General features: G+C 72.9%; 54 protein-coding genes and 1 pseudogene (2 of these 55 only partly in view). 24 read left to right on the top strand and 31 right to left on the bottom strand.

The genetic code is table 11. From position 1 onward, the window contains the following. Nucleotides 1–1124, bottom strand: the 5' portion of a protein-coding gene (locus tag ACNAYW_RS03520) for an adenosylmethionine--8-amino-7-oxononanoate transaminase (protein WP_415848365.1). The gene continues 148 nt to the left of window position 1, outside the view; only the first 1124 of its 1272 coding nucleotides appear in the window; the start codon lies at nt 1122–1124; its stop codon lies beyond the left edge, outside the window. 98 nt (nt 1125–1222) lie between these two features. On the opposite strand from ACNAYW_RS03520, the gene treY reads away from it, so the two are divergent. From treY to ACNAYW_RS03490, 6 genes and pseudogenes are all read left to right on the top strand, one after another. Then, nucleotides 1223–3574, top strand: a complete 2352-nt coding sequence (treY, locus tag ACNAYW_RS03515; RefSeq protein ID WP_415848364.1) for a malto-oligosyltrehalose synthase — start codon at nt 1223–1225, stop codon at nt 3572–3574. A 34-nt stretch (nt 3575–3608) separates the two neighbouring features. Further along, complete coding sequence (locus ACNAYW_RS03510; protein ID WP_415848363.1) at nt 3609–4286, top strand: hypothetical protein; 678 nt, start codon at nt 3609–3611, stop codon at nt 4284–4286. 18 nt (nt 4287–4304) lie between these two features. Further along, a pseudogene (gene treZ / locus ACNAYW_RS03505) lies at nt 4305–5934 on the top strand (malto-oligosyltrehalose trehalohydrolase); the annotation flags it as partial. A 4-nt stretch (nt 5935–5938) separates the two neighbouring features. Continuing rightward, a partial coding sequence (locus ACNAYW_RS03500; protein ID WP_415848521.1) for a hypothetical protein occupies nt 5939–6041 on the top strand: 103 nt, incomplete at its 5' end. Between the two features lie 56 nt (nt 6042–6097). Continuing rightward, nucleotides 6098–7138, top strand: a complete 1041-nt coding sequence (locus tag ACNAYW_RS03495; protein WP_415848362.1) for an LLM class F420-dependent oxidoreductase — start codon at nt 6098–6100, stop codon at nt 7136–7138. A 66-nt stretch (nt 7139–7204) separates the two neighbouring features. Further along, a complete protein-coding gene (locus ACNAYW_RS03490) occupies nt 7205–8230 on the top strand; it encodes an LLM class flavin-dependent oxidoreductase (RefSeq protein WP_415848361.1) in 1026 nt (341 codons plus the stop codon). On the opposite strand, the gene ACNAYW_RS03485 is transcribed toward ACNAYW_RS03490, so the two are convergent. Beyond that, on the bottom strand, nt 8231–8956 hold the full coding sequence (locus ACNAYW_RS03485) for a hypothetical protein (protein WP_415848360.1): 726 nt from the start codon (nt 8954–8956) through the stop codon (nt 8231–8233). A 94-nt stretch (nt 8957–9050) separates the two neighbouring features. Then, nucleotides 9051–9482 carry a PPOX class F420-dependent oxidoreductase gene (locus ACNAYW_RS03480; protein ID WP_415848359.1) on the bottom strand — a complete coding sequence of 144 codons (432 nt, stop codon included), beginning with the start codon at nt 9480–9482 and terminating at the stop codon, nt 9051–9053. Between the two features lie 80 nt (nt 9483–9562). Between ACNAYW_RS03480 and ACNAYW_RS03475 the strand changes: the two genes are divergently transcribed. Further along, a complete protein-coding gene (locus tag ACNAYW_RS03475; RefSeq protein WP_415848358.1) occupies nt 9563–10066 on the top strand; it encodes a hypothetical protein in 504 nt (167 codons plus the stop codon). Between the two features lie 7 nt (nt 10067–10073). On the opposite strand, the gene ACNAYW_RS03470 is transcribed toward ACNAYW_RS03475, so the two are convergent. The 3 genes from ACNAYW_RS03470 to ACNAYW_RS03460 are packed head-to-tail and all read right to left on the bottom strand — an operon-like array spanning nt 10074 to nt 12439. After that, entirely contained in the window at nt 10074–10619 is a 546-nt protein-coding gene (locus tag ACNAYW_RS03470) for a DUF421 domain-containing protein (protein ID WP_415848357.1), read from the bottom strand. Nucleotides 10620–10647: 28 nt separating this feature from the next. Continuing rightward, a complete protein-coding gene (ilvA, locus tag ACNAYW_RS03465) occupies nt 10648–11970 on the bottom strand; it encodes a threonine ammonia-lyase IlvA (RefSeq protein ID WP_415848356.1) in 1323 nt (440 codons plus the stop codon). Nucleotides 11971–12004: 34 nt separating this feature from the next. Further along, the gene (locus ACNAYW_RS03460) at nt 12005–12439 is read right to left on the bottom strand and encodes a hypothetical protein (protein ID WP_415848355.1); all 435 of its coding nucleotides are present in this window, start codon (nt 12437–12439) and stop codon (nt 12005–12007) included. Between the two features lie 25 nt (nt 12440–12464). Here ACNAYW_RS03460 and ACNAYW_RS03455 point away from each other — a divergent pair, with 25 nt between their 5' ends. The 6 genes from ACNAYW_RS03455 to ACNAYW_RS03430 are packed head-to-tail and all read left to right on the top strand — an operon-like array spanning nt 12465 to nt 17989. Further along, nucleotides 12465–13553: a sensor histidine kinase gene (locus ACNAYW_RS03455; RefSeq protein ID WP_415848354.1), complete on the top strand. Its 1089-nt coding sequence runs from the start codon at nt 12465–12467 to the stop codon at nt 13551–13553. Continuing rightward, nucleotides 13550–14230 (top strand): response regulator transcription factor, encoded by a 681-nt coding sequence (locus ACNAYW_RS03450; protein ID WP_415848353.1) that lies wholly within the window; start codon nt 13550–13552, stop codon nt 14228–14230. Before ACNAYW_RS03455 ends, ACNAYW_RS03450 begins: the two co-directional genes overlap by 4 nt. A 42-nt stretch (nt 14231–14272) precedes the next feature. Continuing rightward, nucleotides 14273–15247, top strand: coding sequence for an amino acid ABC transporter permease (locus tag ACNAYW_RS03445; RefSeq protein ID WP_415848352.1), 975 nt, complete (start codon nt 14273–14275; stop codon nt 15245–15247). Then, nucleotides 15244–16014, top strand: coding sequence for an amino acid ABC transporter ATP-binding protein (locus ACNAYW_RS03440; protein ID WP_415848351.1), 771 nt, complete (start codon nt 15244–15246; stop codon nt 16012–16014). The genes ACNAYW_RS03445 and ACNAYW_RS03440 overlap by 4 nt, the downstream gene beginning before the upstream one ends. Nucleotides 16015–16057: 43 nt before the next feature. Further along, complete coding sequence (locus ACNAYW_RS03435) at nt 16058–16975, top strand: ABC transporter substrate-binding protein (RefSeq protein WP_415848350.1); 918 nt, start codon at nt 16058–16060, stop codon at nt 16973–16975. Nucleotides 16976–16978: 3 nt separating this feature from the next. Then, nucleotides 16979–17989: an LLM class flavin-dependent oxidoreductase gene (locus ACNAYW_RS03430; RefSeq protein WP_415848349.1), complete on the top strand. Its 1011-nt coding sequence runs from the start codon at nt 16979–16981 to the stop codon at nt 17987–17989. Here ACNAYW_RS03430 and ACNAYW_RS03425 read toward each other — a convergent pair. From ACNAYW_RS03425 to ACNAYW_RS03405, 5 genes are all read right to left on the bottom strand, one after another. Further along, complete coding sequence (locus ACNAYW_RS03425) at nt 17986–19611, bottom strand: class I adenylate-forming enzyme family protein (protein WP_415848348.1); 1626 nt, start codon at nt 19609–19611, stop codon at nt 17986–17988. The two genes, ACNAYW_RS03430 and ACNAYW_RS03425, sit on opposite strands and share 4 nt — an antisense overlap. Before the next feature lie 55 nt (nt 19612–19666). Next, the gene (locus ACNAYW_RS03420; RefSeq protein WP_415848347.1) at nt 19667–21019 is read right to left on the bottom strand and encodes an NtaA/DmoA family FMN-dependent monooxygenase; all 1353 of its coding nucleotides are present in this window, start codon (nt 21017–21019) and stop codon (nt 19667–19669) included. Then, the gene (locus ACNAYW_RS03415) at nt 21004–22032 is read right to left on the bottom strand and encodes an MsnO8 family LLM class oxidoreductase (RefSeq protein WP_415848346.1); all 1029 of its coding nucleotides are present in this window, start codon (nt 22030–22032) and stop codon (nt 21004–21006) included. Before ACNAYW_RS03415 ends, ACNAYW_RS03420 begins: the two co-directional genes overlap by 16 nt. Further along, the gene (locus tag ACNAYW_RS03410) at nt 22032–23126 is read right to left on the bottom strand and encodes an LLM class flavin-dependent oxidoreductase (protein WP_415848345.1); all 1095 of its coding nucleotides are present in this window, start codon (nt 23124–23126) and stop codon (nt 22032–22034) included. The genes ACNAYW_RS03415 and ACNAYW_RS03410 overlap by 1 nt, the downstream gene beginning before the upstream one ends. Nucleotides 23127–23198: 72 nt before the next feature. After that, complete coding sequence (locus ACNAYW_RS03405; protein ID WP_415848344.1) at nt 23199–23660, bottom strand: cupin domain-containing protein; 462 nt, start codon at nt 23658–23660, stop codon at nt 23199–23201. Nucleotides 23661–23737: 77 nt separating this feature from the next. On the opposite strand from ACNAYW_RS03405, the gene ACNAYW_RS03400 reads away from it, so the two are divergent. Beyond that, complete coding sequence (locus tag ACNAYW_RS03400) at nt 23738–24214, top strand: MarR family winged helix-turn-helix transcriptional regulator (protein ID WP_415848343.1); 477 nt, start codon at nt 23738–23740, stop codon at nt 24212–24214. Here the strand turns inward: ACNAYW_RS03400 and ACNAYW_RS03395 are convergent, their stop codons facing one another. From ACNAYW_RS03395 to ACNAYW_RS03355, 9 genes are all read right to left on the bottom strand, one after another. Beyond that, nucleotides 24215–24646, bottom strand: a complete 432-nt coding sequence (locus tag ACNAYW_RS03395; protein WP_415848342.1) for a prepilin peptidase — start codon at nt 24644–24646, stop codon at nt 24215–24217. 12 nt (nt 24647–24658) lie between these two features. Next, nucleotides 24659–25072: an acyl-CoA thioesterase gene (locus ACNAYW_RS03390; protein WP_415848341.1), complete on the bottom strand. Its 414-nt coding sequence runs from the start codon at nt 25070–25072 to the stop codon at nt 24659–24661. Further along, a complete protein-coding gene (locus ACNAYW_RS03385) occupies nt 25069–25893 on the bottom strand; it encodes a shikimate dehydrogenase (protein WP_415848520.1) in 825 nt (274 codons plus the stop codon). Before ACNAYW_RS03385 ends, ACNAYW_RS03390 begins: the two co-directional genes overlap by 4 nt. After that, the gene (locus ACNAYW_RS03380; RefSeq protein ID WP_415848340.1) at nt 25881–27137 is read right to left on the bottom strand and encodes an endolytic transglycosylase MltG; all 1257 of its coding nucleotides are present in this window, start codon (nt 27135–27137) and stop codon (nt 25881–25883) included. Before ACNAYW_RS03380 ends, ACNAYW_RS03385 begins: the two co-directional genes overlap by 13 nt. Further along, nucleotides 27134–27622: a Holliday junction resolvase RuvX gene (ruvX, locus tag ACNAYW_RS03375; protein WP_415848339.1), complete on the bottom strand. Its 489-nt coding sequence runs from the start codon at nt 27620–27622 to the stop codon at nt 27134–27136. The genes ACNAYW_RS03380 and ruvX overlap by 4 nt, the downstream gene beginning before the upstream one ends. A gap of 2 nt (nt 27623–27624) precedes the next feature. Then, complete coding sequence (gene alaS, locus ACNAYW_RS03370) at nt 27625–30297, bottom strand: alanine--tRNA ligase (protein ID WP_415848338.1); 2673 nt, start codon at nt 30295–30297, stop codon at nt 27625–27627. 110 nt (nt 30298–30407) lie between these two features. After that, on the bottom strand, nt 30408–31778 hold the full coding sequence (locus ACNAYW_RS03365) for a replication-associated recombination protein A (protein WP_415848337.1): 1371 nt from the start codon (nt 31776–31778) through the stop codon (nt 30408–30410). A gap of 25 nt (nt 31779–31803) precedes the next feature. Beyond that, entirely contained in the window at nt 31804–32910 is a 1107-nt protein-coding gene (locus ACNAYW_RS03360) for a hypothetical protein (protein WP_415848336.1), read from the bottom strand. A gap of 10 nt (nt 32911–32920) precedes the next feature. Next, nucleotides 32921–33241 carry an ArsR/SmtB family transcription factor gene (locus ACNAYW_RS03355; RefSeq protein WP_415848335.1) on the bottom strand — a complete coding sequence of 107 codons (321 nt, stop codon included), beginning with the start codon at nt 33239–33241 and terminating at the stop codon, nt 32921–32923. 51 nt (nt 33242–33292) lie between these two features. Here ACNAYW_RS03355 and ACNAYW_RS03350 point away from each other — a divergent pair, with 51 nt between their 5' ends. The 5 genes from ACNAYW_RS03350 to ACNAYW_RS03330 are packed head-to-tail and all read left to right on the top strand — an operon-like array spanning nt 33293 to nt 38067. Continuing rightward, nucleotides 33293–34873, top strand: coding sequence for an ABC transporter substrate-binding protein (locus ACNAYW_RS03350; protein ID WP_415848334.1), 1581 nt, complete (start codon nt 33293–33295; stop codon nt 34871–34873). Beyond that, complete coding sequence (locus ACNAYW_RS03345) at nt 34861–35862, top strand: ABC transporter permease (protein ID WP_415848333.1); 1002 nt, start codon at nt 34861–34863, stop codon at nt 35860–35862. The genes ACNAYW_RS03350 and ACNAYW_RS03345 overlap by 13 nt, the downstream gene beginning before the upstream one ends. Continuing rightward, nucleotides 35859–36662: an ABC transporter permease gene (locus tag ACNAYW_RS03340; RefSeq protein ID WP_415848332.1), complete on the top strand. Its 804-nt coding sequence runs from the start codon at nt 35859–35861 to the stop codon at nt 36660–36662. Before ACNAYW_RS03345 ends, ACNAYW_RS03340 begins: the two co-directional genes overlap by 4 nt. Then, a complete protein-coding gene (locus ACNAYW_RS03335) occupies nt 36659–37393 on the top strand; it encodes an ATP-binding cassette domain-containing protein (protein ID WP_415848331.1) in 735 nt (244 codons plus the stop codon). The genes ACNAYW_RS03340 and ACNAYW_RS03335 overlap by 4 nt, the downstream gene beginning before the upstream one ends. Then, the gene (locus tag ACNAYW_RS03330; protein WP_415848330.1) at nt 37390–38067 is read left to right on the top strand and encodes an ABC transporter ATP-binding protein; all 678 of its coding nucleotides are present in this window, start codon (nt 37390–37392) and stop codon (nt 38065–38067) included. Before ACNAYW_RS03335 ends, ACNAYW_RS03330 begins: the two co-directional genes overlap by 4 nt. Here ACNAYW_RS03330 and ACNAYW_RS03325 read toward each other — a convergent pair. From ACNAYW_RS03325 to aspS, 4 genes are read right to left on the bottom strand one after another with little or no spacing between them, the layout of a single operon-like run. Next, the gene (locus ACNAYW_RS03325; RefSeq protein WP_415848329.1) at nt 38007–38921 is read right to left on the bottom strand and encodes a transglutaminase family protein; all 915 of its coding nucleotides are present in this window, start codon (nt 38919–38921) and stop codon (nt 38007–38009) included. The two genes, ACNAYW_RS03330 and ACNAYW_RS03325, sit on opposite strands and share 61 nt — an antisense overlap. Further along, nucleotides 38912–41386: a circularly permuted type 2 ATP-grasp protein gene (locus tag ACNAYW_RS03320; protein WP_415848328.1), complete on the bottom strand. Its 2475-nt coding sequence runs from the start codon at nt 41384–41386 to the stop codon at nt 38912–38914. Before ACNAYW_RS03320 ends, ACNAYW_RS03325 begins: the two co-directional genes overlap by 10 nt. After that, nucleotides 41383–42315 (bottom strand): DUF389 domain-containing protein, encoded by a 933-nt coding sequence (locus tag ACNAYW_RS03315; RefSeq protein ID WP_415848327.1) that lies wholly within the window; start codon nt 42313–42315, stop codon nt 41383–41385. The genes ACNAYW_RS03320 and ACNAYW_RS03315 overlap by 4 nt, the downstream gene beginning before the upstream one ends. Before the next feature lie 3 nt (nt 42316–42318). After that, nucleotides 42319–44118, bottom strand: coding sequence for an aspartate--tRNA ligase (gene aspS / locus ACNAYW_RS03310; protein WP_415848326.1), 1800 nt, complete (start codon nt 44116–44118; stop codon nt 42319–42321). 97 nt (nt 44119–44215) lie between these two features. Here aspS and ypfJ point away from each other — a divergent pair, with 97 nt between their 5' ends. From ypfJ to ACNAYW_RS03295, 3 genes are read left to right on the top strand one after another with little or no spacing between them, the layout of a single operon-like run. Next, nucleotides 44216–45115 carry a KPN_02809 family neutral zinc metallopeptidase gene (ypfJ, locus tag ACNAYW_RS03305; protein ID WP_458629825.1) on the top strand — a complete coding sequence of 300 codons (900 nt, stop codon included), beginning with the start codon at nt 44216–44218 and terminating at the stop codon, nt 45113–45115. Nucleotides 45116–45119: 4 nt separating this feature from the next. Next, nucleotides 45120–45596, top strand: coding sequence for a hypothetical protein (locus tag ACNAYW_RS03300; RefSeq protein WP_415848324.1), 477 nt, complete (start codon nt 45120–45122; stop codon nt 45594–45596). 20 nt (nt 45597–45616) lie between these two features. After that, nucleotides 45617–47263, top strand: a complete 1647-nt coding sequence (locus tag ACNAYW_RS03295) for a DUF885 domain-containing protein (protein WP_415848323.1) — start codon at nt 45617–45619, stop codon at nt 47261–47263. A 2-nt stretch (nt 47264–47265) separates the two neighbouring features. Here the strand turns inward: ACNAYW_RS03295 and ACNAYW_RS03290 are convergent, their stop codons facing one another. Together ACNAYW_RS03290 and ACNAYW_RS03285 are read right to left on the bottom strand one after the other, a co-directional pair. Beyond that, a complete protein-coding gene (locus ACNAYW_RS03290; protein ID WP_415848322.1) occupies nt 47266–48147 on the bottom strand; it encodes a diacylglycerol/lipid kinase family protein in 882 nt (293 codons plus the stop codon). Then, complete coding sequence (locus tag ACNAYW_RS03285) at nt 48144–49733, bottom strand: FAD-binding oxidoreductase (RefSeq protein WP_415848321.1); 1590 nt, start codon at nt 49731–49733, stop codon at nt 48144–48146. The genes ACNAYW_RS03290 and ACNAYW_RS03285 overlap by 4 nt, the downstream gene beginning before the upstream one ends. A 15-nt stretch (nt 49734–49748) precedes the next feature. On the opposite strand from ACNAYW_RS03285, the gene ACNAYW_RS03280 reads away from it, so the two are divergent. Further along, on the top strand, nt 49749–50357 hold the full coding sequence (locus ACNAYW_RS03280; protein ID WP_415848320.1) for a TetR/AcrR family transcriptional regulator: 609 nt from the start codon (nt 49749–49751) through the stop codon (nt 50355–50357). After that, a complete protein-coding gene (locus ACNAYW_RS03275) occupies nt 50354–51904 on the top strand; it encodes a glycerol-3-phosphate dehydrogenase/oxidase (protein ID WP_415848319.1) in 1551 nt (516 codons plus the stop codon). The genes ACNAYW_RS03280 and ACNAYW_RS03275 overlap by 4 nt, the downstream gene beginning before the upstream one ends. On the opposite strand, the gene ACNAYW_RS03270 is transcribed toward ACNAYW_RS03275, so the two are convergent. The 5 genes in view from ACNAYW_RS03270 to ACNAYW_RS03250 are tightly spaced (at most 54 nt apart) and all read right to left on the bottom strand, a layout consistent with a single transcriptional unit that may run on beyond the window. Further along, entirely contained in the window at nt 51898–53052 is a 1155-nt protein-coding gene (locus ACNAYW_RS03270; protein ID WP_415848318.1) for a GTP-binding protein, read from the bottom strand. The two genes, ACNAYW_RS03275 and ACNAYW_RS03270, sit on opposite strands and share 7 nt — an antisense overlap. A gap of 46 nt (nt 53053–53098) precedes the next feature. Then, nucleotides 53099–53587: an SRPBCC family protein gene (locus ACNAYW_RS03265; protein WP_415848317.1), complete on the bottom strand. Its 489-nt coding sequence runs from the start codon at nt 53585–53587 to the stop codon at nt 53099–53101. Beyond that, on the bottom strand, nt 53584–53979 hold the full coding sequence (locus tag ACNAYW_RS03260) for an ArsR/SmtB family transcription factor (protein ID WP_415848316.1): 396 nt from the start codon (nt 53977–53979) through the stop codon (nt 53584–53586). The genes ACNAYW_RS03265 and ACNAYW_RS03260 overlap by 4 nt, the downstream gene beginning before the upstream one ends. Nucleotides 53980–54012: 33 nt before the next feature. Next, a complete protein-coding gene (locus ACNAYW_RS03255; RefSeq protein WP_415848315.1) occupies nt 54013–55053 on the bottom strand; it encodes an Rv2578c family radical SAM protein in 1041 nt (346 codons plus the stop codon). Between the two features lie 54 nt (nt 55054–55107). Then, nucleotides 55108–55729, bottom strand: the 3' portion of a protein-coding gene (locus tag ACNAYW_RS03250; protein ID WP_415848314.1) for a hypothetical protein. It continues 71 nt past the right edge of the window; only the last 622 of its 693 coding nucleotides appear in the window; its start codon lies off the right edge, out of view — the gene reads right to left on this strand; its stop codon occupies nt 55108–55110.

The raw sequence follows: 55729 nt of genomic DNA, 5'->3' as shown, positions 1-55729 counted from the left end.
GCCACCATGTCGACGGGGCGGTCGAGTTGGACGACGCCGATGGCGCCGAGCACGCGGACGTCCACGACCCCGGGGAGCGCGCGCAGCGGCGCGAGGCCGTCGCGCAGTCCCTGGTCGATGCCCGCGACGCGGGCCGCCCAGTCCTGCGAGAGCAGCAGCTCGGTGCTGGCGACGGCGATCGCGCAGGCCAGCGGGTTGGCCATGAAGGTGGGGCCGTGCATGAGCGCGCCCTGCTCCGAGCGCGAGATGGTGAGCGCCACCTCGTCGGTGCACAGCATGGCGGCGAGGGTGAGGTAACCGCCGGTCAGGGCCTTGCCGACGCACAGGATGTCCGGGGTGATACCGGCTGCGTCGCAGGCGAAGAGGGTCCCGGTACGGCCGAAGCCGGTGGCGATCTCGTCGCAGATGAGCAGGACGTCGTGCCGGCGGGTGATCTCGCGCAGCGCCGCGACGTACGCGGGCGGGTGGAACCGCATCCCGCCGGCGCCCTGCACCACGGGCTCGACGATGACCGCGGCCAGTTCGTGCGCGTGCTCGCCGACGAGGCGGTCCAGCTCGGCGACGTAGGCCTCGTCGTACTCGGCCGGCGGCGCGGGCGCGAAGACCTGCCTGGCGAGGACGTCGGTCCAGAGGGAGTGCATGCCGCCGTCGGGGTCGCAGACGCTCATCGGGGTGAAGGTGTCGCCGTGGTAGCCGCCGCGCCAGGTGAGCAGGCGGTTGCGGCCGGCGACGCCGCGGGCGCGCCAGTACTGCAGGGCGGTCTTCACGGCGACCTCGATGGAGACGGAGCCGCTGTCCGCGAGGAAGACGCGGTCGAGACCGTCGGGCGTGATGCGCACCAGCAGCTCGCCGAGGCGGGCGGCGCTCTCGTGCGTGAGCCCGCCGAACATCACGTGCGACATCGTGTCGATCTGGGCCTTCGCGGCCGCGTCGAGCACCGGGTTGCGGTAGCCGTGGATCGCGGCCCACCAGGAGCTCATCCCGTCGATGACCTCCGTGCCGTCGCCGAGCGTCAGGCGAACGCCCTCGGCGGAGGTGACGACCCGCGCCCCCGCGCCGCCGACGGCGCTGTACGGGTGCCAGAGCGTCCGGGTGTCCAGGTCGAGGATCTCGTCGGGCGTCATGTCGGGCCACGTTAGCCGTGCGCCGCGCCGCGTGGCCATCCGCCGGGTGGGTGTGGCGCCGACCGGCGGCGGCGATCGCGGATGGCATGATCGGGCCCATGTCTTCCGGCGTAGTGCGACCCGTCGGCGCGACCTACCGGCTGCAACTGGGGCCGTCCTTCACCTTCGACGACGCCGCCCGTCGCGTGCCCTACCTGGCGGATCTCGGCGTCACGCACCTCTACCTCTCCCCCGTCCTCGAGGCGGTGCGGGGCTCGACGCACGGCTACGACGTGACCGATCCGACGACGGTGCGCGCCGAGCTCGGCGGGCGCAGGGGCCTCGAGCGCCTCGCCGACACGGCCCACGTCGACGGTCTCGGGCTGGTGATCGACATCGTCCCGAACCACCTCGGCGTGCGCCGCCCCGAGCAGAATCCGTGGTGGTGGGACGTCCTGCGCAGCGGCCGGAAGTCCGCCTACGCGCACTACTTCGACATCGACTGGGACCCGCGGAACGGCGCGGGCGGCAAACTCGCCCTCCCCGTCCTCGGTTCCGAGGCCGACGCCGCGGCGATCGCCGTCGACCGGACCGGGCCGGAACCGGTGCTGCGCTACCACGACCACGTCTTCCCCATCGGCCGCGACGTGGGCGGCGGGGATGCCGAGCGGATCCACTTCGCGCAGCCCTACCGCCTGGTGCCGTGGGACTCGGGGGTCCGTGCGTACCGTCGGTTCTTCACCGTCGACGACCTGGCCGCGGTCCGCGTCGAGGATCCCGAGGTCTTCGCCGCGACGCACTCCGAGATCGGATCCTGGTTCGCCGACGGCATCGCCGACGGACTGCGCGTCGACCACCCCGACGGGCTCGCGGATCCGGTCGATTATCTGCGTCGACTGCGCGAGCTCACCGGCCCCGACGCGTGGATCGTCGTCGAGAAGATCCTCGAACCCCGGGAACCGCTCGAGCCCACGCTCCCGGTGGCCGGGACCACCGGCTACGACGCGCTCCGCGAGCTCGGCCACGCCCTCCTCGACCCGGCCGGCGAGGCGGGCCTCGGTGCGGTGCACGAGCGCTGGACCGGCGACGACGGCGGCGACGCCGCGCTGCAGGCCGCGCGCATCGACATCGCCGACGGGTTCGCCCGCGGCGACCTCGCGCCCGAACTGCGCAGGCTCGCGCGGGCCGCGCTGCGCGAGTCGACGCCGAAGTCCCTGGCCGGCCCGCCGCCGCAGGCGCTGATCGAGGCGGCGATCGTCCGCTGGGCGCAGGACACGCCGTTCTACCGCGACGATTACCCCGTGCTGGCGGAGACCGCGGCCCGGCTGCGCGCGGACGTCCGTACGCACGCGCAGGAGTGCGAGCGCGACGAGCCCGGCAGTGCGGACGCCTTCGACCTGCTCGCCGAGGCGCGCGACCAGGGCGCCGAGACCGCGGCGCGGTTCCCCCAGTTCACCGGCGCGCTCACGGCGAAGACCGTCGAGGACACGCTGTTCTACCGCACGGCGCGCCTGACCTCGCTGCAGGAGGTCGGCGGCGCACCGTCGGACTTCGGACCGAGCGACCCGCACCCGGCCCTCGCCCGCCGCGCCGCGGAGTGGCCCGCCGCGATGACCACCCTCTCGACGCACGACACCAAGCGCGGAGAGGACGTCCGTGCCCGGATCGGCGTGCTGAGCCAGTGTCCGAGCGACTGGTCGCCCGTCGTGGACCGGTGGATGCTCCTGCGTCCCTCGCTGCTCGACCCGGTGACGGGCCTGTTCCTGCTGCAGACCGCGTTCGGGGTCTGGCCGGAGGACGGCTCGATCACCGACGAGCTGCGGACGCGCCTGCACGGGTACGCCGAGAAGGCCATGCGCGAGGGCCGGATCGGTACGTCCTGGACCTCGCCCGACGGGGCCTTCGAGGCGGCCGGGCACGCCTTCCTCGACGCGCTGTTCGACGGTGCCGCCCTGACGGACCTCGTCGCCGAGTTGGCCCCGCACGGCCGGTCGGACGCGCTCGCGCAGAAGCTCCTGCAGCTCGCCGGGCCCGGCGTGCCGGACGTCTACCAGGGCACGGAGCGGTGGGACGACTCGCTGGTGGACCCGGACAACCGGCGGCCGGTCGACTGGGGCGCGGCGGACGACGGCCACCCCAAGCAGCGCCTCGTGCGGGCCGCGCTCCGGCTGCGTCGGGAGCGTGCGGGCAGCTTCTTCGGGGGCTCGTACGCGCCGGTGCTCGCGACCGGGCCGGCCGCCGAACACCTGCTGGGCTTCCACCGCGGCCCCTCGGACGGGCCGCCCGACGTGGCTGCGCTCGTGACGCGCCGCTCCCTGCGTCTCGACCGCGCCGGGGGCTGGCGCGACACGCGGGTCGATCTCGGCGACGGCGAGTGGACGGATCGCCTGACCGGGCACGTCGTCGCAGGTCCGACGCCACTCGCCGAGCTCTTCCTCGAACATCCTGTCGCCCTGCTGGTGCGCGAGTAGAAAACTTGTCAGTGGGTCCGCGCACACTCGGGGCATGAACAGCGAAACCCCGCGGCCGCTCACCACGGCACTCGTCCAGTCCGCCACTGCGCGCGCCGGCGTCAGCGGCAACCGCATCCGCGCCTCCTCGCTCGCACGGGTCGCCGAATCGCTGCGCGACCACGGCCTCCCGGTCGACCTGCTGCCCACCGGGCGGCTGGTCGTGGCCTCCGGCACGTCGCGCCTCACGGCGCAGACGCTGCCCGGCGGCGCCATCGAGGTGCGGGCGCTGCGCGAGGGCCGCAACTCCATCCTCGGGCTCCTGGAGGACGCGGAGGAGGTCGCACACCTGCTGATCCGCTGCGCCGACATGGCCTCGGCGTGGGAGCTCACGGCCGAGATCCACGACCGGCTGATCCTCGCCGGGGATCGCACAGTGCTCAGCGAGGTGCCGATGAGCGACACGCTGTACGTCCGCCTCGGCGAGCGCACCTTCGCCGAGATCTTCGCCGAGGACGGCAGCGCCTGCCTCGGCGCACCGGCGGTGGTCACGCTCACCACCCACGTCTGCACGCACTCGCTGGACGACGTGTGGCGGTTCCGGTCGCTCGATCAGCACGACTACCGCCCGATCGGGTGCATCACCGGCGGTCGGCACGAGACGGCGGAGTCGGCGCTCGCGGCGATCGAACTGCACCGCGCCCGGACCGCGGAGTGGGAGAGCCTGCACTGAGGCTATCGTTGCGAACCGATGCCCACCTCGCCCGTCGCCGCCGACTACGCCTTCGAGGTGTGGGCGCCTCGCCCCCGGCGGGTCCGGCTCTGGCTCGACGGTGCGGTCCACGCGATGCGCCGCGACGCCGACGACTGGTGGCGGGTCGCGGTCCCGGCGGCGCCCGGTGCGCGGTACGGCTACCTGCTCGATGACGACGAGACGGTGCTCCCCGATCCGCGCTCGCCCCGCCAGCCCGACGGGGTGCACGGTCCGTCGGCGCTGATCCCGGAGGTTGCGGCCCCGCAGTGGGCGGGGCGCGAGCTGCGCGGCGCCGTCGTCTACGAACTGCACATCGGCACCTTCACCCCCGAGGGCACGTTCGACGCGGCCATCGAGCGGCTCCCGTACCTGCAGGACCTCGGCGTGGGCTTCGTCCAGGTGATGCCGGTCAACGCCTTCAACGGCGAGCACGGCTGGGGCTACGACGGTGTCGGCTGGTTCGCGGTGCACGAACCCTACGGCGGGCCGGCAGGCCTCGAGCGCTTCGTCGCCGCGGCGCATCGCCTGGGTCTCGGTGTCCTGCTCGACGTGGTGCACAACCATCTGGGCCCGTCGGGCAACTACCTCGGGCGGTTCGGCCCCTACGAGACCGACGGCGCCAACACCTGGGGCCGCACCATCAACCTCTCGGGCACGGGCAGCGCGGAGGTCCGGCGCTTCGTGCTCGACGACATCGCGTGGTGGCTGCGCCGCTACGGCGTCGACGGGCTGCGGCTGGACGCGGTGCACGCCCTCGTCGACCACTCCGACCGGCACGTCCTCCAGGACGCCGCCGCGCTGGCCGCGGAGCTCTCCGCCGAGCTCGATCGCCCGCTCGCGCTGATCGCGGAATCGGACCTCAACGACCCGCGGCTGGTCACCTCCGCCGAGCTCGGGGGCTACGGCCTCGCGGCCCAGTGGAACGACGACGTGCACCATGCGATCCACACCATCGTCTCCGGGGAGCGGCAGGGCTACTACGCCGACTTCGGCAGTGCCGAGTGCCTCGCGACCGTCCTCACCGAGGGCTTCTTCCACGCCGGCACGTACAGCTCGTTCCGCGGCCGGGTCCACGGGGAGCGCATCGACCCCGCGTGCGTCGCACCGTCGCAGCTCCTCGCGTACACGTGCACGCACGATCAGGTGGGCAACCGCGCCCGCGGTGACCGGCCGTCGGCGTACCTCTCCCCCGGCCGGCTGGCCGTGAAGGCCGCGCTCGTGCTGTTCTCCCCGTTCACCCCCATGCTCTTCATGGGCGAGGAGTGGGGCGCGCGCACGCCGTTCCGCTTCTTCACCAGCCACCCGGAACCGGAGCTGGCCCGCGCCACCGCGGAGGGTCGCAAGGCGGAGTTCGCCGCGCACGGCTGGCCGCCGGGAGAAGTCCCGGACCCGCAGGATCCCGACACCTTCGCCGTCTCGCACCTGGACTGGTCCGAGCCCGCGCGACCGGAGCACGCACGGCTGCTCGAGGTGCACCGGGATCTCGTCGCGCTCCGCCGCGATCCCGCCCTCGCGGGCGACGACCTGCGGGCCGTCACCTGCGACCATCCGGGCGAGGCGACCTGGTTCGCCGTGCACCGGGGCGACCTGACGCTGATCGTGAACTTCGCCCCGGCACCGGTCGTGGNGNNGTTCGACGGCGCCCCGGAGCTGTGGTGGGAGGCACCGTCTGTCACGACCGGCGCGACGACCGTGCCCGGCTACTCCTTCGTCGTGCTGCGCCGCGGAATCTGACCACAATCCGCGGGCACTCTGTCGCTAAGCGGTTGCTTTGTGAGAACCTAACGCCTATGCGAATCGGATTGGGCATCAACTACACGGACGGGTTCAAGGCCACGGCCGACGAGGTCCTGGACCTGGAGCGGGCGGGGCTGGACATCGTCTTCGTCCCCGAGGCGTACTCGTTCGACGCGGTCAGCGCGCTGGGCTACCTCGCCGCGAAGACGGAACGCGTGCAGTTGGCGTCCGGCATCCTGCAGATCTACACCCGCACGCCCACGCTGACGGCGATGACCGCCGCGGGCCTCGACAACGTCTCCGACGGCCGGTTCATCCTCGGCCTCGGTGCCTCGGGCCCGCAGGTGATCGAGGGCTTCCACGGCGTGAAGTACGACGCGCCGATCGGTCGCACCCGCGAGATCATCGAGGTCTGCCGCAAGGTGTGGCGCCGTGAGCGACTCGAGCACCAGGGCAAGTACTACTCGATGCCCCTGACCGCCGAGCAGGGCGGCACCGGACTCGGCAAGCCGCTCAAGCTCATCAATCACCCGCTGCGCGCGGACATCCCGGTGCTGCTCGCCGCCCTCGGCCAGAAGAACGTGGCGCTGGCCGCCGAGGTCGCCAACGGCTGGCAGCCGATCTTCTTCCTGCCCGAGAAGGCCAAGGACGTCTGGGGCGACGCGGTCGCCGAGGGCAAGGCCAAGCGCGATCCCGCGCTGGGCGAGCTCGACGTCTACGCGGGCCCCGCGCTGGCCATCGGCGACAACGTCGATCACCTGCTCGGCTTCGTCAAGCCGCATCTTGCGCTGTACATCGGCGGCATGGGCGCCAAGGGCAAGAACTTCTACCACACCCTGGCCACCAACTACGGCTACGGCGCCGAGGCCGACCGGATCCAGGAGCTGTACCTGGCCGGCGACAAGGCGGCCGCCAGCGAGGCCGTGCCCGACGAGCTGGCCCGCAACGTCTCGCTCATCGGCCCCAAGGGCTTCGTCAAGGAGCGGATCGCCGCCTTCGAGGAGGCCGGGGCCACCGTGCTCAACGTCGCGCCGATCGCGGAGGACGCGGCCGGCCGGGTCAAGCAGGTCGAGCTGCTGCGCGAGCTCGTGTAGCGGTCGCCACAACGCCGACGGGGGCGGTCCGGGATGATTTCCGGGCCGCCCCCGGTTGTCTCTTCTGTGACCGAAGCACCGTTCCCGCGCCCTCGCCTGTCCCTGCTCGAGCTCGCCCCCGTCGTCGACGGTGCGTCCTTCGGCGACGCCCTCCGCGACACGATCGCGACCGCCCAGGAGGCCGAACGGCTTGGCTACGAGCGGGTCTGGGTCGCGGAGCACCACTCGATGCCGGGCATCGCCAGCTCCGCGCCGGCGGTGCTCATCGGCCAGATCGCGGCGGCGACCGAGTCGATCCGGGTGGGCTCGGGCGGCGTCATGCTGCCGAACCACCAGCCCCTCGTCGTGGCCGAGCAGTTCGGCACGCTCGACGCGCTGTTCCCCGACCGCATCGACCTCGGCATCGGCCGCGCGCCGGGCACCGACCAGCTCACTGCGCACGCGTTGCGCGGCGGCAAGGTGAGCGAATCCGTCGACGACTTCCCCCAGGCGCTCGCGCACCTGCGGGCCTTCCTCCGCGACGACTTCCCCGCCGACCATCCCTACGTCGCGATCACCGCGACGCCCGGCGTCGGCTCGAACCCGCAGATGTGGCTGCTCGGTTCCTCGACCTTCAGCGCCAAGCTCGCCGGCCTGCTGGGTCTGCCCTTCGCGTTCGCCCGGCACTTCGCGCCGCAGGCCACCCTGCCCGCGCTCGCCGAGTACCGCGAGACCTTCCGCCCGGGCGACCTCGACGCGCCCAACGCGATGCTGACGGTCACCGTCGTGGCCGCGGACACCGACGAGGAGGCGCAGCGCATCGCCGGTCCGGCGAAGGCGTCGATGTACCGGGTGCGCACCGGCAACCCCGGCCGGATGCTGACCTACGAGCAGGCCGCGGCCCAGCCGCTCACGCCCGAGCAGGAGCACGCGATCGCCCCGACCACGTCGGCGTGGATCGTCGGCTCGCAGGAGACGGTGCGCGCCGAGCTGTACGAACTGCTGGAGCGCACGCACCCGCAGGAGCTGATGATCTCCGGCATGATCCCCGGCCTCGCCGAGCGCAAGCACAGCCTCGAACTGATCAAGGGCGCCGTCGACCAGCTCGGCTGATCACACGGCGAGCGCGGCGGCGACGATCACCAGGGTGAGGATGATCGCGTTGAAGGTCAGGTGCGCCGCGGCGGCGGTGGCGATCGCCCTGCGCTGGACGTTAGGGCTCCGATCGATGGCCTCATCCGCCCGCCGCACCCAGTCCTGCCACCGCTCACCGGGCCCCGGCGCGACGAGAGTCGGCTCCGGGCTCGCCCGGGCCTCCGCACGGTGGGCGACCAGGTACACCGCGGCGTAGTAGCCGCCCGCAATGCTGATCGCGAAGCCCGCGGCGAGGGGCACACCGGCGAGGAGGCAGTGGAGGAACCCGAACGCCACCTGCCGCCCGACGCGCGCGCCCCAGGACTGATTCTCCAGTCCGGAGCGGAAGATCGACTCCTCCGCGAATGCGGCGATCGGCAGGATGAGCGCGAGCAGCAGCGGCACCGCGAGGGCGATCAGGCGCCACCCGATCCCCTCGTTGGACGTCTGCCCGAGGTAGACGTTGCCCACACCGCCGGCCAGACTCCACCACCCGATGCGCAGCACAGGCACCTGCCACAGCAGCTGTGTCAGGCCGATCACCACGGCGAGCGTGAGGAGCGCGCCCGGGAGCATCCACCAGCGCAGCGCGCGGAGGACGGACAGGTAGTCCTGCCGCCAGCGTGCGTCCTTGGCGCGCGACAGGTTCCACGCGATCAGCAGCAGTGAGACGGCGATGATGATCGCCGATACCCAGGTGGGCACGATCCGGTCCTCCTCCGCCCGGCGACGGTCGCCGGGACTCCCCGAGAACAGATGTAGCGGAGGGGTCCGACAGATTCCGCGCGCGGAGCGGGCGTCAGTCGGTCACGTCGCCGTTGAAGAGGACGCGGGTGGGGCGCACTCGCACGACGATCTCCTCGGGAACGGCGTTGCGCCGCCCGAACTCCGCGCCGCGCTCGGCGCCCATGTAGCGGACGCCGCAGGCGGTGCAGATCCGTAGCAGGTAGTCGGGATCGTCGACGAGCTCCGCCACGCCCTGCACCTGCGCGAAGGCGTACGGCGGCTCCTGCAGGTCGACGGAGACCGCGACCCGCGGGTCCTTCGCCAGCAGCCGCCCCTTCGGGGTGTCCCGCCCCGTCGCGAAGACGAGGGCACCGTCGTCCACGACGAACCAGACCGGCGTCGTCAACGGGCGGCCGTCGCCGGCGAGGTAGGCCAGGTGACCGGTCCGTGTTCCGGCGGAGAGGAAGTCGATCACCGCCGGGGTGAGGCTCTCGCTGATCTGCATGGGGTCGAGGCTACGTCTCCACCCGGATCTCCACCCGTCGGTCGATCCGCCGGGGGCCGGTTCACGGCAGAGTTCTGGTCATGAACACAGCGACCACCGCCGTCCTCGCCGTCCTCGCCATCGGCTGGATCTTCTACCGCCAGTTGCAGGCCCGCCCGCTCAAGGACAAGACCGCCCGCATCGCGCTCGTTCTCGCCGCCGTCGGCCTGTACCAGACGGTGCAGTACGTCTCGAGCGGCGGCGAGGTCGGCGCCGGCCACGTGGTCGCCGCGATCCTCGGACTGATCATCGCCGTCGCCCTCGCCTACCCGCGGGCGCTGACCACCAAGGTCTTCCCCGGCCCCGACGGCCGGTACCTGCGCCAGGGCACCGCGGCCACCATCGGCCTGTGGATCGTCGCGATCGCGCTGCACGTGGGCGTGGACGTCCTGGTGCCGATGGCGATGGGCGACCACACCGGCCGCGGCTTCGCCGGCGTCACGACGATGCTGTTCATCGGCATCACCCTGTTCGCGCAGAACTGGTTCCTCCAGCAGCGCGTCGCCGCGCACCGCGCGCAGCAGTCCGCGGTGCCGGTTGCCTGATCTCCCGTCAGTCGTGCTCCGGGCGGATGATCGCCTCGGCTCCGACGATCCCGTCCAGCAGTTCCGGCGCGATCGGCGCCCCCGCCCGGATCACGCTCAAGGTGCCACGCGACTCGAGGATGACGGCCGCGACCTCCGAGCGGTCCCGGATTCCGGCCTGCCGGAGTCCGGCGACCAGGTCGGAGTGGGAGACGTGGGTCTTCGCGAGCCGCTCCTCGAGGATCGCCGGGCCGGCCATGAGCAGGACCGGCCGGTTGGAGACCAGGCGCTCGCCGAACCGTGTGCGACGGACGAGGCCGAGCGCCGCCTGGATCACGATGAGGGTGACCAGGGCGACGACGCCGCTCGCGAGTCGCGGCACGTCGCCCAGTGCGGCGCGACCGATCAACGAGCCGAACGCGATGACCGCCACCAGGTCGAACGAGGACATGCTGGCCAGCACGCGCTGACCGAGGATGCGCACCACGATCAGCAGAGTCGCGTACATGCCGACCGTCGCCACGGCGACGCCCGCCGCCTCTCCGACGCTGATTCCCAGGTTATCGAGGATCACGGCTCTCCTCCGGTCGTCCGTCCGCGCGTCAGGTCAGGTAGCGGTACGCCGGCGAACCGGGCTCCAGCCGCTCGCAGTGCAGGCGCGAGGAGTCCATCCGCTCCAGCAGCGCACCGAGGTCGCCGGCACGGCCGAGCTCCACACCCACCAGCGCCTCCCCGGTGTCGCGGTTGTTGCGCTTGACGTACTCGAAGAGGGTGACGTCGTCGTCGGGGCCGAGCACCTCGTCGAGGAAGCGGCGCAACGCGCCGGGCTCCTGCGGGAAGGCGACGAGGAAGTAGTGCTTGAGCCCCTGGTGCACCAGGGACCGCTCGATCACCTCGTTGTAGCGCGAGACATCGTTGTTACCGCCCGAAAGCAGGCACACGACCGTCGCGCCCGGCTCGAACCGCAGCTGCGCGAGCGCGGCCACCGACAGCGCGCCCGCGGGCTCCGCGATGACGCCCTCGTTCTGGTACAGGTCCAGCATCGCGGTGCAGATGGCGCCCTCGTCCACCTCGATCACCCCCAGCTCCGCGGCCGCCACGTCGTGCACGGAGTGCGCGGGCCACACGGCCGCGCCCTCGGAGACGGCGACGTCGTAGCCGATGGAACCGATCTTCTTGACCGCGGCACCGTCGACGAAGGGGTCGATGGTCGGCAGGCCGATCGGTCCCCCGGCCTCGATGGCCCGTGCCAGCGACGGGGCGCCCGCGGGCTCGGCGCCGACGATCGTGGCCGATGCGGATTGCGAGCGCAGGTACCGGGTGACGCCCGCGAAGCAGCCGGCGCCGCCGACGGGCATCACGGTCACGTCGGGCACGACGCCGCCGAGCTGCTCGACGAGCTCGACGCCGATGGTGCCCTGCCCCGAGGTGGTGCGGGGGTCGTCGAAGGCGTGCACCCACGTGGCTCCCGTCGACGCGACGTCGTCCTGTGCGGCGGCCGCTGCGGCGTCGTAGGTCTCGCCGGTGGCGATCAGCTCGACGTACCGGCCGCCGTGCGCGCGGATGCGGTCGCGCTTCTGCTTCGGCGTGGTGGTCGGCACGTAGATGCGGCCGTGCACCTCCATCGCCCGGCACGCGAACGCCACGCCCTGCGCGTGGTTACCGGCCGAGGCCGCGACCACGCCGGCCGCCTTCTCCGCCTCGGTGAGCTGCGCCATCAGGTTGTAGGCGCCGCGGATCTTGTAGGAGCGGACCACCTGCAGGTCCTCGCGCTTGAGGTAGACCTTGGCACCGGTCAGCGCGGAGAGCCGCTCGCAGTGCTGCAGCGGACTCACCGACACCACCCCGGCCAGCCGCTCGCGGGCCTCGATGATCGAGTGCACCGTCAGGTCGGCGGCGGCACTGGACATCGATGGCGTAGACATGGGCGCCATTTTCCCACTCGCGCTGCGACGGGGCTCACCCCACCCACGGTCCGGCGGTCGGCGGCGGCGCTCCGGACCGTCGCCGCCGCACCGATCGCACCGTCTCGACCACGGCGTAGCCCACCGCGAGCCACGTCGTCAGGCCCGTCACGCCGCCCACCAGGAGGAAGATCAGGCCAGCCATCCAGAGGCCGGTGTCGTCGCGTGACGCCCACGCCGCCCACGGAATCGAGAAGCCGAGGACCGCGACCACGGGGATCACCGCCATCAGGGAGAGCCGTCGCAGGTACCAGAACGCCGCGGTGCAGGCGAGAACGATCACCGCGCCGCACGCGAGCACCTGCCACGGCCGGTACGGGCCTTGCGCGACACCGTCCACCTCGTAGTACTCCTGGTCCCACCCGAGGAAGGCGAACCAGGCGCCGGCCGACACGACGGCGAGTCCCACCAGCACTGACACGACGCGCATGCCGCCACTCTGCCATCATTGCCAGGTGTTCGACGGTGACCGCATGCGCTTCGGGTTCGCCGCCTCGGTCATCGGCCTGGCCCTCGCGGCGTTCACACTGCGGTGGAACGAGGACCTCCCGCTCGCGCCGATCCTGTACGCGGTGGTGTGCCTCGTCGTCGCCTCGCGGGCGCTCCCGGCGATCCGCCTCCCCGAGCGCGGGTGGATCGCGGTGGAGGCGGTCGGCGCCGTGGCGGGCGGCGTGCTCTTCGCGCTGCAACCGAATCCGGGCACGGGTGCCCTGCTGTACGTCTCGGCCGTCTACTACGGGGTCCGCTTCCCGCAGCGGGTCTCGATCCCGCTCGCGTCCCTCCTCGGCGGCACCGTCGCGCTCGGACTCGGTCTCCAGCGCTCGGGGGACTTCTGGATCGGCCTGACGATCGCGATCACCGTCTGGGCCGGCATCGCGCGACGCACCCGGCACGAGCGCACCCGGACCCTCGAACAACTCGTGGAGCAGACCCGGCTCACCGCGGATTCCGAAGCGCGCAGTAGCGCGCTCGCCGAGCGCGCCCGGATCGCCCGCGACCTGCACGACGTTCTCGCCCACACCCTCTCGGGCGCGGGAATGCAGCTCGAACTGGCCGACGCCCTCCTGGAGGCGGGCCGGCCCGACGACGCCCGCGCCGCCGTCCAGCGCGCCCGCGGCGCCATCGCCGACGGCGTCACCGAGGCGCGCGGGGCCGTCCACGCACTGCGGGAGGACACCGTCGACCTGCCCAGTGCCCTCGCCGCGCTCGTGGAGGGACCCGGCGAGGCCGTGGAGACCGAGCCCGTCGACCTGACGGACGCGCAGGCCCGGGCGGTCCTGCGGGTCACCCAGGAGGCCATCACGAACGCCCGACGGTACGCCGCGGGCGCGCCCGTCACGGCGCGCCTCTCCCCCGTACCCGACGGTGCCGAGCTCACCGTCGTCAACGGGCCCGGAGCCCTCACAGGAGCCCACGGCTCCGGCATGGGCCTGATCGGCATGCGCGAGCGCGCCGCCGAAGTCGGAGGCACGCTGCACGCCGGGCCCTCCGGCGACGGAGGATGGGCCGTGCGGCTGTACATCCCGACGAAGGAGCCTGCATGAACGACGTCCGAGTCGTCGTCGCCGACGACCAGGCGACGGTGCGCGACGCCCTGGCGGCCATGCTCGACCTCACACCGGGGATCGCCGTGGTGGGTGCCGCCGCCGACGGCGTGGAGGCCGTCGCCCTGGTGCGCGAGCACCGCCCCGACGTCCTGCTCACCGACCTGCGCATGCCGAACCTCGACGGTGCCGGGGCCACCGAGCGCGTCCTCGCGGACGTCCCCGAGACCGCCGTCGTGCTGCTCACCACCTTCGACGACGAGGAGTCGATCCTCCGCGGCCTGCAGGCCGGCGCGCGCGGCTACCTGACCAAGAACGCGGGGCGCGCGGAGATCGCCGCCGCGATCATGGCGGCCGCGGCGGGGCAGTCCGTGCTCGATCCGCAGGTGCAACAGCGACTGCTCGCATCCGCGACCGGAGGCGCCGGGAATCGGCCGGCACCGTCGGACCCGCCCGTCGCGCCGCCCGCCGACCTGACGCCCCGCGAGACAGAAGTGCTGCGGCTCATCGCCGACGGCCTGACCAACCGCGACATCGCTGCGCGGCTGTTCGTCAGCGAGTCGACGGTGAAGACGCACATCAACAATCTGTTCGCCAAGGCGCAGCTGCGGGACCGCGCGCACGCGGTGCGCTACGCGTTCGATTCCGGGATCGCGGCATCCGGTCAGGGCGATTGAAAACCTTCTTCTCTGCGCGCCAACGACTTACGGTCTTTCGTCATGGCGACAACGATCCTCACCCCGTCGCGGGCCGCGCAGGGCCCGCCGGCGGACACCTCCACTGCGCCGGTGCGCCTGGTGCCGCGCCGCCGCCCCGGGCGCTGGCTGGCGGCCGCCGTGGTGGTGCTTCTCGGTGCGATGTTCGTGCACACCCTGTTCACCAATGAGCGTTTCGAGTGGCCGACGGTCGCCCACTACTTCACGCAGGAAGCCGTCCTGAAGGGGCTGTGGCTCACCCTGTGGCTCACGGCGCTCACCTTCGCCGCCGGCTTCGCGCTCGGAATCGGGCTCGCGGCCATGCGGCTGTGGGGCGGGCCGGTGCTCCAGACCGTGTCGTTCGTGTTCGTCTGGCTGGTGCGGTCGGTGCCCCCGCTGGTGCTGCTGCTGTTCTGGTTCCAGCTCGCCTCGCTGTACCCGCAACTGTCCCTGGGCATCCCGTTCGGGCCCGAGTTCGTGGTGTTCAACACCACGCACCTCATCAGCGGCCTGGTCGCGGCGTTCATCGCGCTGACCATCGACGTGGCGGCGTTCGCTGCGGAGATCGTGCGCGGCGGCCTGGTATCCGTGGATCCGGGCCAGACGGAGGCCGCCCGCTCGCTGGGGCTGAGCCCGCGCCGCATCTTCCGCCGCATCGTTCTCCCGCAGGCTATGCCCGCCATCATCCCCGCCTCCGGCAACCTGCTGATCGGGCTGTTGAAGTCGACGTCGCTGGTCAGCGTCATCGCGGTGACCGATCTGCTGTACTCGGTGCAGCTCGTCTACAACCAGAACTTCAAGGTGATGCCGCTGCTGCTGGTCGCCACCATCTGGTACATCGTGATCACCTCCGTGCTGGCCGTGGGCCAGTACTTCGTGGAGCGCCGGTTCCACCGAGGTCGACGGGACGCCCGCCCCTTCCGCGAGATCCTCGCCGACGCGGCGCGCCTGCGCCCCCGGCTCCCCAAGACCCCCCGCACGGCGGGAGACCGGGCATGAGCGCGATCGCGGTCCGCGGGCTCCGGAAGTCCTTCGGCGGCACCGAGGTGCTGCGCGGCGTCGATCTGGACGTGGCGCAGGGCGAGGTCGCCATCATCCTCGGCCCCTCCGGCTCCGGGAAGTCGACGCTGCTGCGCTGCATCAACCACCTGGAGCGACCCGACGCCGGCTACGTCCGCGTGAACGACGACCTGATCGGCTACCGCGAAGGCGGGCACCGCGGCGATACGACCGTGCTGCGCGAGCTGCATCCCCGCGACGTCGCGCGGCAGCGCCGCCGCATCGGGATGGTCTTCCAGCAGTTCAACCTGTTCCCGCACTTCACCGTCCTGGAGAACCTCACCGAGGGGCAGCTCGCCACCGGTGTCTCCCCCGCCGAGGCGGCCGACCGCGGTCGCGAGCTGCTCGCCCGCGTCGGGCTCGCGGGCAGGGAGAAGGCCTACCCGTCGCACCTGTCGGGCGGCCAGCAGCAGCGCGTCGCGATCGCCCGCACGCTGGCCATGCGGCCCGACGTGGTGCTCTTCGACGAGCCCACCTCGGCGTTGGACCCCGAACTCGTCGGCGAGGTGCTGGCCGTGATCCGAGATCTCGCCGAGTCGGGCATGACCCTCGTCGTGGTGACGCACGAGATCGGCTTCGCCCGCGACGTCGCCGACACCGTGATCTTCATGGACGACGGCAGCATCGTCGAGACCGGCCGGCCCGACGCGATCTTCGCCGACGCCGAGCACCCCCGCACCCGCGAATTCCTCGCGGCCGTGCGCTGATCCCCTGCTAGTTCCTCGCCAGACCCGAGTCCAAGGAGACCCCATGCGCAGCCGCGCCCTGCTCGCCGTGCCCCTCATCGCCGCCGCCACCCTGCTCGCGGCGTGCGGCGGCTCATCCGACCCGGCGGCCGAGAGCTCCAGCTATCCGATCCCGACGCAGGACGTGGTGTCCTCCGTCGCCGTGGACCCCGCCGCGCAGGCACTGCTGCCCGCCGGCACGAAGGAACTGTCGCTCGGGCTCACCCGGCAGCCCGGCATCAACCAACTGCCGCACGCCGGTGAGGTACCGGACGGCAATCCCGTGGGCCTCGACGTGGACCTGCGCAACGCCGTCGCGAAGGCCCTCGGCGTGACGTGGAAGCAGGAGATCGGGACGTTCTCCACCATCATCCCCGGCGTGCAGAACGGCCGTTACCAGGTGGGACAGGGCAACTTCGGCGTCACCAAGCCGCGCCTGGAGGTCGTCGACTTCGCGACCTACCTGAACGACGGGCAGTCCTTCGTCGGGTCGTCGAACTCCGGCCTCACGAGCGTGAAGACGCTGGAGGACCTGTGCGGCAAGAAGATCGTCACCGGCTCGGGCACCACCTTCCAGCAGATCCTCGAGAAGGGCGTGCAGCAGTGCACGTCGAAGGGCAAGCCCGCGTACACCGTCCAGTACCTCGACGACCAGGGCGCCGTCATTCTCAGCCTGCAGAACAACAAAGTGGACGCATACTTCGGGCCCACGCTCTCTCTCCGCTACCTGGTGGACAAGGTGCCCGGCACGAAGTTCCTCGGCGAGTACTCCACCACCGTGGTCGGATTCGTGACCGCGAAGGGCTCCCCGATCGCGCCCGCGATCTCGCAGGCGATCAACACCCTCATCGCGCGCGGCGAGTACCAGAGGCTGTTCGAGAAGTGGAAGGTTCCGACGTCGGCGCTGCCGAAGTCCGAGATCAACCCGGCCGCGGGGTTCTGACCGATGTCGATCGAGTCGCTCGCCTTCCTGACGCCGGGCAACTACGTCGATGAGGATCCGGCGGCCGGGCTCGAGGACACGCTGCGCCTCATCGAGTTCGGCGAACGCCTCGGCTACCGCGGCGCCTGGGTGCGGCAACGCCACCTGGAGCACGGCATCTCCTCCGCCGCCGTCTTCCTCGGGGCGGCCTCCCAGCGCACGTCCACGATCGAGCTGGGCACCGCGGTCATCCCCATCGGCTACGAGAACCCGTTCCGGCTGGCGGAGGACCTCTCCCTCGCGGACGCCCTCGCCCGCGGGCGGATCCAGGCCGGCTTCTCCACCGGAATGCCGCACGCGGATCTGCTCGCGGACGTCGTCTTCGAGGGCGACTGGCGCACGTACGAGCTCGGGCACGCGCGGGTGGCGCGCACCGTCGAGCACCTGCGGGGCGCGTACCTCGGCGACGAGGGCGCGCGGATCGAGTCCCCCGGCAACGTGCAGCGGCCGCGCCTGCAACCGCACACGCCCGGGCTCGCCGACCGCTCGTGGTACGGCGGGACGTCGCTCGGCTCGTCGCGCTGGACCGGCGAGGCCGGCCTGCACCTGTTGACCGGCAACATCGTCTCCGCCGCGGGCATCGACTCCGACGACTTCGGCACGGTCCAGGCCGCCCTGATCGACGCCTACCGCGCCGCGGGCGGAACCGACAAGCGGGTCGCGGTCGGGAGGGTGATCGTGCCGACGGACAGCGCGGACCGGGCCACGGCCGCGCGGTACCGGGAGTACGCGCGGTCGCGCCACGACCGCACGCTCACGGCGCACGGCGACAAGCGCACGCTGTACGCGGAGGACCTGGTGGGGCCGATCGCCGAGATCGCCGAACGCCTCGCCGCGGACCGGGTGTTCGCCCCGGAGTCCGGCCCCGTCTCCGAGTTCCGCCTGGAACTGCCGTACGAGTTCGACGTCCGCGACTACGAGCAGATCCTCACCGATGCCCTCGGGTTGCTGCCCGCACTGTCGTCGGCGGCCTAGGTCCGGGTCTCGCGCAGGCTACGGACGAGGTTCTTCTGGATCTTGCCGGTCGCGGTCTTCGGGAGGGCGTCGACGAAGACGATCTCCTTGGGCGCCTTGAAGCCGGCGAGGTTCTGCCGCGCGTAGTCGAGCAGCGCGTCCCCGTCGGCCTCGCCCGACGGTGCGGTGACCACGAACGCGGTCACCGCCTCGCCCCAGTGCTCGTGCGGGGTGCCGACGACGGCGACCTCCGCGACGGCGTCGTGGCCGAGCAGCACCCGCTCGACCTCGACCGAGGAGACGTTCTCGCCGCCGGACTTGATGATGTCCTTAGCGCGGTCGGTGAAGTAGACGACGCCCTCGTCGTCGAGGTAGCCGATGTCGCCGCCGTGGAACCAGCCGTGCGCGAAGGCCTCCGCGTTCGCGGCGGCGTTGTTCCAGTAGCCCTCCATGAGCTGCGGTGCGCGGTAGACGATCTCGCCGACCTCGCCCGGCGGGAGCAGGGCACCGTCGTCGCCCATGATCGCGACGTCGGTGGAGACGGTGGCGGGGCCCCAGGAGTCGTCCTTGACGCCCTGGTGCCCGGACCACTGCAGCTCCGACGCGGGTGTGGTCTCGGTCTGCCCGGACCCGAGAATGATGGCCGCAGAGGCGAACCTGGCGCGCAGCGCGGCGAGCAGCTCGGGCGGCATCGGGGCCATCGCGTACATCCCCGCGACCAGGGACGCGGTGTTGTCGTCGTTCAGCTCGGGGCGCGCCAGCAGCGCCGCCCACATCATCGGCAGGAGCGTGATGTGGGTGACGCGATGCTCGACGAAGGCACGCGCGAGCTTCTCGGGGTCGAATCCCCGCAGCAGCACGGCGGTTCCGCCGGTGATGAGCGTCGGCATGAGGAGCGCGTCGAGCGCGGTCACGTGGAAGAGCGGCAGCGCGATCGGCTGGACCACGGGTTGCACGTCGGGGCGCAGTCCCAGTCCCAGCGCGGACGAGAGCGCCGAGATGTGCACGGCGACGTGGCTGGTGACGACGCCCTTCGGGCGGGCGGTGGTGCCGGAGGTGTACAGGCAGTGCAGGATGTCGCGGTCCTCGACGATGGTCTCCACGACGGCGTCGTCCGCGTCGAACACGTCCGTGAACGGGGTCGACGGGACGCCGCCCACCTCGGCCGGGAGGGCGCCGCCGCCGTTGGTCACGAGGTAGACGGCCTCGACGTCGTGCTCTGCGGCGTCGAGCGCCGCGGTGAGCGCGGGCACGAAGACGTCCTCGGAGATGACGCCCCGGACACCGCTGTCGCCGAGTTGGTACGCGACGTCGCCGGGCCCGAGGAGCAGGTTGAGGGGCATCGCGACCACGCCGAGCTTGGCGCACGCGAACACGGAGACCACGAACTCCCAGCGGTTCTGCAACTGCAGGGCGATCGCGTCGCCCCGCTGGTAGCCGCGCGCCTGCAGGCCCCGCGCCACGGCGTTGGCGCGGCTCTCCAGCTCTCGGTAGGTCACCGTCTCGCCACCGTCGACGAGCGCGACCCGGTCGCCGAAGGAACGGGCCGCGCGGGTGGGCAGGTCGCCCAGGCAGACGCGGTGGGTGAGGTTGACCACCAGGGGGTCGATACCGGACATATCGGGGCGCATCGCTCGGCTCATGGCGGCACGGTAACCGGTTCTCACCGGACGCGCGGCACGAACGAGTGAAGATGCGCTAACCGGCGCGCTGCGCTCCCGTCGCGGCCCCCGGGACGGGCAACCCGAGATGCTCGCGAAGAGAGGAACCCGCGTACTCGGTGCGGAACGCGCCGCGCTCCTGCAGCAGCGGCACGACACCGTCGATGAACTCGTCCAGGCCCGTGGGCGTCAGGTGCGGGACGAGGATGAAGCCGTCGGCGGCGTCGGCCTGGATGTAGGTGTCGATCTCGTCGGCCACCTGCTGCGCGGTGCCCACGAACTGGGGCCGGGTGTTGAGCTCGATGACGAGGTCGCGGATGGAGAGGCCGCCCGCTTCCGCGCGAGCCCGGTAGGTCGCGACGATCTCCCGGGGATCCGCGTGCAGCACACGCCCCTTGACCGCCGGGGCGTCGTAGACGGGCTCGACGTCGGGCAGCGGACCGTCGGGGTCGAAGGACTGCAGCTCCCGGCCCCACACCTGCTCGAGGAAGTTGAGCGCGGTCTGCGGGCTCACCTGCCGGCGGCGGATGTCGCGCGCCTTCTCCGCCGCCTCGTCGGGCGTATCGCCGATGACGGCGGCTGCGCCCGGAAAGACCTTGAGGTGGTCCGGGTTCCGGCCGCGGTCGGCGGCGCGACGCTTCACGTCGGCGTAGAACGCGCGGCCGCTCTCCAGCGAGCCGTGCCGGGTGAAGATCGCGTCGGCCTGCACCGCCGCGAAGTCGCGTCCCTCGCCGGAGTCCCCCGCCTGCAGCAGAACCGGGTGTCCCTGCGGCGACGGTGGGAGCGGCGCGCCGCCGCGCACGTCGAACTGCGTGCCGCGGTGCACGACCTCGCCGTGGCCCCAGCCGTCCCAGAACCTCCGGGCGACGGTGACGAACTCGTCCGCGCGGCGGTACCGGTCGGCGTGCGCGAGGTACCCGCCGCGGCGGAAGTTCTCGCCGGTGAAGGCGTCGGAGCTGGTGACCATGTTCCAGGCGGCGCGGCCGGCGCTGAGATGATCGAGCGTCGCGAACTGCCGCGCCACGTCGAAGGGCTCGTTGAAAGTGGTGTTGATGGTGCCGGCGAGGCCGATGCGATCGGTGACGGCGGCGAGCGCCGCGAGCACGGTGAACGTGTCGGGGCGGCCGACGACGTCGAGGTCGTGGATGCGCCCGAGATGTTCGCGCAGCCGCAGCCCCTCCGCGAGGAAGAAGAAGTCGAACTTGGCGCGTTCGGCGACCCGGGCGAGGTGGACGAACGAGTCGAACTCGACCTGGCTGCGCGCCGCGGGGTCCGACCACACGGTGTTGTGGTTGACGCCCGGGAAGTGCGCGGCCAGGTGGATCGGCTTGCGGTGTTGTCCCTCTCGCACCGGAACACCGGGGAAGCGATCAGTCATAGTAGGCCCCATTCCTTGGCCAGGAGTTCGTGGCTGCGCAGGCGCGCGGCGTGGTCGTGGGTGACCGAGGTGATCACCAGCTCGTCGGCGCCGGTGCGGTCGACGAGCGCACGGAGCCCGTCGGCGACGCGGCCGGGTTCGCCGACGAACTGCGTGTCGGTGCGGTCGGCCACCGCCGCCCGCTGCTCGGTGGTGAGCGCGGCGCTGTCGCGCGGGTAGGCGATCGCGCCGCTGCCGTAGCGGATGGAGTGCACCCACGCGGGGAACCCGGCGGCGAGCTCCCGCGCCTGCGCGTCGCTGTCGCCGACGACCACGTCGGCGCTCACCACCAGGTGCGGCTCCGCGAGGCGGTCGGAGGGTCGGAACGCAGCGCGATACGCCTGCGCCGCTTCCACAGTGCTCCCCGGACTGACGTGGTAGTTGGCGACGAAGGGCAACCCGCGCGCGCCCGCGAGCTGCGCGCTCTCCCCCGCGCTACTGCCGAAGATCCACACGGGCGCGTCCCGGCCCGCCTCCGCGACCGGGGACCGCAGGGCGTGCCCGCCGGCGGTGAAGGTGCCGCCGATCAGGTCGAGCACGTCCTCGACCTGGCGGGTGTAGCTCGGCGGCTCGGCCTTCGGGTGGTAGAGCTGCTCGTAGCCGGCGACGATGGCCGGGTTGGGCGCGGGGGCGCCCGGCGGGGGCGTCCGCAGGCGTTGCCCGGTCCGGCCGAGGCCGATGTCCACCCGGCCGGGATGCAGCGCGGCGAGCAGCCCGAAGGCGTCGGCGACGGCGGGCGCCGTGGTGAAACCGATGAGCACCGCCGCCGAGCCCACGCGGATCCGGTCGGTACGGGCCAGGATCTCGCCGATGAGGACGGCGGGTGCCGCACTCGCGACGTGCGCGAAATGGTGTTCGGCGACCCAGTACCGGCCGTAGCCCCAGTCCTCGGCGCGGCGCGCCAGGTCCAGGGTGTTGTGCAGCGCGTCCGACGGGGTTCCGCCCTCCGGGATGGGCGCGAGGTCGAGGACGTTCAGCCCGGTCATCAGGCTCCCTTCACGGCGGCGAAGCGGTTGCCCGCGGGGGCCAGGCCCAGGATCTCGCGGAGGTTCCCCGCGCGCGGCGCGCCGGGGAGCAGCGGTGCGAAGGCGGAGCGCAGGCGCGGCAGGTCGACGGCGTTGACGCCCGGGCGCAGCCGCGCACCGTCGAATCCGAGGGACTGCCACCCGGAGACGGTACGGGCGAGGGACTCCCCCGTCCCGGCGAAGACGAGGGTGTCGTCGTCCGCCGGCTCGCGGCGGTCCAGCTTCTCGATGCGGCGCAGCGCGGTCCGCTCGGAATCGGCGAGGTGGACGGTGACGTCGACGAGCAGCAGCGGCACCCCCGCGGCGCGGAGCCGCCGGGCGGTCTCGGCGAGGTGCTCGTCGGCGGCCGCGGGGACGATCGCGAGGTCCGCCTCGGCGGCCACGGTCTCGGCGGCGGCGTCGGCGACCCGGACGACCACCGGCGGCTGTCCCTGCGGGGGCCGGGGCGTGATCGACGGTCCCTTGACGGAGAAGTTCTCGCCCTGGAAGTCGATGTAGTGCAGGCGGTCCCGGTCGATGAACCGGCCGGTGCCGACGTCCTTCACGATGGCGTCGTCCTCCCAGCTGTCCCAGAGATCGCGCAGCACCTCGACGTACTCGCGGGCCTCGACGGCGCGGGACGCCGCATCCTGCGGCTGCTTGCGGCCGAACAGGGCCGCGTCGGCGGCCGCGCCCGTGGTCGCGGGCAGCACCCCGGCACGGCCGCCGCTGACGTAGTCGAGCGTCGCGATCGCCTTCGACGCGTGGAAGGGTTCGGTGTGCGTGGCGGTGACGGTGGGGATCAGGCCGATCCGCGGGACCGCGGGCGCTACGCGGGCGGCGAGGAGCGTCGCGTCGAACCGGCCGGACAGGCGGTCGCGTGCGGTCAGCGAGAAGGAGTCCTCGAAGGTCACGAAGTCGGCGGCGGCCGCCTCCGCGGAGCGGGCCAGCCCAACCCAGTGCTCCGCGGAGGTGGCCTCCAGTGGATCCGCGCCGACCTCCGCGAACGCTGCGGGATGCCAGCCGAAGGGCTCCAGGGCGATCCCGAGGACAGGGCGCGAGGTCGGTGCGGTCACGGATTCGACAGTAGGCGGCGCGGTTTCGTCTGTGACCCCTTGCGCTCAGCGTGGATCCAAGGGAATCGGCCGTCAGTCGCGTGGCCGCTCCCGCCAGATCGGACTGTCGACGAAGTGGTTGTCGTACTCGTCCTGGGCCGCCATCAGGTCCGACGGTGCCGCCGCCCCGGTCGCGACGTCGCGCAACTTCCGGAAGTAGCCGAAGCGCTCCACTCCCGGCGTCAGGACGATGAGCGCGGCGGCGGGTGCCGCAGGCCCGGCGGCGAAGGCGTGCACCGTGTTCGGCGGGATCACTGCGAGGCCGCCCGCCTCGACCACCCGGAGGTCGTCGCCGACGAGCATCTCGAGCGATCCGTCGAGGACGTAGAAGACCTCGGTCGACCGGGTGTGGAAGTGCGGCGAGGCGCCGTCGGCTCCGGCCGGGAGGTGCACCCGCTGAACGCTCGCCGCTCCCCCCGTGGCCGACGCATCCGCGAACAGTGCGACCCGCGGCCCCGAGGCACCCCCGACGATCTCCGGATTCTCAACGATCATGACACCTCCATATAGTTAGCTATCGAACTACTATAGTTCACCGTCTAACCATCATCGTCAAGGCGTACTCTCGGACCGTGCATGACGTCGACGCCGCCATGGCCCAGTGGCGCACCGAGTACCCGGACCTCGACACGTTGCCGATGAGCGTCATCGGACGGCTCGCGCACCTCGAAGCCACGGGCCGCGCCGCGATCGAGGGGCCATTGGAGGCCGAGGGACTCCGTCGTGGCGAGTTCGACGTGCTCGCGACCCTCCGTCGTTCCGGCGAGCCCTTCGCGCTCGCACCCGCCGCACTCGCCGATCATCTGCTCATCACCCGCGCCGGCCTCACGGCCCGCCTGGACCGACTCGAAGCCGCGGGTCTCGTCGAGCGCTCGCCGAGTCCCACCGACGGACGCGGGAAGACGGTGACGCTCACCCCGGAGGGTCGCGACCTGATCGAACGAGTGCTGCCGGCACACGTCCGTCGCGAACGCGAGTTGCTCGCCGCACTCAGCGACGATGAGCTCCGCACGCTCGACGCACTCCTGCGCCGACTCACCACGCCCTGATCACAGGGTCGCACCCGCCGCGGCGAGCGCGGCGGCGATCATCGCGGGGCCGTGCGGCACCCTCCGGTCGCGGGCGACGACCGCCCACGCCACGGTGAGCAGTTGCGCGCCGAGGATCGCGAGCAGCACGGCGGGGACGCCGCCGGCCCCCGCGACGACCGCGCCCAGCGTCGGCGCCAGCTTCACGTCGCCGGCACCCATGCCGCGGGCGAGGAAGGCGACACCGTTCACCGCAGTCCAGAGCACCGCCCCGACCAGCGGGGCGGGGGCACCGTCGAACCCGGCCCAGAGCGAGGCGAGGACGGCGACGCACGCCGCGGGCAGGGTCAGCGCGTTCGGCAGGCGCCGCTCGCGCACGTCGAACCAGCACAGCGCGGCGCACCACGCCACGAACAGCGCCAGGAAGAATCCCCCGAAGAGCCCCCACTCCACGGGCCCAGTGTGTCAGGCCTGCAGGGCCTCGCGCAGGGCATCGGGAATGGGGATGGACCCCGAGCCGTCGGTGGCGATCACCGCGTAGACGATGCGCCCGGCGACCGCCTCGGTCGGCTCATCGGCGTCGAGGTCGGTGACGAAGGCGAACTCGATCGTGAAGCTCTTGGTCCCGATCCGCCCGGTCCGCATGACGAGCTCGGTGTCGCCCTCGTCGGTCAGCCCTGCGGCGTAGTCGAGCTCGACGTGCACCACCTGCGAGTCGTAGCCGGCGGCGATCATCGCCTCGTACGGCGCGCCGCGGTCGGCGTAGAACTCGCCGATCGCCGTATCGACGTAGCCGAGGTACCACATGTTGAACATGACGCCCTGGCGGTCGATCTCGTAGTACCGCGGCCGGAAGCGGTAGCGGAAGTCGGTGGTCATCGTGCCTCCCTCGCGGCGGCCAGCGCCGCCGTCATCGCCGCCCGCGGCGCGGGCGCGCCGGTGAACCACTCGGCCTGGCGGAACGCCTGGTGCAGCAGCATCGTCAGGCCGCCGGCCGTCCGCGCGCCCTTCGCCGCCGCGGCCGCGACGAGCAGCGTGGGCCACGGGTCGTAGGCCACGTCGGCGACCGCGGGGGCCGCCGAGGACAGCGCATCCATCAGCGGGAAGTCGTCCGACTGGGCGGAGCCGGGGAGCGTCGAGACCACCACGTCGGCCTGCGGCACGGCCGCCGCGGTGAGCGGCGCCCACGCCGCGGCGAGCCCGAACGCGTCGGCGCAGGCCAGCGCGCCCTGGGCCCGCTCCTCCGAGCGGGCGAGCACCGTCGTGCGGGTGAAGCCCCGGTCGGCGAGCGCGGCGAACACCGGTCGGGCCGTGCCGCCGGCGCCGACGACGACCGCGGACCGGCCCGTCGCGCCGCACTCGGCGAGGAGGCCGTCGGCGCCGTCGACGTCGGTGCAGTCGGCCAGCCAGCCCGCATCCGTGCGGACCAGAGTGTTGGCGGAGCCGACCGTGACGGCGCGATCGGTGCGCTCGTCGGCGAACTCCAGCGCCGCGAACTTGCCGGGCATCGTGACCGACAGCCCGACCCACTCGGGGCCGAGGCCGCCGACGAGGCCGGGCAGCGCCTCCGCGTCGCACTCGATCCGCTCGTAGATCCAGTCCAGGCCGAGCGCGGCGAACGCGGCGCCGTGCAGGATGGGCGAGAGCGAGTGCGCGATCGGCTTGCCGAGGACCGCGGCGCGGCGCGTCACGGCCCGCAGCCCACCGTGAGGAACTTGGTGTCGCAGGCCTTCTGCCGGTTGCGCTCGTGCTGGGCGAAGTCGTCGGTGAAGAGGGTGGTGCCCTTGTTGTCGACGGTGACGAAGTACAGCCACGGGCCGGGCGTCGGGTTCTCGGTCGCGACGAGGGCGTCGGTGCCGACGGCGCCGATCGGCGTGGCGGGAAGCCCCGTCTTGGCGTAGGTGTTCCACTCGGTCTTCTTGAGCAGCTTCTCGCCGGCGACGTCGATGCCGGTGACGGCCTCGCCGTAGTTGACCGTGGAGTCCATCTCGAGCTTCTGGTTCTTCGCGAGCCGGTTGAGGATCACGCGGGCGACCTTGGGGTAGTCGTCGGCCTGATTGACCTCGCGCTCGACGATCGATGCCGACACCAGCACCTGATAGGGCGCCAACTTCGCCGCCGACGTGCGACTCGCGGTGAGCAGGCCCTGCGCCTCGTACTGCTTCGCCGACGCGGTGATGAGCTGCTTGAGGATGCCGATCGGCGTGCCCGACGGATCGATCTGGTCCCACACGCCGGGCGCGATGAGCCCCTCGAGGCGGCGGTGATCGCCCTTGAGCCGGGTGACGGTGGCGGCCGCCCACTCCGGCACGCCGAGGTCGGCGACGGTCGCGCTGGAGGCGACCTTGACGAACTCGGCCTTCGGGGTCTGCTTCTTCACGCCGTCGACGGTGTGCGCGGTGGCGGCGGAGAGCTGGCTGAAGATGCCCTGGGCGACCTTGTTGTCCTTGCTGCGCTTGTCGTCGAGGACCGCGCCGGCCGACACGTTGAGCATGCCCACGCGGTGCGAGCGCGCCGGGTCGACCAGCATGGTGACGGCCTCCGACGCGGGCAGCGACTTGCGGAGCTCGTAGTAGCCCGCGGAGATCGGCTTGTCACCCGCGGCCTGGTTGAAGGCGCCCACGGACTTCACCACACCCGCGTCCACGAGGTTCTGCGCGAAGTCGGAGTTGTTCTGGCCCACGATGTGGACCACCACCTCCGGGCCGGCCTGGCCGGAGGCGAAGTCGTCCGGAGCCGAGGCGCCGCCGAAGAGGGACCCGCGCACCGTCCACAGCACGCCGCCGATGACGACCAGGAAGGCCACGATGAGCGACAGCAGCGCCACCCGGCGCCGACGCTTGATCCGCGCGCGCTGCGCGGCCCGGCGCCGCTCCGCACGGGTGGTGCGCTGCCCGCCGACCGACACCGGGTCGGCGCGCTCGTTGTTCCACCCGTCGCTCACTCGTCGACCTCCTCGGGGCCGGGCACCGGCCTCCGCTCGTCGAGCCATCCCTGCAGGATGGCCACCGCGGCGGCCTGATCGATCACCGCTCGCTGCTCCTTCGCCCGCACCCCGTTCTCACGCAGCGCCCGCTGCGCCGTGACCGTGGTGAAGCGCTCATCGAAAAAAGATACCCGGGGTGGTGTGTCGTTCGCGGTACCGAGAACCTCGGCGAGCCGCCGGGCGAATCCCTCGGCCATCTTCGCCGAGGAGCCGCGTTCGCCACGAAGGGTGCGCGGCAGCCCGATCACGATCTCCACCGGCTCGTAGTCGGTGACCAACTGCGCGATCCGCCGCAGGTCGGACCCGTCCTTGGCCGCGCGGACCGTCTCCACCGGCGTCGCGAGGATCCCGTCGGGATCGCAGACGGCCACCCCGATGCGGGCCTTGCCCACGTCGAGGGCCAGCCGCCGGCCCCGCTCCCAGGCGGGTTCCGCGCCGCTCACCGTCAGGCGCCGACCGTCCGCGCGACCTCGGCCCGGACCGCGGTGAGGGCGGCGTCGACCCCGGAAGCGTCCGATCCGGCGCCCTGCGCCATGTCGGCCTTGCCGCCGCCGCGACCGCCGACCGCGGGCGCCGCGGCCTTGACCACGTCACCCGCCTTCACACCGAGATCCTGCGCGGCGTCGTTGGCGGCCACCACGAAGGGCACCTTGTCGCCGTCGACCGCGAACAGCGCGATCACGGCGGGCTCGGCGCCGAGCCGGCCCTTGAGCTGGGTGACCAGGCCGCGGAGCTCGCCCGCGGTGACGCCCTGCGGGGCCTTCGCGGCGACGAGCCGGACCGCGCCGACGCGCTCGGGCGACGAGGCGAGCTCGGCCAGCGCCGAGAGGGCCGCCTGCGCGCGCAGCTTCTCGAGCTCCTTCTCGGCGTCCTTGAGTCGGCCGACCAGCGACTCGACGCGGGCCGGCACCTCCTCGGAGGGCACCTTGAGCGAGCTGGACAGCGCGGAGACGAGCGCGTGCTCCTTGGCGAGGTACTTCTGCGAGTCCAGGCCGACGTAGGCCTCGACGCGGCGCACACCCGAGCCGACGGAGCTCTCGCCGAGCACCGTGACGGGGCCGACGAGGCCCGAGCTCGCGACGTGCGTGCCGCCGCACAGCTCCATCGAGAACGGGCCGCCGATCTCGACGACGCGCACCCGGTCTCCGTAGTTCTCGCCGAACAGCGCCATCGCGCCGCGCTGCTTGGCGGTCTCCAGGTCCGTCACGTCCGTGTGCACGGCGTAGTCGGCCTGCACGGCCTCGTTGGTGACGCGCTCGATATCGGCCCGCTGATCGTCGCTGAGGCCGCCGGACCAGCGGAAGTCGAAGCGCAGGTAGCCGGGCTTGTTGAGCGAGCCGGCCTGCACGGCGTTCGGGCCGAGGACCTGGCGCAGCGCGGCGTGCACGAGGTGCGTGCCGGAGTGGCCCTGCGTGCTGCCGTGCCGGTGGCCCGCGTCGACCGCGACGGTGACGGTGTCGCCCTCGGCGACCTCGCCGGCGGCGACGGTGCCCTGGTGCCGCCACAGCGTCTTGGCGACGCGCTGCACATCGGTCACGACGATCTGCGCTCCGGCGGCGGTGGTGATGGTGCCGATGTCGGCGAGCTGACCGCCGGCCTCCGCGTACAGGGGGCTGCGGTCGAGGACGATCTCCACGTCGTCGCCCTGGTGCACGACGGGCACGCGGACGCCGTCCTTGACGAGGCCCAGGACCTGGGCGTCGGAGACCAGCTCGTCGAAGCCGGTGAACTCGGTGGGCCCGCGGTCGAGGAACTCGCGGAAGACCGAGAGATCCGCGAGCGCCGACTTGCGGGAGTTCGCGTCGTCCTTGGCGCGCTGGCGTTGCTCGGCCATGAGGGCGCGGAAACCCTCCTCATCGACCGCGAGGCCGGCCTCGGAGGCCATCTCCAGCGTGAGGTCGATCGGGAAGCCGTAGGTGTCGTGCAGGGTGAAGGCGTCGTCGCCCGAGAGCACCGTCTTCCCCGAGGACTTGGTGGAGTCGACGGCGTTGCCGAACAGCGTGGTGCCCTGCTCGAGGGTCTTGAGGAAGGCCTGCTCCTCGCCGGTGGCGACGGTACGGATCCGCTGCGCGTCGTCGGCCAGCTCGGGGTACGACGGCGACATCGTGGTCAGGACGGTGTCGACGAAGTCGCCCATGGTCTCACCGGTGGCGCCGAGGAGGCGGGCCGAGCGGACGACGCGGCGCAGCAGGCGGCGCAGCACGTAGCCGCGGCCGTCGTTGCCGGGGTTCACGCCGTCCTGGATGAGCATGACGGCGGTGCGGGTGTGGTCGGCGATCACGCGGAAGAGCCGGTCGTGCTCGGCGTCGCCGGCGTTGTAGCGCTGGCCCGTGAGGGCCTGCGCGCGGTCGATGACGGGGCGCAGCAGGTCGGTGTCGTAGACGTTGTCGACGCCCTGCAGCAGGAAGGCGACGCGCTCGACGCCCATCCCGGTGTCGATGTTCTTCTTCGGCAGCTCGCCGAGGATCTCGAAGTTCTCCTTGCCACCGCCCTGGCCGCGCTCGTTCTGCATGAAGACGAGGTTCCAGATCTCGATGTACCGGTCCTCGTCGGCCTCGGGGCCGCCCTCGACGCCGTACTCGGGGCCGCGGTCGTAGAAGATCTCCGAGCACGGTCCGGCGGGCCCGGGGATGCCCATCGACCAGTAGTTGTCCTTCATGCCGCGGCGCTGGATGCGCTCGGGCACCTGGCCGACCTCGAGCCACAGGTCGCGGGCCTCGTCGTCGTCGAGGTACACCGTCGACCACAGGCGCTCCGGGTCCAGGCCGAAGCCGCCCTCGTCGACCGGGTTCGTGAGCAGCGACCAGGCGAAGCGGATCGCGTCGCGCTTGAAGTAGTCGCCGAAGCTGAAGTTGCCGGCCATCTGGAAGAAGGTGTTGTGGCGGGTGGTGATGCCGACCTCTTCGATGTCCAGGGTGCGGACGCACTTCTGGATCGACGTGGCGCGGTCGTACGGCGGGGTCTGCTGGCCCAGGAAGAACGGCACGAAGGGCACCATGCCCGCGATGACGAACAGCTGATTCGGGTCGTTCAGGACCAGCGACGCACTCGGCACCTGGGTGTGTCCGGCCTGGACGAAGTGGTCCGTGAACCGCTTCCGAATCTCATGGGTCTGCACAACGATCCTTCGTGTTCTTGTGGCATCGAGCGTTACGGCGACCCGACCACCTTACCGACGCGCCACGCCCCCTCGCACGTGCGTTCCTCGGCCGCCGTCCGCCGGTGCCTCTACCGCCGCCGGAGTATCCCGCGCAACCGCGTGACCCGCGGGCCGATCTCGCGCTCGAAGCCGTGGTCGGTGGGGCTGTAGTAGTCGACGCCCACCAGATCGTCGGGCGGGTACTGCTGCGCCGCGACGCCGCCGGGGACGTGGTGCGGATAGACGTAGCCCTGGGCGTTGCCGAGCTTCTCCGCGCCCGCGTAGTGGCCGTCACGCAGGTGCGGCGGCACCGCGCCGGCCTTGCCCGCGGCCACGTCGCCCATCGCGGCGCCGATCGCCGCGACCACCCCGTCGGACTTCGGCGCCGACGCCAGGTGGATCGTGGCCTGCGCCAGCGCGAGACGCGCCTCCGGCATGCCGATGAGTTGCACGGCCTGCGCGGCGGCGGTCGCGACGAGCAGCGCCTGCGGGTCCGCCATCCCGATGTCCTCGGAGGCGTGCACCACGAGGCGGCGGGCGATGAACCGCGGGTCCTCGCCGGCCGAGATCATCCGGGCCAGGTAGTGCAGCGCCGCGTCGACGTCCGAACCGCGGATCGACTTGATGAAGGCGCTGATCACGTCGTAGTGCTGGTCGCCGGCGCGGTCGTAGCGCACGGCCGCGGTGTCGATCGACGACTCGACCGCCTCGAGGGTGATCTCGTCGCCGCCCTCCCCCAGCGTCACGTCGGCGGCGGCCTCCAGGGCGGTCAGCGAGCGCCGCGCGTCGCCGCCGGCGAGGCGGACCAGGTGCTCGCGGGCCTCGTCGGCGATGGTGAGCGCACCGTCGTATCCCCGCGGGTCCGACAGGGCCCGGTCGATGAGCTCCGAGATGTGCGTGGGCTCGAGCGGCCGCAGCTGCAGGATCAGCGAGCGGGACAGGAGCGGCGAGACCACGGAGAAGCTGGGATTCTCCGTGGTGGCCGCGACGAGCAGGACGACCCGGTTCTCGACGGCGGCGAGCAGCGCGTCCTGCTGCGCCTTGGAGAACCGGTGCACCTCGTCGATGAAGAGCACGGTCTGTTCGTCGACGAGCAGGCGGCGGCGCGCCAGCTCGATGACGGCGCGCACGTCCTTCACGCCCGCCGAGAGGGCGGACAACGCCTCGAACCGGCGCCCCGTCGCACCGGAGATGAGCGAGGCGATCGTCGTCTTCCCGGTGCCGGGCGGGCCGTACAGGATCACACTGGCCGCGCCCGCACCGTCGATGAGGCGGCGCAGCGGCGTCCCCGGGCCGAGCAGGTGCTCCTGGCCGAGGACCTCGTCGAGGTCGCGGGGCCGCATGCGGACCGCGAGCGGGGTGCCCGCGTGGGTGGGGACGAACTCGACCGGTCCCCGGGACGGGGGTGCTTCGGGTGGCGCTCCGAGGTCCCCGTCGTCGCCGAACAGGGAACCGGTCACCGGGCGCGGACCTCCGCGGGGCGCGTCATAGCGCGCGGACCTCCGCGGCGGCGGCGACGGCGAAGTCGTGCACACGCGGGTCGGCGGCGGCCAGCCGGTCCCAGCGGGCGGCGAGGTCGTCGTACGACCAGGCCGGGAGGCTGTCGAGGTGGCCGGCGTCGATGCGGCTCGCGGAGTCGAGCCCCAGCGCCCAGTAGGTGGCGAGCGTGAGCCAGGCCAGCTTCGCGGTGGTCACGTGCCGGCGGAGCGCGACGTCGTCGGCCAGCCGGGGCCACAGGCGCACGACCTCGGAGCGCCACGCCTCCACGATCGCGACGTCGAGGTCCGGGTCGTGGCCGTCCTCGATGCAGTCCGGGTAGGTCAGCAGGACGTACGCCACGTCGAGCGCGCCGTCGCGGAAGCCCGCCCACTCGTAGTCGAGGAAGCGCACGGCCCCGCCCACGACGTGCGTGTTGTCGGGCCCGACGTCGGACGGGCTGAAGGCGCGGAACGGTCCCTCGGTGAACAGGGCGACCGCGGCGTCGAGCACGGCACGCGCGGTGTCGTCGATGCCGCCCACGGCGGCCGGCACGGCCTCGGCGGCGCGCGCCGCCTCGCCGGCGACCGGGTCGTTGCGGGAGTCGGTGTGCTCGCGACGGGCGAGCACCGAGAGGTCGCGTTCGCGGCCGTAGGTACCGGCGTGCATGCGGCCCAGCGCCTGGGCCCAGGCGGAGAGCACGGTGGCCGCACCGGACGACGGGGTGCGCCGCAGCAGGTCCCCCATCGTCTCGCCCTCGCCGAGGTCCTGCAGGACGAGGATGCGCTCCTCCGCGTCGGACGCGAGGAGCTGCGGTCCCGGGCGGGCGTCGACGGGCAGCGCCGTGGCGAACTTGTACGCGGCACCCTCCCGGGCGAAGGCCTCGGAGTGGTCCTTGTCGACGTGGTCGGCGGCGCGCAGCTGCTTGATCACGACGGATCGGGGAAGCAGGGGGTTGTTGTGGAGCACCCGCACCCGCATCACCAGCGTGCGGCCCGATCCGCCCAGATCCTCGGGTTCGCCCAGCTCGACGGATGCGCCGACCCGGCGGCCCAGCAGGCCCTCCACCGCAGTGAGAGCCGCCCTCGTCGTCTCGTATCCCAGCGCGGTGACCATCGCTTCCAACCTACCCCAGCGAGTCCGGCGGGGTGGGCTCGTGATGAGCCCCGATGATCTCGTGCAGGATCCGGTGCACGATCGCATCGGTCCGGAGGAAGTAGCGCACGACGCGGCCGTCGCGCTCGGTGCGCGCCCACCCCGCACCGCGCAGGACCCGCAGTGCCTGCGACGCGGCGTTCTCGCCGATCCCGGCACGCGCGGCGAGGTCGCCGACCCCGAGTCCCGGGCGGGCGTGCATGACCGCGAGCAGCCGCAGCCGCGTCTCGTCGCCGAGCAGCGCGAACCTCGAGGCCCACTCCTGCGGGTCGTCGATACCGACGTCCGTCATCGGATCTCCCTCCGTCCGACATCTTTGCATTTGAACAGATATAGTCCCCGCATGCGCAGAGCCCGACGCGTCCTCGGCGTCCTCACGATAGCCGCGATCGCGACGTCGGCCTGTTCCTCCGCCACGCCGTCGGACGAGGGCCGCCTGGTTCTCGCGGAGACCCAGGAGCTCGGCGCCTTCAACCCGCTTCTCGGCTACGGCGAGCTCGGCGTGGCCCCGCTCTACGACGGGCTGTACCGGCCCGACTCCCCCTCCGACACCGCGGTCCCGAACCTCGTGCCCGCGCTCGCCTCCGCGGCGCCCGAGCGGGTGGGACCGCGCGCCTGGCGGGTCGCGCTGCGCACCGGCGTCACCTTCTCGGACGGCAGCGCGCTCGACGCGGCCGACGTGGTCGCCACCTACCGGGCGGCGCGCGATCCCGCGGTCGCCGCCGACATCGCCACCCACGTCGCCCCGATCGACGACGTCGCGCCCGACGGCCCGAACGCGGTCGTGCTGCGCCTGAGCACGGACGGCGACCCCACGCCCTACCTGCTGCTCGGCATCGTGCCGTCCGAGCGGGTCGAGGCGCGCCCCGCTGCGCAGTGGGCGCTCAACCGGGAGCCGGTCGGCACGGGGCCGTACCGCCTGGAATCCGTCTCGAACGACCAGGCCGTGCTCGTGGCGCGCTCCGACCGGGGCGGCGGGGCTCCCGCCGTACGCCGCGTCGTGTACACGCTGGTCACCGACGACAACGCGCGTGCGCAGCGGATCCGGACCGGCGAGATCGACGGCGCCTCGCTGCCGCCCAAGCTCGCCGCGTCGCTCGACGGGCGCGACGGCGTGCGGACGGTGACCGTGAAATCGTCCGACTGGCGCGCGGTCTCGCTCCCCGCGGGCAACCGGTTCACGGCGGACCCCGCCGCGCGCCGGGCGATGAACCTGGGCGTCGACCGGGCCGAGATCGTCGCCGGCGTCCTGGGCGGGGCCGGGGAGCACGCGAGCACGCCGTACTCGTCGGTGTACGCGGGCGCCTACGAGCCCGCCGCCCAGCTCGGCTTCGATCAGGCCGCGGCCCGCCGCGTCCTCGACGAGGCCGGTTGGCGCGCCGGGCCCGACGGTGTCCGCGCGCGCGACGGCGAGCGCGCGGCGTTCCCGCTGCTGTACAACGCGTCGGACACGGTGCGCCGCGACCTCGCCGTCGCCTTCGCGGCCGCCATGAAGCCGCTCGGCATCGCGGTGACGCCGCAGGGCAGTAGTTGGGACGACATCGAGAAGCGCACGGGCGACGCCGCCATCCTGCTCGCGGGCGGGGAGACGCCGTTCAGCATCGACTCGCAGGGCTACGACGCGCTGCACACGCGCGTCGGCGACTCGTCGCCGTACAGCAACCCGGGCGACTTCACCGCGCCCGGCCTCGACGGCATGCTCGACGGGGCCCGCGATCTCGCCCCCGGGCCCGCCAAGGACGAGGCGTACCGACGGATCCAGCTCGCCTACTCCGCGCAACCGTCCGCGGTCTTCCTCGCGCATCTGCACCACGTGTACGCCGTGCGGTCGACGGGATGGACCTACGCGGCACCGATCCTCGAGCCCCACGCCCACGGCGTGAGCTGGGGGCCGTGGTGGAATCTGCCCTCGTGGCGACGCTGATACCGCCCCGGCGGCGGGGTCGGCGCGTCGGCCGACTGCTGGGCACCCGCGTAGCCGCTGCGGTGCCGCTGCTGCTGATCGTCTCCCTCGCGCTGTTCGTGCTGGCGGACCTCTCGCCCTTCGACCCGCTCGCGACGTACCTCGGCGCGAACTACCAGTCGGCGACGCAGGCGCAGCGCGAGGCGGCGCGCGCCGCCTACGGCGTCGATGCCACGTGGTGGTCCGCCTGGTGGCACTGGGTCAGTGGCCTGCCCGTGGGCGACCTCGGCTGGTCGACGACGCAGCGCCGGCCGGTGGTCGACGTCCTGGCCTCGGGGCTGCCGTTCACCCTCGGGCTGTCGGCGGCGGCGCTGATCCTCGCGACCGTCCTCGCCCTCGTCCTCGGCGGTGTCGCGGGGATGCGCCGCGGCAGCCCGCTCGACCGCGCCCTGTCCGGGCTCGCGACCGCGCTGGCCGCGACCCCGCCGTTCGTGACCTCGCTGGTGCTGGTCGCCGTCTTCGCCGTCGCCCTGCGCGCGCTGCCCACCTCCGGGGCCCGCGCCCCCGGTGACCCGTACACGCTGAGCGGGATCCTCGCGCACGCCGCGCTGCCGTTGATCACCCTCACGCTCTCGCAGGTGCCGTGGCTCCTGCTCGCCATGCGGTCCGCCGTGGTCGACGCGGCGGAGTCCGACGCGGTGCGCGGCGCGCGCAGTCGCGGGATCAGTGGCACCGGCCTCCTCCGCGGGCACATCGCGCCGGTCGCGGTGCTGCCGACGCTGGCGCTGCTCGGCACCCGACTGCCCGAGGTCATCGCCGGGGCGGCCGTCGTCGAGGTCGTCTTCGACTGGCCCGGAGTGGCCGCGACGCTGGTCGATTCGGCGATGGCCCTCGACTTCCCGTTGTTCGCGGCGCTCTCGCTGTTGTCGGCGGCGGCGGTGCTCCTGGGCTCCGCCCTGTCCGACGCCGCGGCGATCTGGCTCGATCCGCGAATCGAGATGGCGGGATGAGGCGGGCGGCCCCCTGGTTCGCGCTGGCGGCCATCGTCCTCGCCGCCGTCGCGGTGCCCGCCCTCGCCGGCCCGCAGACCGCGGACTTCGCGGCGTCCCTGCGGCCCCCGGGCGACGGTGCGCTGCTGGGCACCGATCACTCCGGCTACGACATCGCGGTGCGCACGGCGTCGGCCCTGCGGATCTCCCTGCTGCTCGCCGCGGTCTGCGCGGTCCTGTCCACCGTGCTCGGACTCGTCGTGGGCATCGCCGCCGCCACGGCCGGCGGCTGGTTCGACGCGATCTCGATGCGCCTGGTCGACGGGGTCAACGCGCTCCCCCATCTGGTGGTCGGGGTCGTGATCGCGGCGCTGTGGCGCGGTGATCCGCTCGCCATCATCGCGTCGATCGCCCTGACGCACTGGCCCGCCGTGGCGCGCGTGGTGCGCGCCGAGCTGCTGGCCACGGCATCGTCGGGCTGGGTGGAGTCCGCCCGCCTGGCGGGGGCGACCCGCGTGTTCGTGGGCCGCCGGCACCTGCTGCCCGCGGTCAGCGGCCAGGCGCTGGTGGCGGTCGTCGTGCTCCTGCCGCACGCCGTCTGGCACGAGAGCACCCTCTCGTTCCTCGGGGTCGGCCTCTCCCCCGACCGGGCGAGCCTCGGCTCGCAGCTCGGGGAGGCGCGCGGGGACGTCCTCACGGGCGCCTGGTGGACCCTGGCCGTGCCGGGCGCCGCCCTCGTCCTCACCGCCCTCGTCTGCGCGGCGTGCGGCGCGAGCCTGCGACGCGCCACGGCGGCACCGACCCCGCAGGTGTGGCGATGACGGCCGGGACCCGCGGCCTGACCGTGCGCGCCGGGGCGACGACGGTGCTCGACGCCGTCGACCTCGAGCTCCGGGCCGGATCCGTGACCGCGCTGGTCGGCGAGTCCGGCTGTGGGAAGTCGATGGTCGCGGCGGCGCTGTGCGGCCTGCTGCCGGCCGGCACCGCCGGCAGCGGTGAGGTGACGGTGGCGGGCCGCGCCCTCACGCAGCACGACCGCGCGTGGTCGACGGTGCGCGGGCACGTCGTGGGCGTGGTGCCGCAGTCACCAATCACCTCGTTCACCCCGGTGCGGTCCCTGCGCTCGCAGCTCGACGAGGTGATCGCCGCCCTCGGCGGCACCCGCTCGGCGGAGGAGCTGTGCGCCGCGGCCGGGCTGCCCGCGCACGCCCTCCCCCTGTACCCCCACGAGCTCTCCGGCGGCATGGCGCAACGCGCGGCCGTGGCCGCGGCCCTCGCCGGCGCACCGTCGGTCGTCCTCGCCGACGAGCCGACGTCCGCGCTGGACCCCGAGACCGCGCACGGCGTGCTGCGCCTGCTGCGGGGACTGGCCGACGACGGCGCAGCCGTGCTGATCGTGACCCACGATCTGCGCTCCGTGCTCGCCACCGGCTGCGAGTCACTGGCGGTGATGCGCGCGGGCCGGATCCTGCTGCAGGGCCCGCCCGAGAGCGTGCGCGCCGCCGCCGCGTCCGACCACTACATCGCCGCATTCTTCGAGGAGGTCCGATGACCGTTCCGCCGATCAGAGCCCGGGGCGTCGTGGTGCGGCGCGGGGGCCGAACCGTCCTCGACGGCGTCGACGTCGACGTCGAACCCGGCGTGGTGACCGGTGTCGTCGGCCCGTCCGGCGCAGGCAAGACCACGCTGCTGCGCGTCCTGGCCGGGCTCGTCGCGCCGGATGCGGGCACCGTCGACCACGGGGACGGCGCGGCCCGCCCCCGGCCGGGCGCGCTCGCGCTCCTGGCGCAGCACCCGCGCACGGTCTGCAACCCGCGCTGGACCCTGGCGCGGGTGATCGCCGAGCCCCTGCTCGTCGCTCGGCGGCCGGCAGCGCGCGACGTTCTCGAGGACGCGGCGCGGCGCGCCACCCTCGACACCGGGCTGCTGGACCGGTTCCCGTCCCAGGTCAGCGACGGCCAGCTGCAGCGCGCGTGCGTGGCCCGGGCGCTCGCGCAGGAGCCGGACTTCGTGCTGGCCGACGAACCCGTCGCGATGCTCGATCCGGTCGCCGCCCGGGCGGTGTTGCGGGTGCTGGACGACCTCTGCGCGGCGGGCACCGGAATCGTGCTCGTCAGCCACAACGCGCCGCTCGTGCGGAACCGGAGCGCGACGATCGTCGACGTTCAGTCGAGCGGCGCCACGTCGACCGAGACGCCGATCTGCGAGCCCCTCGAGTCGGTGTAGATGACGCCGCGCAGCGGCGGTACGTCCTCGTAGTCGCGCCCCCAGGCGACGGTCACGTGCCGCTCGTCGACGAATTTGTTGTTCGTGGGGTCGAAGGGCAGCCAGGCGTCGCCGGGCAGCCACACCGCGGCCCACGCGTGGGTGGCGCCGGCGCCGACGACCCGGTCCTGCCCGGGCGGCGGCTCGGTGGCGAGGTAGCCGGAGACGTACCGCGCGGCGAGCCCCTTGGACCGCAGGCACGCGATCGCGACGCGCGCGAAGTCCTGGCACACGCCCTCGCGACGCTCCATGACCGTGCCCACGCGGGTCGAGACGTTGGTGGCGCCGGACTTGTACGCGAAGTCGGTGTAGATCCGCGTCGTCAGCTCCTCCACGGCCTCCACCAACGGTTTCCCGGGCGTGAAGATCGCATCGGCGTAGGCGCGCACGGCGTCGTCGATCTCGGGCGGTCGCTGGTCGAGCCGGTACTGCGCCGCGAGCGCGCCCGCCTCGCCGACGGGCCGGGCGAGCTCCCACGGCGCGAGCGCCGGGCCCTCGTCGGTGATGGCGCGGTCGAGCGGGTCGACCTCGACGACCGACTCGCCGCGGACCAGGAGCCGCGTGTGCGGCGTGGTCACGTGGAAGTAGGTGTCGGTGTTGCCGTACGCGTCGACGCCCTCGGAGCGGTCCGAGGGTTCCGGCCCGACCGTGATGGCGTGCTCGTCGACCCGCTGATCGGACAGCTCCCGCGGCGAGAGGTAACAGCGACCGAAGCTGGAGGTGACCTCCGCGTCGTAGGTGTAGGTGGTCTCGTGCACCACGCGGTAGCGGCGCGCCCGCGAATCCTCGGTGCGCCGGGAGAAGCTCAGCCCCACGACTGCACCCCCACCCAGATCGGACGGGCCGCGGCGGGCGGCGCGAACCGGGTGCGTTCGAGCACGTCCGAGACCTCCCGCACGCCCTCGTCGACGGCGTCGAGCAGGCCCTCGATCTCGGAGCGACGTCCGTCGACGACGGTCTCGGCGTCGTCCGGGTCAAACCGCCCCAACTGCGCCAGGACCTCCCCGACGGTGCGCTCGCACGTCGCGCTGCGCAGTTCGTCGGGCAGCTGCGCGAGGTCGGCGGCGAGCGCCGTCAGCGCCGCGACGAGCGAGCGGGGGTTGGTCGCGTCGAGGAACATCAGATCGACGGCGGCGCCCGCGCGGAGCACGGCGCGGTGCCGGCGGCGGTACGTGACCGCGGACTCGCAGCTCACCAGGTAGGCGTCGAGCAGGCCCGCCTCGATCTCGGCGGGGTTCTCGGGGACCACCATCGCGCGGGTCACCGCGGTGAGCTGCAGCGCGCGCTCGATGCGGCGGCCCGCGTCCATCATGAGCCACGCCGGGTCCTGCACGAGCGACTCGCGGCCCAGGCCCGCGAAGGCCAGCAGCGAGACCAGGACCTCGCCGAGGGTCTGGTCGAGCTGCTCGCCCGCGTCCTCGCGGTCGGCGGCGAGCCGCGCCAGCGAGCGCTCGGCGCCGCTGAGCACCAGCCAGGTGTCGGTGGACATCTGGTCGCGCACGGCCCGCAGGCAGGCGCGCAGCCGCAGGCCCGAGTGCGCGACGCTGCCCGGCACATCGCCGTCGAGGGTGAGGCGGCGCAGCCGCGCGAGCACGTCCGTCTGCTCGGTGCCCTCGACGACGATCGGCCCCAGCTGGTCGGTCACGGTGGCCGCCACGACCGCGTCGAGCAGCGGCTGCAGCACGTCGGCGCCCGCCTGCCACGGGCGGTGCCGGAATTCGCGGCTCCGGTCGTGCGCCATCGACAGCAACCGGACGGTCGCCTCGGCGCGCTCCGCGTACCGGCCGATCCAGAACTGGTCCGACAGCACACGCGGCGTCGCGACGGGCGCGCTGGCGGCGGCGCCGATCCGGCCGGAGCGCGGCGCCGTCGCCACCCGGGCCGGGGCGCGCAGGTCCTCGGGCGTCGGCACCCAGACGTCGCGGGCGGCCGACGAGTGCAACAGTGCGGCGTCGGCACCGTCGACCAGGACCTGGCCGAGGCCGCCCGGCAGCACCGTGTAACCGGACTCCTGCGCGAGCGCGAAGGCGCGCAGGGCGAAGCCGCGCTCGACGACGGTGCCCCGGTCCACGGCCGGCCGGCCGGTGAAGGGCACGAGGGTCTTCACGCACCACACCGTGGGGTCGGCGGCGATCCGTCGCCGCAGGTCGGCGGCTCGTTCGGCGGTGAGCTCCGTGCCGACGAAACGCTCGCCGGTGGCGAAGTTCTGCACGAGCCGGTCGTCCAGCGGACCGTCGACCGCGGCGCGGCCGGCCGGGGTCGCGGTGTGCAGGGTCGGCGTGGACGGGAGCAGCAGGTCCTCGTCGAGGAGATCGCGGCACAGCTGCGGCAGGTAGGCGTGGAGGGCGGGGTTCTCGAGCACGCCCGAGCCGAGGGTGTTGACGACGGTGACTGCCCCGCGGGTCATCATCTCCACCAGGCCGACGACGCCGAGCTGCGAGTCGGTGCGCAGGTCGAGCGGGTCGGAGAACTCGGAGTCGACGCGCCGCAGGATGACGTGCACGCGCTTCATCCGGCCGAGCGAACGCATGAAGACCCCGCCGTCGCGCACCGTGAGGTCCGAGGACTCCACGAGGGGGAAGCCGAGGACAGAGGCGAGATAGGCCTGGTCGAAGGCGGTCTCGGACAGGGAACCCGGGCTCAGCACGACGACGGTCGGGTCGTCGACGCCGGGCGGCGCGGCCTCGACCAGCTGCACGCGCAGCGCCGCCGCGAAGGAGGCGACGGGGCGCGGGGTCTCCGAGCGCAGCTCGCGCGGCAGGGCGCGGGAGGTCACGCGGCGATCGGCCAGCGCGTAGCCCACGCCCGACGGGGCCTGGGTGCGGTCCGCGACCGCGACGTACCCGGACACCTCGGCGTCGGCCGCCTCACCGACGTCGACGCCGTGCAGGAACAGGGAGCGGGGGCCGGGCGACGGGACGCCGACGGCCCGGCGGATGTAGCCGGGGTGCGCGAACAGCACCTCGGGCGGCACGGTCCCGCTGCGCAGGGTGCGCTGCTCGCCGTAGAAGTCCTTGAGCACCGCGTCGAGCAGGAGCGAGCGCTGCGCGACGCCCCGCGCGAGACCGTCCCACTCCTCCGCGCCGAGCGGCACCGGCAGCGGGTCGAGCCGCCACGGCCCCGGCTCGGTGGCGGCCCCGGGGCGCGCCGGATCGGGCACGGCGGGAAGGGCGTCGAGCGCGTTGTACGTGATGCCCTCGTCGTCGACGAGGCCCCGGACCCGCACCGACAGGCGGCGCAGGCCCGCGGCATCGAGGTCGCGGAGGGCGGCGATGCTCACAGGCCCACCTGCTCGCGCATGTCGCGCCACGCGGCGGGCCGCAGGACCAGCACGAGCACACCCGCGACGACGATGCCGACGAGGTTGATCGCCAGCTGCCCCGTGGATTCGAGCGCGCGCTGCCACTCCCCGACCGTCGCGGCCACGACGGCGTACCCCGCCGCGGGGACCGTCGTGACCGAGATGAACACGCCCACCAGGGCGGCGGACTTCGCGGTGACCATGGAGATCATGCCCGCGGCGCCGGCGAGCAGCGCGACGATGAGCGAGAACGGGCCGACCCGGTAGATGAAGTCGACCTGGCCCGCGGAGTCGAGGACGTCGACCGTGAACAGATCGGCGGCGAGCGCGGCCTCCGCGCCCAGCCACGTGCAGGCCATGGCCACCGGGAAGCCGACGGACAGCGCGATCATCGGGCGCATCGCGAAGTGCAGGCGACGGGTGGCGAGCGCCACCGCGATCGCCGCGAGCGGCCCGAACTCCGGGCCCACGACCATCGCGCCGACCACGGTGACCGGCGAGTTCGTCACCACGCCGACCGCGGCCAGCAGCACCGCGAGCACCACGAAGGCCAGGAAGGTCGAGTTGAGCGTCGACTCCTCGCGGGTCCGGGCGGTCAGCTCCTCCCAGACCACCGCGTCCGACGGATCGCCGGGCACGGCCTTCTCCGCCTGCTCCGCGGCGCTCGAGAGCACCGTGTCGAGCGTCGAGACCGTGACGGCGCCGTCGGTGGGGATGTCGAGCTCCTCGAGGCTCTGCAGCACGCGGTGCGCGGCCTCGCGGGTGACCTCCGCGCTGAGCACGTCGCCCGCGGGGACGAGCGACGCGCCGAGCGCCAGCGTGATGTGGGTGACGCCCGGCCGCGACCGCAGCAGCGCGAGCACCGCGTCGGTCCGGTCGGGCGGGCTGATCACCCGGATGTGGCGCACGGGCTACTTCTGCTCGGCGCCCTGGTCCGCGGCCTGCTCGGGCTTCTTCGGCTTGGCGTCCATGCCCGACTCGCGGCGCTGCTGCACTGTGATGGCCGCGGGCGCGTCGGTGAGCGGGTCGACGCCGCCGCCCGACTTCGGGAAGGCGATGACCTCGCGGATCGACGGCGCGCCGGCGAGTAGCGAGACCACACGGTCCCAGCCGAAGGCGATGCCGCCGTGCGGCGGGGCGCCGTAGGAGAAGGCGTCGAGCAGGAAGCCGAACTTCTCGCGGGCCTGCTCCTCGTCGATGCCCATGATCGCGAAGACGCGCTCCTGGACGTCCTTGCGGTGGATACGGATCGAGCCGCCGCCGATCTCGTTGCCGTTACAGACGATGTCGTAGGCGTAGGCCAGGGCGCTGCCCGGGTCGGTGTCGAACGTGTCGATCGACTCCGGCTTGGGGCTGGTGAAGGCGTGGTGCACGGCCGTCCAGGCACCGTCGCCCACGGCCACGTCGCCCGAGGCGGTCGCGTCGTCGGCGGGCTCGAAGAGCGGTGCGTCGACGACCCAGGTGAAGGCCCAGTCGCCGTCCTTGATCAGGCCCAGCTTGTCGGCGATCTCGCCGCGGGCAGCGCCGAGCAGGGCGCGCATCGTCTTGGTGGGGCCGGCGGCGAAGAAGACGCAGTCGCCCGGCTGGGCGCCGACGTGCGCGGCGAGGCCGGCGCGCTCGTCGTCCGAGAGGTTCTTGGCGACGGGGCCGGTGAGCTCGCCGTCCTCGCCGATCAGCACGTACGCGAGGCCGCGGGCGCCGCGCTGCTTCGCCCACTCCTGCCAGGCGTCGAGCTGGCGTCGCGGCTGCGACGCGCCGCCAGGCATGACGACGGCGCCCACGTACTGCGCCTGGAACACGCGGAACGGCGTGTCCTTGAAGTAGTCGGTGCACTCGACCAGCTCGAGGCCGAACCGCAGGTCCGGCTTGTCGGAGCCGAAGCGGCGCATCGCCTCGGCGTAGGTCAGGCGCGGGATCGGGGTGGGGATCTCGTGCCCGATCAGCGACCAGAGGGCCTTCACGATCTGCTCGCCGAGCGCGATCACGTCCTCCTGGTCCACGAAGCTCATCTCGATGTCGAGCTGGGTGAACTCGGGCTGCCGGTCGGCGCGGAAGTCCTCGTCGCGGTAGCAGCGCGCGATCTGGTAGTACCGCTCCATGCCGGCGACCATGAGCAGCTGCTTGAACAGCTGCGGGCTCTGCGGCAGCGCGTAGAACGTGCCGGGGCGCAGGCGCGCGGGCACCAGGAAGTCGCGGGCGCCCTCCGGGGTGGACCGGGTGAGCGTCGGGGTCTCGATCTCGGTGAAGTCGTTGAGCGCCAGGATGTTGCGCGCCACCGCGTTGGCCTGGCTGCGCAGCTTGATCGCGGCGGCGGGGGCCTCGCGGCGCAGGTCCAGGTAGCGGTACTTCAGGCGCGCCTCCTCGCCCGGCTCCTCGTCGAGCTGGAAGGGCAGCGGCGCCGACTCGTTGAGCACGGTCAGCTCGGTGACGTTGACCTCGATGGCGCCCGACGGCAGGTTCGGGTTCTCGCTGCCCTCGGGCCGCTTCTCGACGGTGCCGGTCACCAGGACGCAGTACTCGGACCGCAGCCGGTGCGCCTGCTCGGCGACGTCCGACTCGCGGAAGACGACCTGGGCGACGCCCGAGCTGTCGCGCAGGTCGATGAAGATCACTCCGCCGTGGTCACGCCGCCGCGCCACCCAGCCCGCGAGGGTGACGACGGTGCCGGCATCCTCCGCACGCAACGATCCGGCCAGGTGAGTGCGCAGCACTTTCGGGGTGTCCTTTCGACAGGGAATCTTTCAGCGCCTGTCATGCTACGGGGCGAACCGGTTCACGATCTCACCGCTGTCATGGAATGCTGTGCGCATGACCTTTCGGGATGACAGCGAGCTCGGCGGTGGCAACATCAGCGCGGGCGGCGGTGGCGGCCTCGGCCGCGGAATGGTGATCGGTGGTGGCGGCATCGGCACGATCGTGATCGGCCTCATCATCTACTTCCTCACCGGCAGCACCGGCGGTGTTCCTCAGCAGTCCCAGCAGGGACAAGGCTCCGGTCAAGGCATCTCTGCCGGGCAGGAACAGGTGAATCGCGATCTCGCCGCGTGCAAGACGGGCGCCGACGCGAACAAGAACACCACGTGCCGAATCAAGGCCACCACGATATCGCTGGACAAGGTGTGGCCGACCGTGCTGCGCGGCTACCAGCCGCCGCGCGGCGGGACGAAGATCATGCCTTCGGACGCGCAGTCGATCAACACCGCCTGCGGCGTCGCGGGCGCCGACACCGGCCCGTTCTACTGCCCGAGCGATCAGGTCGCGGTGTTCCAGCTGGACTTCATGGATCGCGTGATCAAGAAGATGGGTGGCACGAACGCCCCGTTCTCGCAGGAGTACATCGTGGCCCACGAGTTCGGCCACCACGTGCAGACCCTGCTCGGAGACATCAACAAGTCCCAGCAGGGCCGGGGCGCGCAGGGCGGTTCGGTGCGCGTCGAGCTGCAGGCGGACTGCTACGCGGGGGTCTGGGCGGCGCACGCCGACAAGGGTGAGGACGCCCTGCTCAAGCCGCTGACGCAGGAGGACATCTCCGGGGCGATCACCACAGCGCAGGCGATCGGCGACGACACGATCCAGCGCAACGCCGGCCGCAACGTCAACCCGGAGTCGTTCTCGCACGGCACGTCCGCGCAGCGCGTGAAGTGGTTCACCCAGGGCTACCGGACCGGGGCCCCCGCACAGTGCGACACCTTCAGCGGCACCATCTGATCCGGTGCTCGAAACGCTGATCCGCTGGGCCGCGTACTTCGGCGGATGGTTGCTCGTCGCGGGACCGCTGATCCAGGCGCGGCTGGAGCTGGAGGCGGAGGCGACCGAGCTGAGCGGCATCGGCGAGGTCATCCGCAGCACCGCGCCCCCGTCGCACCTGTCGCGCTGGTGGTGGCTGGTGCCGCCGGTCGCGATGTACCTCACCCGGCGACGTCAGTCCGCGTTCCTGAACACGCTCGGCGAGCGCCTCGACGCCGCGCAGATGACGCGGCTCGCGCGCTTCTTCGCCGTCGCCCGCGCGTGGATGATCGTGGCCTGCGGCGCCGCGCTGATCGCGCTCAAGGAGACCTACGAGCTGGCCCATCACCACCACTGGGGCGCGACCGGATTCTGGCTCCTCGTCCTGATCGCCGCGCTCGGCGTGGCCGCGACCAACGCGGCGACCTGGAAGAAGCCGGGCCGGACCGCGCGCGGACTGTAGGCCCGGCATAGCCTGGTCGCATGTCGGACGCCGCCGCTGCGAACACCCCCATCGACCAGCTCGCGAACACGCTCGCCCTGCGCATCGCTGCGAGCGACCCGATCCTCGCCACGCACGCGGGGATCACGGAGTTCAACCACGAGCTCACGGACTTCTCCCCCGCCGGGCTGGAGGCGAGGGCCGCCGTCGGGCGGGAGACGCTGGCGCAGCTCGACGCGCTGACCGAGGAGAGCGACGCCGACCGTGTCACCGCCGCGACCCTGCGCGAGCGGCTGGGCGTGCACGGCGCGATCCATGACGCGGGCCGCACCGTCGGCGAGCTGAACGTGATCGCCTCGCCGATGCAGGACATCCGCGACGTCTTCGACCTCACCCCGTCGGGCACGCCGGACGAGGTCGCCGTGCTGACCGCGCGTCTGGAGGCCGTGCCGTCCGCCGTCGACTCCGCGGTGGAGGGGCTGCGGGCACGGCTCGCCGACGGTGCCTGGCCCTTCGCGCAGCTGCAGGTCCGGGAGATGCTGGCGCAGGCGCGCACGGCCGGCGACCAGGTCGCGGCGAACGCCGACCGGCTGGGCGGGGAGGCACCGTCGAACCTGCGGGACCGCGTGCGGACCGCCTTCGCCGGATACGCGGACGTGCTCGAGACGGAGGTCCTGCCGGCCGCCAAGGCGCTCGACGAACCGGGCGGCCTGGGCGTGGGGCGCGAGGTGTACCCGCTGTACTCGCGGCTGTACCTGGGCGCGACCGTCGACCTGGAGGAGACCTACGCCTGGGGGCAGGAACTGCTGGCCGGCATCGTCGCCGAACAGCAGCAGGTCGCGCATCGCCTGTACCCGGGCGCGACGGTGGCCGAGGCCCTCGCGCGGCTGGACACCGAGCCGCGGTACACGATCCACGGCACCGACGCGCTGCGGGACTGGATGCAGCGCACCTCCGACGAGGCCGTCGCCGCCCTGGCCGGGACCCACTTCGACATCCCCGAGGAGCTGCACCGGCTCGACTGCAGGATCGCGCCGAGCAACTCGGGCGGGATCTACTACACGGGGCCGTCCGCCGACCTGTCCCGCGCCGGAGCCATGTGGTGGTCGGTGCCGGACGGCGTGACCGAGTTCCACACCTGGCAGGAGAAGACCACCGTCTACCACGAGGGCGTCCCCGGGCATCACTTGCAGATCGGGCAGTCGGTGATCGCGCCGCTCAACGTCTTCCGCCAGTTGGCCTCGTTCGTCTCCGGCCACGGCGAGGGTTGGGCCCTCTACGCCGAGCGACTCATGCGCGACCTGGGCTTCCTCGACGACGACGGCGACCTCATGGGCATGCTCGACTCGCAGCGGCTGCGCGCCGCGCGCGTGGTCCTCGACATCGGCGTGCACTGCGGTTTCGAGGCGCCCGCGGAGGTCGGCGGCGGCGATTGGACCTACGACAAGGGCTGGGCGTTCCTCCGCTCGCACGTCGCGATGTCCGACGAGCAGCTGCGCTTCGAGTACCACCGCTACCTGGGCTGGCCGGGGCAGGCGCCGTCGTACTCGGTCGGGCAACGGGTGTGGGAGCAGACCCGCGACGCCTACCTCGCCGCCCACCCCGGATCCACGCTCAAGGACTTCCACCGCGACGCGCTGGCGCTGGGCGGCATGGGCCTGGACACCCTGCGCGACGCGATCGTCTGAGGTCAGCGCGGCACGAGCACCGGGAGCACGGCCCTGCGGATCCCGACGGTGACGGGGAGTTCCTGCAGGTAGTCGCCGTCGGCGTGGACGGGGATGGGACGGTCGGCGCTCACGCGCACCTCCTGGCCGCTGAAGGTCAGGGCCTCCGCCCGCGCGACGTGGGCCCCCGTCTTCGCCTCCCCCATGGCGCTGATGAGCTTGAGCTTGTTCCCGGCGCCGTCGACCGCGAGCACGTCGATGCGGCCGCTGTCGGCCGCGGCGGCCGGCACCATGTGCAGGCCGCTGCCGTACCAGCCGGAGTTGCCGATGACGACCATGTGCACCGGGCCCTCGTGGACGGCACCGTCGACCTCGATCCGGAAGGCGGCGGGCTTCCAGCGGAGCGCGGCGATCGCCGGCGCGAGCCGGTACGCGAGCGGCCCCATCCAGCGCAGCCTGTTGATGAGTTCCGTCGCCACGGAGTCGAGGCCGACGTAGACGTTGCCCACGGCGATCTCGTCGCCGACCGTGAGTACGTCGAGGTCCTTGCGCAGGCCGTCGGTGAGCACGTCGGCGATCGCGGACGGCTCGTCGGGGATCCGCAGGTGGCGGGCCATGTCGTTGCCGCGGCCGGCGGTGACGATGCCCATCGGCGCTCCCGGCACGCGGAGCACGCCGCTGGCGACCTCGCGGATCTGGCCGTCCCCGCCGACCGCGACGGTGAGCGCGCCGGACGCCGCGGCTACCTCCGCGCGCCGGCGGGCGTCGGTGCCCGACGTGGACTCGATGACGTCGGTGGAGACGTCCCGACGGGCGAGCTCCTCGGCGACGGCGGCCCACCGGGTGCGCGCGACCCCGCCGCCGGAGATCGGGTTGAGGACGGCGATGACGTCGGTGGCGGTCACGGGAGCAGGATCCCGGGGTTGAGCACGCCCTGCGGGTCGAGGGCGTCCTTGACCGCGCGCAGCGCGGTCACCTGCACGTCGCCGATCTCCTCCAGGTAGGTGGCGCGATGATCGGTGCCCACGGCGTGGTGATGGGTGATGGACGCGCCCGCGGCGCGGATCGCGGCGTTGGCGGCGGTCTTCGCGGCGCCCCACTGGGCCAGCGGGTCGGGCAGGGCCTTCGCGATCACGGTGAAGTAGAGCGAGGCGCCCGTCGGGTAGACGTGCGAGATGTGGCACAGGACCACGGCGGGGGTGCCCTGCTCGCCGAGCGCCGCGGTGAGCGCGGCGGTCACGTCGGCCTTGAGCCGCTCGACGTTCGACCAGAAGGTCACGGTCTCGAGCGTCTCGACCAGCGCGCCCGCGTCGAGCAGCGGGTCCCGCAGGTACGGGCCGCGGAAGCGCCCGGCCCGCCAGGCCTCACCCGGCTCCGCACCGAGGAACTCCCCGCCCAGCTCGATGAGGCGAGCGGAGACGTAGCCGTCGCGGCAGTCGACGTCGGGCTCATCGCCCTCGAAGCCGACGATCATGAGGCAGCCGCCGACGGCGGCCTGGCCCGCCGCGCCGGGGTTCGCGAGGTTGAGGCCCGTCTCGGCCTCGTCCGACAGGCGCAGCACCGTCGGCCGGACGGAGCTCTGGGCGAGGACGCGCATCGCGGTCGCGCCGGCCGCGAAGTCGGGGAACCGCCAGCCGTAGAACCGGCGGACCGTCGGGACGGGGTGCACCCGGACGCGGACGGCGGTGACCACGCCGAAGGCCCCCTCGGAGCCGAGGAACAGCTGCCGCAGGTCGGGCCCGGCGGCGGACTTGGGGGCCGTGCCGATCTCGGCGACGCCCTGCGGCGTGGCGACGGTGAGCCCGACGACCATCTCGTCGAATCGGCCGTAGCCGATGGACGACTGCCCGGCGGAGCGGGTGACGGCGCACCCGCCGACGGTGGCGCCCTCGTAGGACTGCGGGAAGTGACCGAGTTCGTAGCCCTGCTCGGCGAGGAGGCGCTCCGCCTCGGGCAGTCGGGTGCCGGCGGCCAGTGTGGCGATCTGCGACACGGCGTCGAGCGCGATCAACCCGGTGAGGCCGCGCAGGTCCAGCGCGACGACGGGTCGGGTCCGCTCGGGCGCGAGGCCGCCCGTGACGGAGGTGCCGCCGGCGAACGGGCTGAGCGTGAGGTCCTTCGCGGCGCACACGGCCAGCACGTCGGCGACCTGTTCCGCGGTGGCCGGCACGACCACCGCGTCGGGGGCGTCGGAGGTGTCGCCGGCGCGGTACTTGAGCAGGTCCGGCGTGGAGAAGCCGCGAAGATGGCCGAGCCGGGTAGCGTCGTCGGTGGCGACCGTCACACCGGTCTTCTGCAGCGCCGCGAGGGCCCGGCCGGAGACGCGCGACGGCAGGAGGAAGGGCTGTTCGGGCTCCCCCGGGCCGCCCTCGATGCCCAGCATCGTGAGGGCGCCGAGCACCGAATCGGACAGGTGCATGGGGTTCGCGGGATCCCCCCAGCGGCCGGGCTCGAAGGCGACGACGGGCAGATCCACCTCGGACGAAGTCATGATACATTTGTACACATGATGTCGCAGGATCTCAATCCCCGGGGGTCGTCCCCCCGCGGCCCGGCCAACGCCGTCGACGACGAGCTGATCCTCGACGCCGCGCGGGATCTGATGGCCACCATCGGTATCCGCCGCACGACGATGGCGGACGTCGCCCGCACCGCGCAGGTCTCCCGCGCCACGCTCTACCGGCGTTACCCGAACGTGCAGGCCCTGGCGGCCGCGGTCACCACCCGCGAGTTCGTCGCCGCCCTCTCGTCGATGGGCCTGTTCGACGGTGCCACCGGCCGCGAGACCGTCGCGCGCACCGTCGTGCACGTGACCGCCGCGGCGCGCTCCCATCCCCTGCTGCGCCGCATCGTCGAACTCGACCCCGAGTTCCTCATGCCCTACCTGCTGCACCGCACCGGCCGCACTTCGCGCGCGCAGCTCGAGGCCATCACCGGCGGGATCGCCGCGGGCCAGGCCGACGGCAGCATCCGGAGCGGCGAGCCCGCCGAGCACGCCGCGGTCGTCCTGCAGCTCGCCTGGTCGTCCGCGCTCACCGGACCCGTCTTCACCGAGTCCGCCGACCTGCTCGACGCGCAGCTGTTCGACCTCATCGACCGGTACCTCGCGCCGTGACCGCCGCCCTCGGGACCGTCGACCCCGCCACCCGCCTCTCGGCGGCCCGCCGCGCAGCGGATCTCGCCGCGCTGTCCGCGGACTCGTCGGTCGACGTGCTGGTCATCGGCGGTGGCGTCACGGGCACGGGCGTCGCGCTCGACGCGGCGAGCCGCGGGCTGCGCGTCGCGCTCGTGGAGAAGTACGACCTCGCCTTCGGCACCAGCCGTTGGTCGTCGAAGCTGGTGCACGGCGGCCTGCGCTACCTCGCCTCGGGCGCCGTGGGCATCGCCTACGAGAGCGCCGTGGAGCGCGACGCGCTGATCCGCGTGATCGCGCCGCACCTCACCCGCCCGCTGCCGCAGGTCGTGCCGCTGTTGAGCGACGTCCGGCGCCGCGACGCCGCGCTCACCCGCGTCGGCTTCCTCGCGGGCGACGCGCTGCGGCTCGCCGCCCGCACCCCGTCGTCCGAGCTCGCCCGCTCGCGCCGGATCTCCGCGGCAGAGGTCATCGCCATGGCCCCCACCGTGCGGCGCGCGGGCCTGCGCGGCGGCCTCCTCAACTGGGACGGACAGCTCACCGACGACGCCCGGCTGACCGTGGGCATCGCCCGCACCGCGGCGGGCCACGGCGCGAAGATCCTCACCCACTGCGCCGCCTCCCAGGTCACGGGCACCGCGGCGACCGTCACCGACAAGCTCACCGGCGCCTCGCTGACCGTCCGGGCGAAGGCCGTGATCAACGCGACCGGGGTGTGGTCGGGCACGGTCGACCCTGCGGTCTCGTTGCGGCCCAGCCGCGGAACGCATCTCGTCTTCCGGCAGGAGACCTTCGGCAGCCTCACTGCCGGCCTGACGGTGCCCGTCCCCGGCGCGTTCGGGCGGTACGTCTTCGCGCTGCCGCAGCCGGACGGGCGGGTCTACGTGGGCCTCACCGACGAGGAGGCCGACGGCCCGCTCCCCGACGTTCCGGTGCCCTCGGACCACGAGATCGACTTCCTGCTCACGACGGTGAGCCTGGCCCTCGGCACGCCGCTGACCCGCGACGACGTGGTGGGCACGTTCGCCGGCCTGCGCCCGCTGCTCGATTCCGGCGGCGGCGCGACGGCGGACGTCTCCCGCAAGCACGCGGTGCTCACCCGCGGCGACGGCCTGGTGACGGTCGTCGGCGGCAAGCTCACGACGTACCGGCGGATGGCGGAGGACGCGGTCGACGCCGCGCTGGCCGCGTCGGGCCTGCCGGCCGACCCCTGCGTCACGCGCGAACTCCCCCTGGTGGGCGCCGCCCCGCGGGACGCGCTGCGGCGCGTCGACGCCCCGGAGCGGCTGGTCCGCGCGTTCGGCACCGAGGCGCCCGCGGTGCTCGCGCTCGGCGCTGCGGACCCGGCGCTCGCCGCACCGGTCGCCGCGGGCACCGAGGTCACCGGCGCGGAGCTGGTCTTCGGCGCGCTCGTCGAGGGCGCGATCACCGAGGCCGACCTGCTCGAGCGGCGCACGCGCCTGTCGCTGATCCCGGAGGTGGCCGAGGCCGCCGCGGGTGCCGCGCAGGCCGCCCTCGTGACTCAGTGACGGTGCGCCGGAACGTTCCACGCCGGTAGGCGGTCCGGGTACTCGACCCACGCGGCGGGGCCCTCGGCGACCTCGTCGTCGGTGAGCAGCGCACCGTCGAGCAGGGCGCGCATCCGCTCGGCGTCGAGCCGGACGCCGATGAAGGCCAGCTCCTGCTGCGGCGCACCGTCGACCTGCGACCAGTACGCGGCCGGCTCGATGGTGAGGTTCGGCCCGGCCTGCGACCACACCCCCACGAGGTCGGGACGGCTGGCGATCCAGCAGAAGCCCTTGCTGCGCAGCACCGCGCGGACCTCCGACAGCGCCTCGAGGAGCCGCTGGGGGTGGAACGGGCGGTCGGACCGGTACGTCGTCGACGAGATGCCGTACTCCTCCGTCTCCGGCGTGTGCCCGCCGATCACCTCGTCGTCCCAGCCGGCGACCGAGGACGCGGCGTCGTGGTCGAACAGGCCGGTGCCGATCACCTCGGCGACCGCGATCTCGCCCCGCGGGAGCGCATGCACCCGGGCCCGCGGGTTGAGCCGGCGCACGGTGGCCTCCACGGCGCCCCCGGCCGCCGCGGAGACGAGGTCCAGCTTGCTGATCAGCACGACGTCGGCGAATTCGACCTGATCGATGAGCAGATCGGCGATGGACCGCTCGTCCCCTTCCGCCGCGCCGAGCCCGCGCTGCGCGAGGCTGGTGCCGCGCGCGATCTCGCCGAGGAAGGTGCTGGCGTCGACGACCGTGACCATCGTGTCCAGCGCGGCGAGGTCGCCGAGGCGGCTGCCGTCCTCGAAGGTCCAGTCGAAGGTCGCGGCCACGGGCATCGGCTCGGAGATGCCCGTGGACTCGATGACGAGATGATCGAAACGCGGCTCCCCCTCGGGCGTGCGCTGCCGCGCGATCGCGCCGACGGCGTCGACGAGGTCCTCGCGCAGGGTGCAGCAGATGCACCCGTTGCTGAGCTCGACGAGCTTCTCCTCGGTGCGGTCGAAGCCGCCGAGGTCGACCAGCGCGGCGTCGACGTTGACCTCGCTCATGTCGTTGACGATCACGGCGATGCGCAGGCCGTCGCGGTTCGTCAGGAGGTGGTTGAGCAGCGTGGTCTTGCCGGCGCCGAGGAAGCCGGAGAGGACGGTCACGGGCAGTGGGGCTGGGGCGGTCATGCCACTAATAGTAATCATTTCCATTAGTGGTGTGACCGGTGGGTCGTCAGGCGCCGCCGTAGTGCGCCGACATCGCCGGGAAGTAGTCGGCGAAATCCGGTGCGGCGTCGCCGTTCTCGGCGGCGACGAGCGCGTCGAGGTAGTACTCCCACCCCGGCCCGACCTCGGCGGCGTTCGCCGCGGCGTCGAGATGATGCACGAAGGTCAGCCGGGTGCGGGCACCGTCGCGCTCGACGAGCGCCTCGAGGTTCCACTCGCCGTACTCGTCCTTGGCGTGCACCCCGAGCCTTCGGGGCGGTTCGCACGCGGTGATGGTCATCGGCATCACCGGCGCACCCTCCTCGAAGCCCATGGTCACCCGCACGACGGACCCGACGCCGGGCTCCCCCGTCCAGCCGCCGAACCACCGTGCGGTGCGGTCCGGCTCGGTGATCGAGGCCCAGACGTCGTCGACGCCCGCATCGAAGTACCGCTCGAGTATCAGGTCGCGCCCGCCGTCGGCGGATTCCACGCGTCCCGTCGCCTGCTTCGTCATGCCGTTCCCCGTTCGTGTGTTCCGTCGATCCCGATCCCGCCCGTGCCGCCGGACGGCCGCGCGTTGTCGCGCCGCGCGCGGCGCACCTCGGTGTCCAGCGCGGGCGAGGCGAGCAGGCCGGCGAGCCGTCCGGGGCCGCGCACCCGGGCGAGCCAGTCGTCCACCTCGTCGAGCGCGGCGAGCCGCAGCGCGTACGAGCGCTCCCGGCCGTCCCCGCCCGACGGTCCGCCCTCGACGACGCCCGCGTCGCGGAGCACCCGCAGGTGACGACTGACGGCCGGCCGGCTGATGTCGAACTCGGCGGCGATCTGCCCCGCCGTCATCGGAGCGCCGCTCAGGAGGACCACGATCCGGCGACGGACCGGGTCGGCGATCGCAGCGAAGACGCTCACACCAACAACGTAACGCATCGGTTACGCATTTGTCTAGAAGAGCGACTCCTGCAGGTCCGGCGCGGCGGAGCCGGAAACCAGCGGGGCCCTCGGGGCGCGCTGCGGCGGGCTCGCATACGGATCCTCGAGACGCAGCAGCCCGAACTCCTCGAGCATCGGTGTGACGCGGGCCCGCAGGTGCGTCCGGTAGTCGGCCGAGACGCGGCCGGTGGAGCCGTACAACTGGCGGTAGCGACGCACCAGCATCGGATGGTTCTCCGACAGCCAGCCGAGGAACCAGTCCCGGTACCGCCCCGTCAGGTTCAGCGCCATGACCGACGCGCTCGCGGCCCCCGCGTCCGCGAGCGCGGCGATCAGCGCGCGGAGCGAGGCGGCGTCGTCGGTGAGGTAGGGCACGACCGGCGCGACCATGACGTGACAGTCGAAGCCCGCCTCGGCGATGGCGCGGATCAGCTCCAGGCGCGCCTCGGGCTTCGGCGTCCCCGGTTCGAGCGAGCGCTGCAACTCCGGGTCGAGCAGCGCCAGCGACACCGACAACTGCACCGGCACGCGCGTGGCGGCGGTCGTGAGCAGCGGAAGGTCGCGCCGCAGGAGAGTTCCCTTGGTGAGGATCGAGATCGGCGAGCCCGCGCCCGCCAGCGCCCCGATCACGCCTGGCATCAGCCGGTACCGCCCCTCCGCACGCTGATACGGGTCGGTGTTGGTGCCGAGCGCGACGGGCTCCCCCCGCCAGGACGTCCGCCGCAGCTCCTTCTTGAGCACGGAGACGAGGTTCGTCTTCACCACGATCTGCGAGTCGAAGTCGCCCCCCGCGTCGAAGTCGAGGTACTCGTGGCTCGACCGCGCGAAGCAGTAGGTGCACGCGTGGGTGCACCCCCGATACGGGTTGACGGTCCACGAGAAGGGCATCGCCGAGGACTCGGGCAGCTTGTTCAACGCGCTCTTGCAGAGGACTTCGTGAAAGGTGATGCCCTCGAACTCCGGCGTCGTGACCGTGCGCCCCACGCCCTCGAGGCCGGGCAGCGCACGCACGCCCGAGCCGGCATCACCGAGTAGCTGACCGTCCCATCGCACACCGCTATTCGAACATCTCGTTCGAGTGCAGTCAAGCGTTCGAACACCGCGCGTCTACCAGGGCGGCCGGGCGATCTCGTCCACTTCGTCGGCCGTGAACACCAGCTCCTCGGCGCCACCGACCTCGCGCGCGATCCCCGCCGCGCGGAACAGCGGGCGGTCGCGCATCGGCGTCGACGAGGCCTGCGCGCGCGACTGTTCGGCGAGCACGCGCCCGATGTCGCGCACGTCGGCGCGACGGTTGCGGTCCAGTGCCTCCGCGAGGCGGCGCGTGCCCAGCATCGGCAGCTCGCGGCCACGCACCCGGCCGCGGGCGGGCCCCTCGTACAGGGCGACCGGCAGGCGCACCGTCGTCCTGCCGTGCCGGATCCGCAGCGAGACCTGGGCGAGCCGCGCCACCTCGGCGACCAGGTCGACCTCGTCGGCGTCCATGAGGTTCACCCGCTGCGTGCGCAGCGTCCGCCGGGTGAGCACCCGGTGGTCGAGCACGACCCGCCGCCGCGCGACGCCGAGGTAGCCGCCGAACCCCGGCGCGGCGCCCGCAACGAGGACGGCGGTGCCCCACACCGGCCCGGCGAGGATCAGCACGATCACCGCGACCACGACGGTCACCAGGAGCCCCACGGCCACTGCGCGCCGCACCTTCGGCAGCACCACGCGGGGCGGGATCAGGTCG

The organism is Tsukamurella ocularis, from assembly GCF_965138335.1.
GTDB classification, from domain to species: domain Bacteria; phylum Actinomycetota; class Actinomycetes; order Mycobacteriales; family Mycobacteriaceae; genus Tsukamurella; species Tsukamurella ocularis_A.
This window is presented reverse-complemented; position numbering and strand designations above follow the sequence as displayed.

What these genes read in the sequence shown, in the direction of transcription:
- treY (WP_415848364.1), top strand. Translation starts at nt 1,223, where the DNA reads ATGTCTTCCGGCGTAGTGCGACCCGTCGGCGCGACCTACCGGCTGCAA.
- ACNAYW_RS03510 (WP_415848363.1), top strand. Translation starts at nt 3,609, where the DNA reads ATGAACAGCGAAACCCCGCGGCCGCTCACCACGGCACTCGTCCAGTCC.
- ACNAYW_RS03495 (WP_415848362.1), top strand. Translation starts at nt 6,098, where the DNA reads ATGCGAATCGGATTGGGCATCAACTACACGGACGGGTTCAAGGCCACG.
- ACNAYW_RS03480 (WP_415848359.1), bottom strand. Translation starts at nt 9,482, where the DNA reads ATGCAGATCAGCGAGAGCCTCACCCCGGCGGTGATCGACTTCCTCTCC.
- ACNAYW_RS03475 (WP_415848358.1), top strand. Translation starts at nt 9,563, where the DNA reads ATGAACACAGCGACCACCGCCGTCCTCGCCGTCCTCGCCATCGGCTGG.
- ilvA (WP_415848356.1), bottom strand. Translation starts at nt 11,970, where the DNA reads ATGTCTACGCCATCGATGTCCAGTGCCGCCGCCGACCTGACGGTGCAC.
- ACNAYW_RS03460 (WP_415848355.1), bottom strand. Translation starts at nt 12,439, where the DNA reads ATGCGCGTCGTGTCAGTGCTGGTGGGACTCGCCGTCGTGTCGGCCGGC.
- ACNAYW_RS03450 (WP_415848353.1), top strand. Translation starts at nt 13,550, where the DNA reads ATGAACGACGTCCGAGTCGTCGTCGCCGACGACCAGGCGACGGTGCGC.
- ACNAYW_RS03445 (WP_415848352.1), top strand. Translation starts at nt 14,273, where the DNA reads ATGGCGACAACGATCCTCACCCCGTCGCGGGCCGCGCAGGGCCCGCCG.
- ACNAYW_RS03440 (WP_415848351.1), top strand. Translation starts at nt 15,244, where the DNA reads ATGAGCGCGATCGCGGTCCGCGGGCTCCGGAAGTCCTTCGGCGGCACC.
- ACNAYW_RS03435 (WP_415848350.1), top strand. Translation starts at nt 16,058, where the DNA reads ATGCGCAGCCGCGCCCTGCTCGCCGTGCCCCTCATCGCCGCCGCCACC.
- ACNAYW_RS03430 (WP_415848349.1), top strand. Translation starts at nt 16,979, where the DNA reads ATGTCGATCGAGTCGCTCGCCTTCCTGACGCCGGGCAACTACGTCGAT.
- ACNAYW_RS03425 (WP_415848348.1), bottom strand. Translation starts at nt 19,611, where the DNA reads ATGAGCCGAGCGATGCGCCCCGATATGTCCGGTATCGACCCCCTGGTG.
- ACNAYW_RS03420 (WP_415848347.1), bottom strand. Translation starts at nt 21,019, where the DNA reads ATGGGGCCTACTATGACTGATCGCTTCCCCGGTGTTCCGGTGCGAGAG.
- ACNAYW_RS03415 (WP_415848346.1), bottom strand. Translation starts at nt 22,032, where the DNA reads ATGACCGGGCTGAACGTCCTCGACCTCGCGCCCATCCCGGAGGGCGGA.
- ACNAYW_RS03405 (WP_415848344.1), bottom strand. Translation starts at nt 23,660, where the DNA reads ATGATCGTTGAGAATCCGGAGATCGTCGGGGGTGCCTCGGGGCCGCGG.
- ACNAYW_RS03390 (WP_415848341.1), bottom strand. Translation starts at nt 25,072, where the DNA reads ATGACCACCGACTTCCGCTACCGCTTCCGGCCGCGGTACTACGAGATC.
- ACNAYW_RS03360 (WP_415848336.1), bottom strand. Translation starts at nt 32,910, where the DNA reads ATGGTCACCGCGCTGGGATACGAGACGACGAGGGCGGCTCTCACTGCG.
- ACNAYW_RS03355 (WP_415848335.1), bottom strand. Translation starts at nt 33,241, where the DNA reads ATGACGGACGTCGGTATCGACGACCCGCAGGAGTGGGCCTCGAGGTTC.
- ACNAYW_RS03350 (WP_415848334.1), top strand. Translation starts at nt 33,293, where the DNA reads ATGCGCAGAGCCCGACGCGTCCTCGGCGTCCTCACGATAGCCGCGATC.
- ACNAYW_RS03340 (WP_415848332.1), top strand. Translation starts at nt 35,859, where the DNA reads ATGAGGCGGGCGGCCCCCTGGTTCGCGCTGGCGGCCATCGTCCTCGCC.
- ACNAYW_RS03335 (WP_415848331.1), top strand. Translation starts at nt 36,659, where the DNA reads ATGACGGCCGGGACCCGCGGCCTGACCGTGCGCGCCGGGGCGACGACG.
- ACNAYW_RS03330 (WP_415848330.1), top strand. Translation starts at nt 37,390, where the DNA reads ATGACCGTTCCGCCGATCAGAGCCCGGGGCGTCGTGGTGCGGCGCGGG.
- ypfJ (WP_458629825.1), top strand. Translation starts at nt 44,216, where the DNA reads ATGACCTTTCGGGATGACAGCGAGCTCGGCGGTGGCAACATCAGCGCG.
- ACNAYW_RS03295 (WP_415848323.1), top strand. Translation starts at nt 45,617, where the DNA reads ATGTCGGACGCCGCCGCTGCGAACACCCCCATCGACCAGCTCGCGAAC.
- ACNAYW_RS03285 (WP_415848321.1), bottom strand. Translation starts at nt 49,733, where the DNA reads ATGACTTCGTCCGAGGTGGATCTGCCCGTCGTCGCCTTCGAGCCCGGC.
- ACNAYW_RS03280 (WP_415848320.1), top strand. Translation starts at nt 49,749, where the DNA reads ATGATGTCGCAGGATCTCAATCCCCGGGGGTCGTCCCCCCGCGGCCCG.
- ACNAYW_RS03270 (WP_415848318.1), bottom strand. Translation starts at nt 53,052, where the DNA reads ATGACCGCCCCAGCCCCACTGCCCGTGACCGTCCTCTCCGGCTTCCTC.
- ACNAYW_RS03265 (WP_415848317.1), bottom strand. Translation starts at nt 53,587, where the DNA reads ATGACGAAGCAGGCGACGGGACGCGTGGAATCCGCCGACGGCGGGCGC.